The organism is Algoriphagus algorifonticola, from assembly GCF_007655305.1.
Lineage (GTDB): Bacteria > Bacteroidota > Bacteroidia > Cytophagales > Cyclobacteriaceae > Algoriphagus > Algoriphagus algorifonticola.
On record NZ_VLOG01000008.1, the window covers coordinates 173,015 to 230,685 of the forward strand.

The 57,671-nt window shown below is 39.4% G+C and carries 53 protein-coding genes (1 of these 53 cut by a window edge); 37 read left to right on the forward strand and 16 right to left on the reverse strand.

Annotated features, from left to right (window positions below; all coding sequences use genetic code 11):
* Window positions 1-37 precede the first annotated feature (37 nt).
* Both FL972_RS01430 and FL972_RS01435 read right to left on the reverse strand, forming a co-directional pair.
* Entirely contained in the window at window positions 38-673 is a 636-nt protein-coding gene (locus FL972_RS01430) for an NUDIX hydrolase (RefSeq protein WP_144602594.1), read from the reverse strand.
* A 1-nt stretch (window position 674) separates the two neighbouring features.
* Entirely contained in the window at window positions 675-1,340 is a 666-nt protein-coding gene (locus tag FL972_RS01435) for a bifunctional isocitrate dehydrogenase kinase/phosphatase (protein WP_144602596.1), read from the reverse strand.
* 408 nt (window positions 1,341-1,748) lie between these two features.
* Between FL972_RS01435 and aceK the strand changes: the two genes are divergently transcribed.
* The 4 genes from aceK to FL972_RS01455 all read left to right on the forward strand — a co-directional run bounded on the left by aceK (window position 1,749) and on the right by FL972_RS01455 (window position 7,305).
* Entirely contained in the window at window positions 1,749-3,473 is a 1,725-nt protein-coding gene (gene aceK / locus FL972_RS01440; RefSeq protein WP_144602598.1) for a bifunctional isocitrate dehydrogenase kinase/phosphatase, read from the forward strand.
* A gap of 61 nt (window positions 3,474-3,534) precedes the next feature.
* Window positions 3,535-4,659 (forward strand): alpha/beta hydrolase, encoded by a 1,125-nt coding sequence (locus tag FL972_RS01445; RefSeq protein WP_144602601.1) that lies wholly within the window; start codon window positions 3,535-3,537, stop codon window positions 4,657-4,659.
* Between the two features lie 5 nt (window positions 4,660-4,664).
* Entirely contained in the window at window positions 4,665-6,086 is a 1,422-nt protein-coding gene (locus tag FL972_RS01450; RefSeq protein WP_144602604.1) for a leucyl aminopeptidase family protein, read from the forward strand.
* Between the two features lies 1 nt (window position 6,087).
* On the forward strand, window positions 6,088-7,305 hold the full coding sequence (locus FL972_RS01455) for an ATP-grasp domain-containing protein (protein ID WP_144602607.1): 1,218 nt from the start codon (window positions 6,088-6,090) through the stop codon (window positions 7,303-7,305).
* 2 nt (window positions 7,306-7,307) lie between these two features.
* Here FL972_RS01455 and FL972_RS01460 read toward each other — a convergent pair whose 3' ends face one another.
* From FL972_RS01460 to FL972_RS01475, 4 genes are all read right to left on the reverse strand, one after another.
* Window positions 7,308-8,075 (reverse strand): TIGR02757 family protein, encoded by a 768-nt coding sequence (locus FL972_RS01460; RefSeq protein WP_144602610.1) that lies wholly within the window; start codon window positions 8,073-8,075, stop codon window positions 7,308-7,310.
* The gene (locus tag FL972_RS01465; RefSeq protein WP_144602612.1) at window positions 8,075-8,629 is read right to left on the reverse strand and encodes a hypothetical protein; all 555 of its coding nucleotides are present in this window, start codon (window positions 8,627-8,629) and stop codon (window positions 8,075-8,077) included. The genes FL972_RS01460 and FL972_RS01465 overlap by 1 nt, the downstream gene beginning before the upstream one ends.
* Before the next feature lie 95 nt (window positions 8,630-8,724).
* Window positions 8,725-9,327: a DUF6992 family protein gene (locus FL972_RS01470; RefSeq protein ID WP_144602614.1), complete on the reverse strand. Its 603-nt coding sequence runs from the start codon at window positions 9,325-9,327 to the stop codon at window positions 8,725-8,727.
* Between the two features lie 90 nt (window positions 9,328-9,417).
* Window positions 9,418-10,545 carry a LysM peptidoglycan-binding domain-containing protein gene (locus tag FL972_RS01475; RefSeq protein ID WP_144602616.1) on the reverse strand — a complete coding sequence of 376 codons (1,128 nt, stop codon included), beginning with the start codon at window positions 10,543-10,545 and terminating at the stop codon, window positions 9,418-9,420.
* 220 nt (window positions 10,546-10,765) lie between these two features.
* On the opposite strand from FL972_RS01475, the gene FL972_RS01480 reads away from it, so the two are divergent.
* The 8 genes from FL972_RS01480 (at window position 10,766) to FL972_RS01515 (ending at window position 18,861) form a co-directional block, all read left to right on the forward strand.
* Window positions 10,766-12,118 (forward strand): NfeD family protein, encoded by a 1,353-nt coding sequence (locus tag FL972_RS01480; RefSeq protein ID WP_144602619.1) that lies wholly within the window; start codon window positions 10,766-10,768, stop codon window positions 12,116-12,118.
* Window positions 12,119-12,144: 26 nt separating this feature from the next.
* Complete coding sequence (locus tag FL972_RS01485; RefSeq protein WP_144602621.1) at window positions 12,145-12,522, forward strand: globin domain-containing protein; 378 nt, start codon at window positions 12,145-12,147, stop codon at window positions 12,520-12,522.
* Window positions 12,515-13,261, forward strand: coding sequence for a lysophospholipid acyltransferase family protein (locus FL972_RS01490; RefSeq protein WP_144602624.1), 747 nt, complete (start codon window positions 12,515-12,517; stop codon window positions 13,259-13,261). Before FL972_RS01485 ends, FL972_RS01490 begins: the two co-directional genes overlap by 8 nt.
* Entirely contained in the window at window positions 13,251-13,538 is a 288-nt protein-coding gene (gatC, locus tag FL972_RS01495) for an Asp-tRNA(Asn)/Glu-tRNA(Gln) amidotransferase subunit GatC (RefSeq protein ID WP_091650078.1), read from the forward strand. The genes FL972_RS01490 and gatC overlap by 11 nt, the downstream gene beginning before the upstream one ends.
* On the forward strand, window positions 13,538-16,327 hold the full coding sequence (locus tag FL972_RS01500; protein WP_144602627.1) for a tetratricopeptide repeat protein: 2,790 nt from the start codon (window positions 13,538-13,540) through the stop codon (window positions 16,325-16,327). The genes gatC and FL972_RS01500 overlap by 1 nt, the downstream gene beginning before the upstream one ends.
* Before the next feature lie 70 nt (window positions 16,328-16,397).
* Window positions 16,398-17,114, forward strand: a complete 717-nt coding sequence (locus FL972_RS01505; protein WP_091650073.1) for an ABC transporter ATP-binding protein — start codon at window positions 16,398-16,400, stop codon at window positions 17,112-17,114.
* A 59-nt stretch (window positions 17,115-17,173) separates the two neighbouring features.
* Window positions 17,174-17,722 carry a cob(I)yrinic acid a,c-diamide adenosyltransferase gene (locus FL972_RS01510; protein WP_144602628.1) on the forward strand — a complete coding sequence of 183 codons (549 nt, stop codon included), beginning with the start codon at window positions 17,174-17,176 and terminating at the stop codon, window positions 17,720-17,722.
* 71 nt (window positions 17,723-17,793) lie between these two features.
* Complete coding sequence (locus FL972_RS01515; protein ID WP_091650067.1) at window positions 17,794-18,861, forward strand: branched-chain amino acid aminotransferase; 1,068 nt, start codon at window positions 17,794-17,796, stop codon at window positions 18,859-18,861.
* Window positions 18,862-19,475: 614 nt separating this feature from the next.
* Here the strand turns inward: FL972_RS01515 and FL972_RS01520 are convergent.
* Window positions 19,476-20,690, reverse strand: coding sequence for an arginine deiminase (locus tag FL972_RS01520; protein WP_144602631.1), 1,215 nt, complete (start codon window positions 20,688-20,690; stop codon window positions 19,476-19,478).
* 194 nt (window positions 20,691-20,884) lie between these two features.
* On the opposite strand from FL972_RS01520, the gene FL972_RS01525 reads away from it, so the two are divergent.
* Window positions 20,885-21,646 carry a DUF4197 domain-containing protein gene (locus tag FL972_RS01525; protein ID WP_144602634.1) on the forward strand — a complete coding sequence of 254 codons (762 nt, stop codon included), beginning with the start codon at window positions 20,885-20,887 and terminating at the stop codon, window positions 21,644-21,646.
* A gap of 60 nt (window positions 21,647-21,706) precedes the next feature.
* Here the strand turns inward: FL972_RS01525 and lysS are convergent, their stop codons facing one another.
* Both lysS and FL972_RS01535 read right to left on the reverse strand, forming a co-directional pair.
* Window positions 21,707-23,413 (reverse strand): lysine--tRNA ligase, encoded by a 1,707-nt coding sequence (lysS, locus tag FL972_RS01530; protein ID WP_144602636.1) that lies wholly within the window; start codon window positions 23,411-23,413, stop codon window positions 21,707-21,709.
* 100 nt (window positions 23,414-23,513) lie between these two features.
* Entirely contained in the window at window positions 23,514-24,689 is a 1,176-nt protein-coding gene (locus FL972_RS01535) for a proline dehydrogenase family protein (protein WP_144602638.1), read from the reverse strand.
* A gap of 157 nt (window positions 24,690-24,846) precedes the next feature.
* Between FL972_RS01535 and FL972_RS01540 the strand changes: the two genes are divergently transcribed.
* From FL972_RS01540 to FL972_RS01625, 18 genes are all read left to right on the forward strand, one after another.
* Window positions 24,847-25,926 (forward strand): bifunctional 3-deoxy-7-phosphoheptulonate synthase/chorismate mutase type II, encoded by a 1,080-nt coding sequence (locus FL972_RS01540; protein ID WP_144602641.1) that lies wholly within the window; start codon window positions 24,847-24,849, stop codon window positions 25,924-25,926.
* Window positions 25,927-26,317: 391 nt separating this feature from the next.
* Window positions 26,318-27,415 (forward strand): chorismate mutase, encoded by a 1,098-nt coding sequence (locus FL972_RS01545; RefSeq protein ID WP_144602644.1) that lies wholly within the window; start codon window positions 26,318-26,320, stop codon window positions 27,413-27,415.
* 89 nt (window positions 27,416-27,504) lie between these two features.
* Window positions 27,505-28,539: a 3-dehydroquinate synthase gene (aroB, locus tag FL972_RS01550; protein WP_144602646.1), complete on the forward strand. Its 1,035-nt coding sequence runs from the start codon at window positions 27,505-27,507 to the stop codon at window positions 28,537-28,539.
* A gap of 25 nt (window positions 28,540-28,564) precedes the next feature.
* Window positions 28,565-29,794: a 3-phosphoshikimate 1-carboxyvinyltransferase gene (locus tag FL972_RS01555; RefSeq protein ID WP_144602649.1), complete on the forward strand. Its 1,230-nt coding sequence runs from the start codon at window positions 28,565-28,567 to the stop codon at window positions 29,792-29,794.
* Window positions 29,784-30,605 (forward strand): prephenate dehydratase, encoded by an 822-nt coding sequence (locus tag FL972_RS01560; RefSeq protein WP_144602652.1) that lies wholly within the window; start codon window positions 29,784-29,786, stop codon window positions 30,603-30,605. The genes FL972_RS01555 and FL972_RS01560 overlap by 11 nt, the downstream gene beginning before the upstream one ends.
* Window positions 30,605-31,747, forward strand: coding sequence for a pyridoxal phosphate-dependent aminotransferase (locus FL972_RS01565; protein ID WP_144602655.1), 1,143 nt, complete (start codon window positions 30,605-30,607; stop codon window positions 31,745-31,747). Before FL972_RS01560 ends, FL972_RS01565 begins: the two co-directional genes overlap by 1 nt.
* A gap of 212 nt (window positions 31,748-31,959) precedes the next feature.
* Entirely contained in the window at window positions 31,960-32,808 is an 849-nt protein-coding gene (locus FL972_RS01570; RefSeq protein WP_144602658.1) for a prephenate dehydrogenase, read from the forward strand.
* Between the two features lie 110 nt (window positions 32,809-32,918).
* On the forward strand, window positions 32,919-33,920 hold the full coding sequence (locus tag FL972_RS01575) for a Kelch repeat-containing protein (RefSeq protein WP_144602661.1): 1,002 nt from the start codon (window positions 32,919-32,921) through the stop codon (window positions 33,918-33,920).
* A 37-nt stretch (window positions 33,921-33,957) separates the two neighbouring features.
* Window positions 33,958-34,167 (forward strand): heavy-metal-associated domain-containing protein, encoded by a 210-nt coding sequence (locus tag FL972_RS01580; protein ID WP_144602665.1) that lies wholly within the window; start codon window positions 33,958-33,960, stop codon window positions 34,165-34,167.
* Between the two features lie 74 nt (window positions 34,168-34,241).
* Window positions 34,242-34,655 carry an HYC_CC_PP family protein gene (locus tag FL972_RS01585; protein ID WP_144602668.1) on the forward strand — a complete coding sequence of 138 codons (414 nt, stop codon included), beginning with the start codon at window positions 34,242-34,244 and terminating at the stop codon, window positions 34,653-34,655.
* A gap of 81 nt (window positions 34,656-34,736) precedes the next feature.
* The gene (locus FL972_RS01590; protein ID WP_144602671.1) at window positions 34,737-38,570 is read left to right on the forward strand and encodes an efflux RND transporter permease subunit; all 3,834 of its coding nucleotides are present in this window, start codon (window positions 34,737-34,739) and stop codon (window positions 38,568-38,570) included.
* Window positions 38,571-38,574: 4 nt separating this feature from the next.
* Window positions 38,575-39,981, forward strand: a complete 1,407-nt coding sequence (locus FL972_RS01595; protein WP_186299968.1) for a TolC family protein — start codon at window positions 38,575-38,577, stop codon at window positions 39,979-39,981.
* 3 nt (window positions 39,982-39,984) lie between these two features.
* Complete coding sequence (locus tag FL972_RS01600) at window positions 39,985-41,760, forward strand: efflux RND transporter periplasmic adaptor subunit (protein ID WP_144602676.1); 1,776 nt, start codon at window positions 39,985-39,987, stop codon at window positions 41,758-41,760.
* Between the two features lie 10 nt (window positions 41,761-41,770).
* Window positions 41,771-42,343 carry a DUF3347 domain-containing protein gene (locus tag FL972_RS01605; protein WP_144602679.1) on the forward strand — a complete coding sequence of 191 codons (573 nt, stop codon included), beginning with the start codon at window positions 41,771-41,773 and terminating at the stop codon, window positions 42,341-42,343.
* 178 nt (window positions 42,344-42,521) lie between these two features.
* On the forward strand, window positions 42,522-42,953 hold the full coding sequence (locus tag FL972_RS01610) for a CHY zinc finger protein (protein WP_144602682.1): 432 nt from the start codon (window positions 42,522-42,524) through the stop codon (window positions 42,951-42,953).
* Window positions 42,954-43,004: 51 nt separating this feature from the next.
* The gene (locus FL972_RS01615) at window positions 43,005-44,978 is read left to right on the forward strand and encodes a copper-translocating P-type ATPase (protein WP_144602684.1); all 1,974 of its coding nucleotides are present in this window, start codon (window positions 43,005-43,007) and stop codon (window positions 44,976-44,978) included.
* Between the two features lie 13 nt (window positions 44,979-44,991).
* The gene (locus tag FL972_RS01620; protein WP_144602687.1) at window positions 44,992-45,576 is read left to right on the forward strand and encodes a DUF2911 domain-containing protein; all 585 of its coding nucleotides are present in this window, start codon (window positions 44,992-44,994) and stop codon (window positions 45,574-45,576) included.
* A 46-nt stretch (window positions 45,577-45,622) separates the two neighbouring features.
* A complete protein-coding gene (locus tag FL972_RS01625) occupies window positions 45,623-46,321 on the forward strand; it encodes a PepSY domain-containing protein (RefSeq protein WP_144602689.1) in 699 nt (232 codons plus the stop codon).
* Between the two features lie 134 nt (window positions 46,322-46,455).
* Here the strand turns inward: FL972_RS01625 and FL972_RS01630 are convergent, their stop codons facing one another.
* On the reverse strand, window positions 46,456-48,732 hold the full coding sequence (locus tag FL972_RS01630; protein WP_144602691.1) for a TonB-dependent receptor: 2,277 nt from the start codon (window positions 48,730-48,732) through the stop codon (window positions 46,456-46,458).
* 131 nt (window positions 48,733-48,863) lie between these two features.
* Here FL972_RS01630 and FL972_RS01635 point away from each other — a divergent pair, with 131 nt between their 5' ends.
* Window positions 48,864-49,532, forward strand: a complete 669-nt coding sequence (locus FL972_RS01635) for a metal-dependent transcriptional regulator (protein WP_144602694.1) — start codon at window positions 48,864-48,866, stop codon at window positions 49,530-49,532.
* A gap of 3 nt (window positions 49,533-49,535) precedes the next feature.
* Here FL972_RS01635 and arfB read toward each other — a convergent pair whose 3' ends face one another.
* The 4 genes from arfB to FL972_RS01655 are packed head-to-tail and all read right to left on the reverse strand — an operon-like array spanning window position 49,536 to window position 52,627.
* Complete coding sequence (arfB, locus tag FL972_RS01640; protein ID WP_144602697.1) at window positions 49,536-49,961, reverse strand: alternative ribosome rescue aminoacyl-tRNA hydrolase ArfB; 426 nt, start codon at window positions 49,959-49,961, stop codon at window positions 49,536-49,538.
* A gap of 9 nt (window positions 49,962-49,970) precedes the next feature.
* Window positions 49,971-50,687, reverse strand: coding sequence for a LytR/AlgR family response regulator transcription factor (locus FL972_RS01645; protein WP_144602699.1), 717 nt, complete (start codon window positions 50,685-50,687; stop codon window positions 49,971-49,973).
* Window position 50,688: 1 nt separating this feature from the next.
* Window positions 50,689-51,741, reverse strand: a complete 1,053-nt coding sequence (locus tag FL972_RS01650) for a sensor histidine kinase (protein WP_144602701.1) — start codon at window positions 51,739-51,741, stop codon at window positions 50,689-50,691.
* 16 nt (window positions 51,742-51,757) lie between these two features.
* Window positions 51,758-52,627, reverse strand: a complete 870-nt coding sequence (locus FL972_RS01655) for a TraB/GumN family protein (RefSeq protein ID WP_144602703.1) — start codon at window positions 52,625-52,627, stop codon at window positions 51,758-51,760.
* 285 nt (window positions 52,628-52,912) lie between these two features.
* Between FL972_RS01655 and FL972_RS01660 the strand changes: the two genes are divergently transcribed.
* The gene (locus FL972_RS01660) at window positions 52,913-53,941 is read left to right on the forward strand and encodes a sugar phosphate isomerase/epimerase family protein (protein ID WP_144602705.1); all 1,029 of its coding nucleotides are present in this window, start codon (window positions 52,913-52,915) and stop codon (window positions 53,939-53,941) included.
* 49 nt (window positions 53,942-53,990) lie between these two features.
* On the opposite strand, the gene FL972_RS01665 is transcribed toward FL972_RS01660, so the two are convergent.
* Window positions 53,991-55,166, reverse strand: coding sequence for a methionine aminotransferase (locus FL972_RS01665; RefSeq protein ID WP_144602708.1), 1,176 nt, complete (start codon window positions 55,164-55,166; stop codon window positions 53,991-53,993).
* 98 nt (window positions 55,167-55,264) lie between these two features.
* Here FL972_RS01665 and FL972_RS01670 point away from each other — a divergent pair, with 98 nt between their 5' ends.
* The gene (locus FL972_RS01670; RefSeq protein ID WP_250161257.1) at window positions 55,265-55,789 is read left to right on the forward strand and encodes a YdeI/OmpD-associated family protein; all 525 of its coding nucleotides are present in this window, start codon (window positions 55,265-55,267) and stop codon (window positions 55,787-55,789) included.
* A gap of 4 nt (window positions 55,790-55,793) precedes the next feature.
* Window positions 55,794-56,345, forward strand: a complete 552-nt coding sequence (locus FL972_RS01675) for a dihydrofolate reductase family protein (protein ID WP_144602710.1) — start codon at window positions 55,794-55,796, stop codon at window positions 56,343-56,345.
* 37 nt (window positions 56,346-56,382) lie between these two features.
* Here the strand turns inward: FL972_RS01675 and FL972_RS01680 are convergent, their stop codons facing one another.
* Window positions 56,383-56,508 (reverse strand): 30S ribosomal protein THX, encoded by a 126-nt coding sequence (locus tag FL972_RS01680; RefSeq protein ID WP_091649988.1) that lies wholly within the window; start codon window positions 56,506-56,508, stop codon window positions 56,383-56,385.
* A 106-nt stretch (window positions 56,509-56,614) separates the two neighbouring features.
* Here FL972_RS01680 and FL972_RS01685 point away from each other — a divergent pair, with 106 nt between their 5' ends.
* Both FL972_RS01685 and pxpB read left to right on the forward strand, forming a co-directional pair.
* Entirely contained in the window at window positions 56,615-57,337 is a 723-nt protein-coding gene (locus FL972_RS01685) for a LamB/YcsF family protein (protein ID WP_144602712.1), read from the forward strand.
* A protein-coding gene (pxpB, locus tag FL972_RS01690; protein ID WP_144602715.1) for a 5-oxoprolinase subunit PxpB crosses the window boundary here: on the forward strand, window positions 57,325-57,671 show its 5' end (the start). The gene runs 352 nt beyond the window's last position; the window shows 347 of its 699 coding nt (coding positions 1-347); it begins with the start codon at window positions 57,325-57,327; its stop codon lies off the right edge, out of view. Before FL972_RS01685 ends, pxpB begins: the two co-directional genes overlap by 13 nt.

Here is a 57,671-nt window from a genome sequence, read left to right on the forward strand (position 1 = left end):
ACAATACCAACAAATGCCCATTTGCCCAAAAATGAGCTTATTTTCCCTTTTCCAAAAGTTCTATAAACTCTCCCAAAATCATGGCAGTGGCACCCCAAACCATTTCTTTCTCAACTTCAAAATAAGGAGTGTCCAGTTTGATTTGATTTCCTATTTCCAAAATGGTTTTTTTCTGGATTTCAGGGGATACGATATCGGAAACTCTTGCTGAAATGATTCTTTGAACTTCCCTTTCCTCAGGAACGAATTCAGGAATATGATCTACATAACCGATTACAGGACTTACTAAAAAATTGCTGGCAGGAATAAATAAATCAGACATTCTGCCCAAAACTTGGACTTTACTGGCATTTACTGCCACTTCCTCCTCAGCTTCCCGAAGGGCTGTAAAAACTTCGTTTTCGTCTCCTTCGTCCATTTTTCCTCCTGGAAAAGCTATCTGCCCACTATGTACTCCAATGTATTCAGGTCTTTTGATCAATGGAAAAAAAGCCTGCTTTTCCTGTGGATAGATTAAAATCAGAACTGCACCTTTCCTGTGATTAGAGGGTAATTTTGGATCAAACCTTCTCATATCCACCGGCTGAGGTGACATCCTCATCTGTGCCTCTTTACCCGGAAGTTGCCTGGAAAGCGAGTTTTTCAGTCTTTGGATTACTTCTTCAAAATCCATTTTAAATCAATTCAACCTTCTTGATTTTCTTATTTAGGTAAGATTCTATCTTATAATCAGAGGTAACTTTTTTCATTCTAAATTGATACACGAGGTTTTCATTAGGTCTGATCAACCAAACCAAGGGTCTAAACCCCTCCACTTCCTGAAAAAAGCCCAGTACTAAAAACTCTTCCTCGCTCAGCCATAAGCCCTCTTCAAATGCTCCGGAAGGCCCCATAAATAGAAGGCGCTCTTTCATTCCATCTGCCTTATACCATACTACCTCAGAGTCTGGATTCAAAAATGGGGAATCCAATTCATCCTGAGCTTCGATTTTGTAAGAATAGATATCCATTACTCCGTTTCCTCCCGGATGGGGAAACTGATAAGGAAATAAGGGGTCGCTAGGAAGGATAGGGTTTTTCTCAGGCATCTCAAAGCCCTCCAAAGTATCGGAAAGCATCAATTCAAAATCATCCGCACCAAACCTTCCTAATTTCTGAGCCCAATGCTCATACCATTCAGATTTCTGTGCAAAAACTAAATCAAGTTTGGTGGGAAAATCATCCAACAAATCGGAAGAATCCACCATCACTTCAGTCTCATTTTTCTCCGAAGTTGATTCACATGCAAAAGCAACTCCTATGAGGCAAATGAGGAAAAGAATTTTTATCGATTTATCCATAAGAAAAAGATGAATGCATGAAGCTAAACCAGGAGGATCAAAAAACAAAAAAGGCCGGACTACTTATCCGACCTTTTCCTGCTCTCAAACCTATTAAACCTATTGTAGATATTCAATTCATGAATACTGTCGAAAAGTAGAAAATGTTTTTATATACTCCAAACAATCGATTGCGAAAGATTTTCAAAATTTTATTCTTCAAGTAATTTTCGCCCTAAACGCTTCAAAATCAAGCTTATTTATTTTCATTTTTTTACAGAATTTTTTTGGTAGGATTTTGAGATCAATTAGGAAATTTCAATGCAATCGTGTGCATAAATTCCTGTTGCACTATCTTTTTATAAGAAAAATTAATAGGAATCATTCCACGAGCTTCAGAGGTATTAACTTTTTATACTATTTTCAATCATGCCACACAGAGCCATACCTCTTGCAGAAAAAATTTTTCAAGGATTCGAAAGTTACATTCGCTCCTTCAATACTTACACGGAGCTAGCTCCTCTTTATTTCAAGGAAAAAAACTGGGCTGCCACCCAATTGAATCATAAACAAAGGCTACGCTTATATAAAGACTTATTGTTTCAATTAGTGGAAGAGTTCCGAAAAATGCTTGGTGATGATGCCGATAAAAGGGAAATATGGACATTGATAAGGCAGCATTATCAGGAATTGATTGCTGAAAGACCTGATATAGAACTTGCAGAAACTTTTTTCAATTCAGTCATCAGAAAGGCATTTCCAGGTATGTCCAGCGACGAAGAATTGATGTACCTGATGGAAGGTCATAGTTCCTGTGAGATTTTTTCTACGGCAGAGTTGCTCAATTCCTATCCCAGCTCAATGGGATTGGACTTCATTATTCGAAAAATATTGGATGATTATGATTTTGGAGCTCCTTTTATGGATAAAGAAGCTGATATCCAGTTCCTGATTCAAAGTGTCAAAGAGGTCATTCTTACACGATATAATCCCGGACCTGAAACAACCACGCAGATTTTAAAATCGGTTTTTTATAGAAATAAGGCGGCATACTTAATCGGCCGAACTTATTTGGGACATAAATGGATGCCTTTTATCATCCCAATTCTTCATGGACCCAAAGGTGTTTTTGTAGACACTCTGATTTTTGATCCTAATATTATGAGCTCACTTTTTAGCTTCACCAGATCGTATTTTATGGTGCGGGCAGAAATCCCTTCCCAGGTTGTAGCCTTTCTGAGTTCGGTTATTCCTCATAAAAAAACACATGAGCTATACAATGCGATCGGGTTTAACAAACACGGCAAAACACTATTCTATAGAGATTTCTTATTGCACTTGGCACAGTCTAAAGATCAATTTGTAATCGCTCCCGGCATCAAGGGAATGGTCATGACAGTATTTACTCTTCCTTCCTTTAATGTGGTATTCAAACTCATCAAAGATCATTTTGAGCCTCCAAAAAATATGACCAGGCAGGAAGTTCGGGAAAAATATAAGTTGGTTTCCTTACATGACCGGGTAGGCAGAATGGCTGACACACATGAATTCGAATACTTTAAAATTCCCTTGGAAAGACTTAGCCATGAACTGCTTCAGGAACTAAAAAACACCACTAACTCCCTTTTAAAGACAGAGGGTAAGCATTTAATTATCAAACACCTATATACTGAAAGAAGAATGATTCCTTTGAACATATATCTGGAAAACTGCAGTACTGAGGAGGGAAATCAAGTGGCAGAGGATTATGGAAGAGCTATTTTACAATTGGCTCAGGCTAATATTTTCCCGGGAGATATGATGACTAAGAATTTTGGGTTAACTAGACAAAAAAGGGTGATATTTTACGATTATGACGAGATCGAGTTTCTAACGGATATGAACTTTAGAGCCAAACCCAAGGCCGAAACTTATGCACAAATCTATGCTTCTGAACCTTGGTATGATATAGGTAAAAACGATGTGTTTCCGGAAGATTTTAGGCGTTGGATGATTGGAAGAAATGATTTGAAGGAACATTTTTTAAGTTATCACCAGAATCTTTTTGATCCAGAGCATTGGAAAAAGATTCAACAAAGGATTTTGAAAGGCGAGCTTATACATGCCTTCCCCTATCCGGATGAAATCCGCTTTAGGCCAGAAGAAAAAGTTTAAGTTTCTTCTTAATGGTTCAAAGCTTACTTTTGCAAAGATTGAAAGGCAGCTCGCCTCACCTATGATTTCCCTAGAGACAGACCTAAAAGATAGCAGTATCAAAACCCGTAAACTGATTTTACACACCCCCGACGATGATGAAAGACCTGTTTATATTTCAGGTAATTTCAACAATTGGGCTACGCAGGATTATCGGTTTAAAATGAAAAAAATCGATGAGGGAAAGTATGAATTCGAGTTTCCGGAGGACGAAATTTTTCAGGGAGAATTGATTTATAAATTCACCAAGGGAGATTGGTCAGAGGTAGAAATTGATAGATATGGCAACAAAACGCCCAACCGGATTTGGAATGACTCTAAAAAATCCCGAATCGAAAAAGTTGCCAAATGGAGAAAAAACTGGCTCCCATATCGCCCCAGCCAACTTCCTAAAATCCACTTGATATCGGAGGAATTTGAGATCCCCCAATTGAACAAAAAAAGAAAAATCTGGGCATTGCTACCACACGACTATGAGAGTAGCAATGAACATTACCCAGTTCTATATCTTCAGGACGCCCAAAATCTTTTCAACGAAAAGGCAGAATTTGGAAATTGGCAAATAGACAAAAAACTGGCTGTCATGTCAGATTATGGGATTGGGAAAATTATCATTATCGCTGTCGAACATGCAGAATCAGAAAGAATACAAGAGTATAATGTAGGAAAGACCCTTTTGGGTAAAGGGCAAGGAAAGCAATATATCAGATTTATAACGGATACGCTTAAGCCATTTGTAGATAAAACCTTTAGAACCAAACCTGAAAGAGAGCACACAGGAATTGGTGGAAGCTCTATGGGAGGATTGGTTAGTATCTTTTCAGGCTTGATTTATCCAGAGGTGTTTGGCAAACTCATGGTATTTTCTCCTTCCCTTTGGGTAATTCCCAAAATCAAACTAGGATTTTTAGATTTCTTTGATCCGCAGGAAACCAGACTTTATCTATATGCCGGAGGAGATGAGAGTGAAACCATGGTTGAGCATGTCAGTAAACTCCGAAAAAGGCTACTTAAAAGAGAGAGCCTGCAAGGAAAAATGAAAATCCGGCTATCCATCAATGAGCAGGGGAAACATAATGAAAGCTACTGGAGTGATGAATTTCCCAAAGCGATAGAATGGCTTTTTTTCAGCAATAAAGAAGAATAATACTTATGAAGATTCGAATTAATACTCAAGCTTCCAGCCCATCCTTTTTAAGGGTAATTCCATTTTTGGAAAAGGAAGATATCAGCTTTTCGGCTTCAAACGGAAAGATTGTCAATGTAAAAAATCCAATTTTTTCAGGCAAAAAAGACAGTTTTTATGTCTTAGAAGTAGAAAACGAGATAGTGTTGCTGGTCGGCTTGGGAAAGGATCCTGAATACAAATCCATAGAAAACTCATTAAGAAAGGTGCTTCACAAGCATGATCATCTGATCGATCAAAGTATAATGCTTGAGTTTCCGGAGGGTTTTGATGATAATTATCTTGAACCTGCCCTAGTTGGCTTATTTCTAGGAGACTATCATCTTGATTTTTTTAAAAAAGAGCGTAAAACCAATTTCGAAGAGCTAGAGGTGCATATCAAATTGGCACATAAAAACGCTGAGAAATTGGTACAACGAGCAGAAAAAATTTCAAAAGCAAAGAAGGAAGCATTTAGGCTTGTAGACTTACCTCCCAATAACCTTACCCCAGAATACTTGGCAGAATGGGCCGTAGAAATGGCAGGAAAATATTCCTTGAAATCAGAAATTATTAGCGGAATAGATGCCAAAGATAAAGGATTGGAAGCATTTTTGGCTGTGGGAAGAGGCTCGGCTAAGGAACCCAAATTCATTATTTTAGAATATAGGCACCCTGAAGCAAAAACACATTTAGGATTAGTTGGTAAAGGGGTAACCTTCGATACAGGAGGCCTCAATATTAAAACTCAGGGAATGCATCACATGAAATCAGACATGGGCGGAGCTGCTGCAGTATTGGGAGCAACTCAAGTGATTGCAGATTTGAAAATTCCTATCAATCTCACTACCATTGTTCCAGCGGTGGAAAATGCAGTTGATAAGGATGCCTATTTACCTTCTGAAATTATAGCTTCTCATGCAGGATTAAGCATTGAGGTAGTGGATACTGACGCAGAAGGTAGACTGATTTTGGCGGATGGTCTCTCCTATCTCATTGAGACTTACAAACCAGATCAAGTTATTGATATGGCTACCTTAACAGGCAGTGCCGTAGGTACCTTTGGTTATGAGTGTGCTGCACTTTTCTCTAACGATTCCAAGCTCTCTGAATCTCTTCAAAACGCCGGAAAAGGTGTTGGAGAAAAATCCTGGCCTCTACCGATTTGGGAAGAGTATGCCAGAGAAATGGACTCTGAAATCGCTGACATCAGAAATTATCACGGAAAGCCAATTGCAGGAGCCATAACAGCTGCTAAGTTTTTGCAAGCCTTTACTCATGAGCATTCTTCTTGGGCTCATTTGGATATTGCTGGGGTGGCTTTTGCGGATACTGATTTTGCAAAAACCAAATCTGGAACTGCCTTTGGTGTGGGATTATTGCTTAAATTCATAGAAAATCAATTGTAATATGAATCAACAAGGCAAAACTTTTCTGTGCATTTCCAACTTTTTTAAAGGCAATGCATTTTTAACAGCATTGAAGAAACAGGGAAATCGAGTTTTTCTAGTTACCTCCGAAAAATTGAAAGACAAACCTTGGGTCTATGAATACATAGATGAGGTTTTTTTCATGCCAGGGCAAGATTTAGATTGGGATTTAAACCTGTTGCTTCAGGGAGTTGGTGGACTAATGAAAAGCCATAAAATTGAATCCATCATTGCCTTGGATGATTACGATGTTGAAAAAGCCACTTTCCTGAGGGAAAGTTTGAGAATACCGGGAATGGGACAGACCACCGGAAGATTTTTCAGAGATAAGTTGGCCATGAGAATCAAAGCTCAGGACTCTGGACTTCGGGTTCCTGCCTTCTCTCCTCTTTTCAATGACGAGGACATCAATTTATTTGCAGATCATATTTCCGCGCCTTGGGTCCTTAAACCTAGATCTGAGGCTTCTGCACATGGGATCATCAAAGTAAATTCGAAAGAAGAACTTTGGCACCATATCCATGAGTTAGGAGATAATCGCTTATACTATCTTGTCGAACAGTTCAAACCGGGAGATGTCTATCATGCCGATGGCTTATTATTAAATGGAAAAAGCCTGTTTTTAACTGTTTCAAAGTATTTGGCGACTCCTATGGAAATCTCCCAAGGAGGTGGGATTTTTCGTTCTGCAAATATCAAATATGGATCTTCAGATGATAAAGCAATCAAGAAAGCAAATTTCGAAATAATGAAGGCATTTGGGATGAAATCAGGTGCAACGCATACTGAATTTATCAAATGCCATGAAGATGGAGAAATTTACTTTTTGGAAACCTCATCCAGAGTAGGCGGAGCACACTTGGCAGAAATGGTGGAAGCAGCCACTAATATTAATTTATGGGCAGAGTGGGCAAAAATCGAAGATTCGTTGGCCAAAGGCTATAAATATGAATTGCCGAAAGTGGCTAAAAACTATGCGGGTATAGTACTTACTTTATCCAAATTTGAACACCCTGATTTAAGCAGCTTTGATGATCCTGAAGTATCTTTTAGAGTTCCATTGGAATACCATGCCGGGCTGATTGTCAGATCCAAAAACCAGCAAAAAGTAATGGAGTTGTTGGACAACTATGCCGAACGATTTGCCAATGAGTTTTCAACCACTGCTGCTGCTCCTGAGGTCAAAAAATTTCATTAAGCCTAGAACTTTTCTTCAATCCCAAGTCCAAAGAGAGCGAAATCATATTTAACCGGATCTGTCGGATCAAAGGTTCTCAATTGCTCTGTCAGTTCCAGAGCTGTTAGCCAATCCGTTTGTTTTCTTGTAATCAAGCCAAGCTTCCGCGCTACCCGATCTACATGCAGATCACAGGGACATATTAACTGAGCCGGATTGATCTGATCCCAAATCCCGAAATCAACTCCCTTTCTATCCTTTCTAACCATCCATCTCAAATACATGGTAATGCGCTTACATGCTGCTTTTCTTGCGGGAGTCGCTATATGTTTGCGGGTTCTAGATGGAGCATCGGGAAGAGAAAAGAAAAACTCATGGAATCGGGATAGAATTGATTCCATAGCATCAATTTCCCCATTTTGGCCAAGCAAAAATGCCTGTTCGAGAGAATCATGTTTTTTATAAAACCAACTTAAAAAGTGGATGAAATAGAGTGTATCCACATCGTTGAATGTTCTATGTTTGAAGGTAAGAAATGGCTTTAAATCCTCTTCCTGATGATGCAGTAAAAAGTCATATGGAGCATTATCCATTTTCTCAAAAAGCTCCACACATTTATTAATAATGGTCTTTCTCTGACCCCAGGCTAAAATCGCAGCAAAAAAACCTGAAATTTCAATGTCCTGCTTTTTAGAAAAGCGATGCGGGATAGAAATCGGATCGTTGGTTATAAATCCCGGCTGATTGTAGAGTTCGACTTTTTCGTCTAAAAATCCCTTGATATCATTCATTAAAGAGCAACTTTCACCTCTCCGCCTTGAGTTCCGTCAAACCATTTAAAAGAAAGCTCATTTTCTACTTTCTCAGAAACATGCCAGTCAAAGCATTTAATATTTGTTAGCGATCTCAAGGAATCTTCATCTGGATTATACAAGCAAATGTCAAAGTCGGGAAGATCCTTGGATTCAGTGCTATTCCATTTTTCTAAAATAAATCCCTCTTCTATAACTCTGATTTTATTTCCAAAGACAAAATCCGATAAAACCGATGGAACCCCATCCATCCTTCTCAGTCTAAAGCCAGAAGGGCCAAACATGATCTGTTTAACCAATTTAGCCTCCAGCATTTCATTGGAATAAGGGAGAACTTCCCATTCACTTTCCTTAATGACTATTTTTTTACCCTCAGGTCTCAACCTAGTCAAGAGTTGGGAAAGTTTGGAAAAGAGCCAGGTAAGCCCAATAAATAGCAAACCAAAGCTTGCAAGGATTGGATAAGATACCACGAATATCAAATTCCAGATAAATCTAAATACGTGGTGAAAGAAGAGTTGTACTTTGTTCATAATGGGGTACTTGCATGCAAAGGTACCCTGACTAAATAAGAATGGCAAACTAGAGCTACAGAGTAATAACTAAAATCTATTCAAAAAAATATGATTTATCTTAGGGGAATTCTCAAGGCTACTCCGGTTGGGCTTAAACTAAGGTTTTGAACTATTTCAGGTAAGTCTTTTGCATGGGCGCTGTGGAAGCTATACATGATGCCATCAAAGACCAATAAAAATGCACCTTGTAATATTACCGACTTCCCAAATCCAATCAATCGCTCATTTGATTTTCTCAGCCCTCTTTCTTTCAGGTATAAGCCTCCTCCCATATAAGCTAAATCTAATGCAGCATTAAAAAGGAGAATTTTTTCAATTCCATTTTGAGCGTCCATTGTTTGCCAAAAATCGGTACCTGGACTCTCCTTGGTAGCTTGCCAATAACCCAACCCTGCAATAATCAGATTCACAGAGTTCCAATACAGGTTCATTTGGTGAAAGGCCTTGTTTTCTCCCATGCTTTGGCTTGCTCCTATCCCACCCCAAATCATATTTCCCACAGCCCAAGAGCCTAAAATCAACATCCCTTTTTGATTGTAATCTAATCGGGTCTGATTAAAAGTTTCTAATGCAGGAATTTCCTGACTAAGGCTTTCAAAAGCAATGAAAAATAGTGCTAGAAAAAGGAGAGTTCGAAGTGGAGAAATAGCTTTCATATCAAACAAACTTACTGAAAAGCGGATAGTTATGATAATTAAAAAAAAAGCTCCGATAATTCGGAGCTCCAATTAATTTATCAAAACTTCTTAATACATCACCTCAACAGGGAATCTTCCATTCACAGCTTTGAGTTGATCAAATGCCGCTTGTGAAAGTTTAATGACCAATTTAGAGTTATCACCGGTTTCAGGAAGTGTTCCCACTACTCTTGCGAAAATGGTCACGTCATTTTCTTCATTTTTCACTCGCATGATAGTTCCTACGGGCGCAGTTCTGTGCAAAACCAAATATTTTTTATGACCTCCTGTACCTTCTATCAGTTCAGCTTGGCCGGTTTCTCTAATATTCTTAAACCCACCTGAGCTCGCTCCATCCGGAACAACATGCATTTCTTCAGCGCTACTTACCACCTTCGGTTCACCTACAATCGGCACGTCTGATTGCTTGGGTTCTGCTCTTCCAACTTTCAACACCTGTCCAACAGTTAGATTATTTGACACCAAACCATTCCAGTTGATAATGTCTTCCACTTTTGCATTGTACTGCCCGGCAATTGAAAACAAAGTTTGTCCGGTCTTAACTTCATGAGAAATCCAGTCTCCAGGAACCAAAACCTGACCTGTTGGCTGGGCTTTAGGTTCAGTCATTGGTTTTGTTTCTTCCTTTCTTGCAGGACTTGGCTTAGCTTCTGGCTTTGGAGTAGTTTCCTGTTTGGCAGGAACACTAGCAGTGGTAGGTGCAGGTTTAGTTTCTTTCACTTCAGCTACCGTCTTTTGAGGAGCTGCTTGTGGTTTTTGAATGACCAATGCCTGGCCGACACTTAGATCATTTCCTTTTAAACCATTCCACTCCATGATCTCAGAAACTGTCACATCATATTTTTTAGAAATCGCAAATAGCGTTTCACCTGGAACTACTTTATGCAAGGCTGCACCTGAAGGAACAGTTTCTTTGGATACATAGGGAACTCTGATTTGCTGTCCGATTTTTAAACCCGATTTCAAAGAGGCATTCGCATCTACAATTTCTCCTACAGGGGTTTGATATCTTCTTGAAATTCCGAAAAGAGTCTCCTTAGGCTCAACATTATGGATGATAAAGGTTTTATCACCCACCCTTTCGATTCCTACAGAGTCCATTTCAGTGATAGCGAAGGTTGAAATGGAAATAAAAAGTGCAGGAATTAGGTAGAAAGTGCGTTTATTAATTTGCATATAGAAAGCTGATTTTGATGGGTTGTACTAAAATTCTATCTACATAAACATCAATAATTATGCTAAAAGACTAATTTTCTCGAATAAGAATCCGAGGTTGTGGATCAAACGTCTTAAATCAACTGAAAGTCAAGGAATTTTAGAAAAAAAGCCTGATATCTTTCAAAAAATAAGTCCTAAAGGAAATTCATGCGTATCTTTTGTTTCTGATTAACTAACCATGAAAACATTATTCTACTGCCTTTTAATGTCAATTTTCTATAGCAGCTTCTCAAGCACTAATGCCCAGGAAGCTGAAATAAAGAAAATATTCACTTTTAAAATTGACAGAGATATTGATCCTGCAATGAATAGAAGAGTGAAGCTGGCTTTGGAAGATGCAAAAGAAAAAAATGCAGATTTGATTATCATCGAAATGGACACCTACGGAGGTGCGGTCAATGATGCAGATGATATTCGAACCATGCTTTTGGAATCCGAAATTCCGATATACACCTTTATCAATAAGGATGCAGCCTCCGCCGGAGCCTTGATTTCGATTGCTACCGATAGTATTTACATGGCACCCGGAGCAAGCATTGGTGCCGCTACTGTGGTCAATGGGGCAGATGGAGCTGCAGCACCTGATAAGTATCAGTCCTACATGCGCTCCATGATGAGAAGTACTGCCGAAGCAAAAGGACGAGACCCCAAAATTGCTGAAGGAATGGTAGATGAAAAATTGGAGATTGAAGGTGTATCCGAAGCAGGTTCAGTCATTACACTTTCCGTTTCTGAAGCCATTAAGCTGGGTTTTTGTGAAGGAGAATACCGCTCCATCAACGCCATCCTTGAGGCCCAGGGGCTTCAAGACGCTGAGATTATTGAATATGAAGTTTCTCACACGGAACAAATCATTTCTTTTTTCTTAAACCCTGCAATCAGTGGGATATTGATCTTAATTATTATAGGAGGAATCTATTTTGAGCTTCAAACTCCCGGAGTTGGCTTTCCACTTCTCGCATCAATCGTTGCCACCATCCTCTATTTCATCCCTTATTATTTAAATGGACTAGCTGAAAACTGGGAAGTAATTGTATTTGTGGCAGGTGTGATATTATTGGCAATTGAGCTATTTGTCATCCCGGGCTTTGGAATTTTTGGGGTCCTAGGGATCACTTGTATCCTTGCAGGTTTGGTCTTGGGTATGCTTCCGAATCAAAATTTCGACTTTGATTTTGTACCTGCCTCTCAATTATTCACTGCCTTGCTCACCGTGATCCTTTCGGCAATTGCTGCTGTGAGTTTGATCTTTTGGCTCACTCCCAAGGTGAATAAATGGCAGGCATTTCAAACCATTACTTTGGCCAGTACCCAACAGAGAACAGAGGGGTATACTTCCAGTTTTTACAAAGATGATTTAAAGGGAAAATCAGGTATAGTACATTCCAGACTAAGGCCCAGCGGAAGGGTAGAAATTGACGGAGAGATTTATGATGCCTATTCCAGAGGAGATTTTATAGACCAAGGTGAAAAAGTGATTGTGATATCCACAGAAGGAACATCTTTGAAAGTCAAAAAACTGGAATCCTAATTCCCTCCTTTTGTTAAGTTTGCGAAATGAACCCATTTCAGAGCATATACGAAGCAGTCGGAGAAGAAAAAATAAAACGACTGACCGCTTATTTTTATGAGGAAGTGTCCCAGAACGAAGAGTTGCGAAGACTTTATCCAGAAAAAGATCTGGCTCCAGCAGAAAGGAGACTTTTCTTATTTCTAATGCAGGTATTTGGTGGACCTCAAACCTATTCGGAAGAGCGGGGACATCCTCGGCTTAGAATGAGGCATTTTCAGTGGAAAATAGATGGTAAAATGAGAAATCACTGGATGAATGCCATGCTCACAGCTTTGGATAAAATTCAGGTGGAACAGGAAGTCAGAGAGTTGATGATGAATTATTTTATCAAGGTGGCAAATCATATGGTCAATCATGATTAAACTTCTACGGATCATTTATTCAGTCTATGCCGGCTTATTATTCATTGGAAGCTTTTTGGCGATATTCCCTTTCTTTTTGATCTGTATTTGGATTCCTGGATGGCAAAGATTTGGAAGAAAAATCAACCGCTACTGGGCTAAAGTTTATTTCACCTTGATTTTTCTTCCCGTTCATATGGAGAAAAAATGCAAGCTTGAAAAAGGCAAACCTTATCTATTTTTAGCCAATCACTTCTCTTATCTGGACATTGCCATGATGGGATTTATTCCGGGTGACGTGCAGTTTGTGGGAAAAGCCTCAATTAGAAAAGCTCCTCTTTTCGGCTACTATTTTAAAAAGCTCCACATAGCAGTTGACAGGTCAAGACTTAAAAGCCGTGCTGAAACTATGAGGAGGGCAGGTTTAGCACTGGATAATGGAAGCAGTATTGTTCTGTTTCCGGAAGGAGGAATCTATTCCACCCAACCACCACAAATGGTTCCTTTCAAAAATGGGGCGTTTCGGCTAGCTGTTGAGAAACAAATACCCATCATTCCTGTCACTTTATCCTATAATCATCTAATTTTGCCTGAAGGAAAAGGGCTCTTGCTCAACTTGAAAAGAGCAAAAATGGTCTTACATGAGGCCATACTTCCTACAGTAGAAGATACAGAAGACAGCCTGAAAGAGAAGTGTTTTGAAGTGATTCAAGCTCAACTTAATCAGGATAATTTAGGTAACGACACACATGAAGATTGACAAAGAAGCAATCAAAAAAATAGCGCATTTGGCAAGGCTAGAATTCGATGAAGGCAGTGCTGAAAAAATGTCGCAAGATATGAGTCAGATTTTGGACTGGGTGGAAAAGCTCAATGAATTAGATACAGATTCAGTGGAGCCATTGACCACTATGTCATCCGAAGTCAATGACATGCGGGAAGATCAGGTAGGTAAGCATTTAGACCACGAAGCTGGTTTGAAAAATGCCCCAAAAAGAGATTCTGATTATTTCCGCGTTCCAAAGGTTTTAGAATAATGCTGCAAAACTCCACCAACTTACTTTCTAAAAAAGCAATTATCCCGGCCCTCCTTTTGATTATTACGGGAGGGCTTTTTGCTTACTATTACTTTCTTTTCAATCCCATACCTTACAGAAATATCCAAGCCGGTTACTTTTTGGATAGTATTTCTATCCCTTTTGATTGGTCTCAATTTGGACCCGTATCATTTCCTATTTTGGTAGATAATTTCCTGATTTTTCAGGAATTCAAAGATTTGGGCCCCAATATTTTTGTTGCTGAGTCCTTATTCTTTGGTATTTTAATGGGGCTCATTCTTACCCTGATTTTGACATTAGTCAGCGAATTGAAAAAGTACTTTTTTCTTGCTTTTGGAATAGTTTGGATTGCCATTCTCACCTTTTCCAATCTGAATGGATTGAACATTGGAAGTCCAAGTAGCAATTACCCCCTTATCATTGCCATAGTTGGCACCTTAGTAATTCCTGTTTTTTTTCATATTACTGGGAAATCTCTTCGATTTGAGTTCAGGTTTCTTCTCAATTTAATTTGCTTGATGGTCACTGGCTATGCGTTGGAAACCTTGAGCCCGATTTCCAGACCCGAGCTTTTTCTAGCAGAACATCTAACCATGCCAGCTATACTATTATCAATTGCTTGGCTCTTATGGAATGGACACGGAATGATTTCAGGCATTTATATTTTACTGCTAAAAGCAGGAAGAAATTTATCCTTGAAAGTATCCATTCAAATCACTCTAATAACAGCTATTTACCTACTATTAATGGTAAATATTTTGATGGATCTCACAGGCTTCCCTATGGATTTTCTGCCAAGCTTCAATCCATTGTTTCTTCTATTTCCATTAGGAATATTGGGCTGGTTTACTTTGAAAGAAAGAGTTGAATCAGGTCAGGATTTGGTGGGGTCTGAAAAGACATTGAAAGGATTGTATCTGATTGGCTTTGGACTGGTTTTATGGCTGAGTTGGAAACTCAAAATCTCCGGAAATCAGCCCGCAGAAGAGTTTCTCAAACATATTTTCACTTACTCTCAAATCGGTTTCAGTCTATTTTTCTTGGTCTATATTCTTACCAATTTCTATGAGGTAATGAATTCCGGAAAAGCTGCCGAAAAAGTATTATTCAAGCCTCATTCCTTGCCTTATTATCATTTAAGAATTGGAGGTTTGATTGCCATGTTGGTAGCCACTGCTTACTCAGAAGGAATAGTTGGCGTGCAAGCCAATGCCATGAGCAGTAATATTTTGGGTGATTATTATTACGGATCAGGTCAAAAATTAGAGGCCAGTATTATTTATGAAAACTCCTGGTCCAGGTATAGAAATAACCCAAAAGCCAAGAATGCTACAGCACAGCTACTTTTTCAATTAAACCAGCCTACTTTGGCTAAACAACACTTGGAAGAAAGCTTTTCTGAAGCTCCTCAGGTGGACAATATTATCCTTCTGGCAGACAGGCTTCATAGAGAAAATAAGATTTTTGAATCCATATTTTATTTAGAACGAGGCCTTCGGTTTTTCCCTGAAAATGAATTATTGCTAAATAATTTGGCACTATTGCTCACCAAGGTAAACCGTGCTGAAGAGGCCTTGGCATTATTGGATTCCAGTTCAGCCGCACACCCTGTTTCCCAAAGTAATCTATTGGCTTTGAAGGCTAAAATGGGTCAAATTGAGGGTGAGTCTAAGGCCTTGAATTCATTGGCAGAAAAAATCAATGAAATAGCCAGACAAAACGCACTGGGAAACTATCCTGAAGAGAAACTTCTAGCGGAAGTAAAGAAAGAAATAGAAAAAGAAAATTCCCCCCTTTTGGTACAGGCTGCTTGGAGAAATATCTTTTCTCAAAAAAACCATGTCAACATTGAGTCCGACATTGCAATGCTAGACAGCTTGTGGAAGCAAGAGGAAATGCAGGATTATATTATGCAACTTCAGGAGACGGCTGTCATCAGAAGTCTTGGAGCCGGAAGAATAGCAGATGCAATCAAAAACCTAAATGGCTTGGCTTTTAGAAATCCCGGAGATGCTGGCTATTTTCTCCATTTATCGACCAGCATTTTAGCTCAACAAATGGACTTTAAAAAAGCTGCCAAAGAATTACTGGCGGCAGAGGAAAAGGGATTTCAGGCTTTTCAGTCTTACCATTGGAGTATTTTGAGCTTTGGTGGATATTATGAAAATGCGGAACTGATTCGAGTAAAATATGGTCTTCAAATGCCGGATTATCTAACTCAGCCAGATGAAGCAACCTTGTTTTATCTCGAGTTAATTCAAAAATTTCACGAAAGCCTGCCAAAAAATTTATACGATGAATGGAAAACTCTTCCTGATTCAGAACTCAAAACTGATTTCGCAATTCGATTGATGGCCTTTAAAAGTCATGGAATCGACGCATCGGATTTGAGGGAATTAGGAAAGCATATTCAAGATAAAAAGGGTATTCAGGAAGATTTGAGTAAATTTTTGGCCAATCCGGATTTGAAGAATAAAGAGTCTGTAGAAGCCCTGCTCAATTGGCTTCAATTGGGAGATGAGTTGACAGGCAATCCCTATTTCAGTCCCTTAATCTGGTCTGCCGTTGCTATCAATCCAGATCCTTTGGCTCAATATGAAATCATCAATGCGGCTACTGAATTCAACCGAGACCCTATTCTCTGGATGAAAAAAGTTCAACTGGCAAGAGCAATAGGTTTGAGCAATTATGCAACAGATGCCCTGGTTGAAATGGCCCAATGGATAGATCCTGCCACTTTAGAAAGACTCCAATTAACCAACTATTAGAAGATAATCTCGTATTTTGACAGAAATGCTGTATTTTTAAAATTCAGCTAAACCACTAACCCAACTTACCATGAGCAGAGTTATTGAGACCCATAATATCAACCGAACCTACAAAATGGGGGCAGAAATTATTCAAGCCCTAAAATCCGTTTCGATCACAGTGGATAGAGGGGAATATGTAGCTTTTATGGGTCCTTCAGGATCAGGTAAATCTACCTTGATGAATATCATCGGTTGCCTTGACACCCCTACTTCCGGCACATACATTCTCAATAATAAGGATGTCAGTGACATGACTGAGAATGAGCTGGCGGAGATCAGAAATAAAGAAATAGGCTTCGTGTTCCAAACTTTTAACCTTCTTCCGAGAGCAAGTTGCCTGGAGAATGTAGCCCTGCCCTTGGTTTATGCAGGTTTTAGCAGAGCCGAGAGAGAAGAAATGGCATTTCAGGCTTTGAGCAATGTGGGACTTGGTGATCGAACCAAGCACAGACCAAATGAACTTTCCGGTGGACAAAGACAAAGAGTTGCGATTGCAAGAGCTTTGGTCAACAATCCATCTATCATATTGGCGGATGAGCCTACCGGAAACCTAGACTCTAAGACTTCCTATGATATCATGGAGCTTTTTCATGAGCTACACTCAAAAGGAAATACCATCATCATGGTAACTCACGAAGACGATATTGCCCACTATGCGCACAGAATTGTCAGATTAAGAGACGGCTTGGTAGAAAGTGATACGGTGAATCCAAACCCAACACGGGGGGTAGGCGTTCACGCTTAGGTCAAACAAAGTATTATCAAATAGATTCTTATTTTTGTCGGAGAATTGAAGGGTTATTCATGAAAATTTATACCAAAACCGGAGATCAGGGAATTACCTCATTGTTGGGAGGAGTCAGAGTACCAAAATCAGATTTAAGAATCGATGCTTATGGTACCATTGACGAACTCAACTCTTACGTGGGACTTCTCAGAGATCAGGAAGTAAATAATTCCAGAACTGATATTCTGAAAGAAATTCAGGATAGACTCTTTACAATTGGAGCTGATTTAGCCACGGTTCCGGGAAAGGATAAAGTAAAAAAGCCAGATTTGCATGCCGAAGATATCCAAATGCTAGAGCATCAAATGGATAGTATGGAAGCTGATTTGGCTCCTCTTACAGCATTTATCTTACCTGGTGGGCACCAATCTGTTTCATTTTGCCACTTAGCAAGGACGGTATGTAGAAGAGCTGAAAGATTGGCAGTTGAGCTCGCTTCTTACGAACAAGTGAATGAAATGGTGATCCAATATTTGAATAGGCTTTCGGACTACTTCTTTGTTTTGGGAAGAAAAATGGCCCAAGAACTAGAAGTAGAGGAAGTAACTTGGAAACCTAGAGTTTAAATAACTGGGTAAATTTTGCCCGTAGTAAAATAAAATTTCAACAAAGGCTTTTGGCCTGAATCCGTTTTAGCATGAAAACCTCGCTAGCCATACCGGTACACAAGACAGCATCTTCCAGATTAGCGCAAACTGATTTTTCCAATTTGGTTTTTGGAAAAACCATCTCTGATCACATGTTTGTGGCAGATTATAAAAATGGAGAGTGGACTGACTTGAGAATTGAACCTTATGCACCATTACAGCTAAACCCATCCAATGCCGCTCTTCATTATGGACAGTCCATTTTTGAAGGAATGAAAGCATATAAAAATGAAGAAGGTGAAATTTTGATTTTCCGAGCGGATGCTAACTGGAAAAGAATGAATGAATCGGCTGAAAGGATGTGCATGCCATCCTTGCCTGAAGAGGTCTTTATGGAGGGTATGCTTCAGCTTTTGGATTTGGATAGAGACTGGGTTCCGACAGCCAAAGGAGCCTCCCTTTATATCCGACCATTCATGTTTGCTACGGATGACTACATAGGTGTAAAGCCATCTGATACCTATAAATTCATCATTTTTACCTGCCCAGTAGGAAATTATTACTCTAAGCCTGTTTCTGTAAAAGTAGAAACCAAGTTTACGAGAGCAACTGAAGGAGGAACGGGAGCTGCAAAAACAGCTGGAAACTACGCTGCTTCATTATATCCGGCCTTACAGGCACAAAAAGCTGGCTACGATCAACTACTGTGGACAGATGGTAAAAGCCATAGTAATATTGAAGAAAGTGGTACGATGAATGTAATGTTTAAAATAAACGGAACGCTCATTACAGCTCCACTTCACACGGGTACAATCTTGAAGGGAATTACCAGAAATTCAGTAGTTCAATTGGCAAATGACTGGAATCAGCCTATTGAAGAACGGTTTTTAAGTGTTTCTGAGTTGAAAGAAGCTTTGGAAAATGGAACTTTGGAAGAAGCATTTGGAACGGGAACAGCGGCGACTATTGCTCATATTGCCAAAATTCATATTGATGGAAAAGATTATGTCTTGCCAGAAAAACCAGCAGATGCTTTTTCACACAAAGTTTTAGCCGCATTGGATGGCATTAAATATGGAAGCCAAAAAGATCCACACAATTGGATCATTAAATTATAAAAATAAAGGCCAGTTGACTTAACTGGCCTTTTTTATTCCTATACCCTAGTTCGGCTCAGTGGCATAGTCATACAAATCGGACCTCCTAAACCTCGGGTTCTGTTGTCAAACTGAGTCTTAAATATTCTTCAAACATACAAAAAAGATGTTGACAGGTTCGTCCAAAATGGATTAGTCTCTCGTCCTTTCGCAAATGATATCCATTTCTTTTGAAAAAACTTTTTTAGTTAGGGCGCGGTGGGCTGACGCAGCAGCGGGCCAGCGTCCGGCCTAGTGCGCCTGCCTGGCGGCGAGACAGGGTTGGAGCTTTGCTGGGTCTTGTCCCGATTCTCGGGATGGTTCTTTTGCTTCAAGGCAAAAGAACGAAAAGAAAAAAGAAAATGCTTAATAGAAACAAAAGGATTTTAAGTTAGCTAAAGCTTACTTTCCATAACAAAGAATTAAATTCCGAAATTTAACTTATTTCGGGATTTAATTTAATCTGTCCTTGGCGGCGCCTGCCTGACGATAGGCAGGGAGTCGAAGGCAGTCCCCAATTATTCTGAATAAATTTCACCCGACTACAGGTCACTAACAGCTAAAGGTCAAATAAATTAATAGTCACTTTTTTATTCCTATACTCTAGCACGGCTCAGTGGCATAGTCATACATCTCGGACCTCCCAAACCTCGGGATAATTCTGAGGAAGGAATTTCCAATACCTCTACTCCCATATTTCTTAAGGCTCTGTTGGTGTGAATATTTCTATTATAGGATATCACTCTTCTTGGTCCTATAGCAAAAACATTAGCTCCATCAAACCATTGCTCACGCATAGAATAGTCTGGATTTCCATCTGCAGTTGCCAAAACCTCTAAATGAGGAATCTCCCTTTCCAAAACCGTTAAAAGTGACTCCTTCAGTACCTCGCGTTTGATATGCACCTTATCATCCTGCACCTCCTTTAAAGTATAAAGAGATGTTTGAAGAACAGCATTCATAGCATCAGGATAAGTCAGCACCAGATTTTCATCCAAAACAGTAAAAACGGTATCCAAATGCATATAATTTCGCTTTTCAGGCAAGTGAACCTCATAAACCCTTTTCACAGATCCCTCTGCCAGAAGAGCTTTGGCTGCATGGTAAATAGCCTTTTCATCAGTCCGCTCAGAGTTCCCTATAGCTACTGCCTCATGGGATAAGACTATGACATCTCCCCCTTCAATACTTGGAGGATTATCATGACCATTGATGGGGTATAATTTATTGACGTGGTCTTTGAACTCTGGGTGATTTTCAAAAACGGTCCTTAACAAATTTGCTTCTCGCTGTCTACCTTCCATTTTCATGGAAGAAAAAATAATCCCGCCAGGCGTGAGTGCCATAGGGTCTCTTTGAAAATACAAATTAGGACAAGGAGTTATCACAAAAGCATAATCCAAAAGTTCTCCCTGATTCAAGTTTGGGATTTTTCTTTTCAATTCATGCACTTTTAAGCCCGCTGTCAAAATACCTGCACATTCGGCCGTGGAATATCGCTCCAAAATATCCTCAGCCAAATGAACCATGTTGGATCGTCTGAGAGATTCCCTCATCAATCTCAGCAATATCTCCCCGTCATATAATACGCGGATTAACAATTCTCTGAGTTGGTAAACCGTAGCTCCGGTTGATTCTATAATTAAATTGGAAAAAACGTCATGTTCTTTTTGCAATGCCTCTAAATAAGGAACATCTTCAAATAGTAAAAAGTCTTTGTTATAGGGAGTTAGCCTATCAATTTCCTTTCCCGGCCTATGCATCAACACTGCCCTGAGAGTTCCAAACTCCGAATTTAATCTTAAATTCATTTATCAATATTTCATTAAATGACTCACTTTATTAAATTTTATCAATGATATCATCAATTTTAATAAAAAATTCTCAAAATTTTAAGACTTCCTGATTTTATCGTAAAACTTAAACTTCCCCTTGATATGGCTTGCTTTTAAAATCTTTTTGGCGTTTTTTCCGTTCTTTCAATCGTACAATCAAACATCATCCCATGACCATAAGTCGACCATATAGAAATTTACTGTTTTTTTTAGGATTACTAATCTTCAGCTCTTGTCAATCCACAGCTCAGATAAACAAGGTAATCCAGCAAACCTTAGGCACACCGAATAATTCTGAAATTGCAACGGGGCTGAAAGAGGCTTTGGAAAAAGGAACTGGAGTTAGCACAGAGCGATTATCTGCCGTTGACGGGTATTTTAAAAATCCTGATGTGAAGATTCTATTTCCTGAAGAAGCTAAAAATGTGGAAAAAACCCTTCGATCAATCGGTTTGGGCTCAGTTTGCGATCAGGCTATTGAGAGCTTAAACAAAGCCGCAGAGGAAGCAGCTAAAGAAGCTAAACCCATTTTTACCGCGGCTATTAAGCAGATGACCTTGCAGGATGTCAGGGGAATCTTATTGGGAGAAAATGATGCGGCAACTCAGTATTTCGCAAGAACCACCAGTCAGGAGCTTACTAAGAAATTTTCACCCATAATTAATAGCAGCCTACAAAAAGTAAACGCTACCAACTATTGGTCTGATGTGATGACTCAGTACAACAAGATTCCTTTGGTAAAACCTGTTAATACCGACTTGACTGCTTATGTTACCCAGAAAGCTATAGATGGTTTATTTGTAGAAATCGCCAAAGAAGAATACAAAATCCGGGAATTGGTAACTGAGAGAACCAGTCCTCTACTTCTTAAAGTATTTAGCTACGCCGAGAGGGAAAAAGAAGCACGTAAAAAAGATAATACAGGATTATAAACGAAGACCCCGGCAATAAGGAATTTGCCGGGGTCTTTTTTTAGTCAATAATTAAGAGAACTACTCTGCCAAATCAATAAAAAGGTTTTCTCCTTCTTTTCGAACAGATACCACTCCTTTTTTGCTTAAGCCTTTCATAGCAACATCCCATTTTTTATTGCTCAAATCAGTCATACCCTTGATTTCAGGCAATAAGGCTGGCTGATTTCCCTTTACTAATTCAAAAATCATCTTTTCTTCCTCGGTCATTTCTACCTGCTTTTTCTCAGGTCTCATTTGAGGGAAGAATAAAACTTCCTGAATCGTAGTCTTATTGGTCAGCAACATGGTCAATCTATCGATTCCAATACCCAATCCCGAAGTAGGTGGCATTCCATATTCCAAAGATCTCAAGAAATCCTCATCCATGGCCATCGCCTCATCATCTCCTCTTTCGGCTAGTTTCAACTGATCTTCAAATCTCTCTCGCTGATCAATTGGATCATTTAATTCCGTGTAGGCGTTAGCTATTTCTTTTCCATTCACGAACAATTCAAATCTCTCCACCAAGCCCGGTTCAGTTCTGTGCTTTTTCGCCAAAGGAGTCATTTCAATTGGGTAGTCGGTGATATAAGTTGGCTGAACTAAGTGTTCCTCAACTTTTTCTCCGAAAATCTCATCAATCAGTTTGCCTTTGCCCATAGAATCATCTACTTCAATGGCTAGCTCAGCACAAACTTTGCGGAGTTCTTCTTCTCCCATTTTACTCACGTCGATACCAGCATATTCCTTGATTGAATCATACATGGTCAAGCGTCGGTATGGACCTGCAAAATCAATTTCTTTCTCTCCTACTTTGACTTTGGTATCTCCGTGAATCGCTAGGGTAACTTTTTCAAGAAGATCTTCCACCATTTCCATCATCCAGATGTAATCCTTGTAGGCTACATAGATTTCCATGGAAGTAAATTCCGGATTGTGAGTTCGGTCCATTCCTTCATTACGGAACATTTTCCCAAATTCATAAACTCCATCAAAGCCTCCAACGATCAACCTCTTTAAATAAAGTTCATTCGCGATTCTCAAAAACAGAGGCATGTCCAGCGTATTATGATGAGTCTGGAAAGGTCTTGCCGCAGCACCACCATGAACAGCCTGAAGAATAGGAGTTTCTACCTCCAACCATCCGTGATCATCAAAATATCTACGCATGGTAGAAATAATTTTGGATCTGGTGATGAAAGTTTGCTTCACTTCTGGATTGACAGTCAAATCCACATAGCGTTGTCTATAGCGCATTTCAGGATCTGTAAATCCATCGTAGACATTCCCTTCTTCGTCTCTTTTAACTACAGGTAATGGCTTAACGGATTTAGAAAGAACCTTCAATTCAGTGACATGAAGGGAAATCTCTCCAGTTTGAGTAGTAAAAATATATCCCTTAACTCCTATAAAATCTCCTATACCCAATAGCTTTTTAAATACACTATTGTAAAGTGTTTTATCCTCTCCCGGACAGATATCATCCCTTCTTACATAAATCTGTAACCTTCCAGTAGAATCCTGAATCTCAGCAAATGAAGCTGAGCCCATGATTCTCTTGGTCATCAATCGACCTGCAATTGAGATATCTTTGTAGTCGGTTTTATGATTTTCGTAATTTTTATGAATATCCTCTGAAGTGACATTGATTGGGAAAGCTTCCGCTGGGTAAGGGTTTATCCCTAATTGCATCAGCTCTTCGCGATCTTTTCTTCGTTCGATTTCCTGTTCACTCAAAAGTTGCATGGTATGGATTTGAGAGTTCTAATTTTTATTTTATTCCTTGACTATTCTTTTTCAGCTTTCTGATTTCAAATTCAGCCTTCTGAATTCAGACTTCACACTTTTAATTCCTCTTTCTTCTTTTCATTTCCCTTTTCACCAGCTCAAACTCCCTGCTGCTTTGTCCAGCTATGGAACTGTTTTCTGCTGCTCTTCGGGTTAGATATGGCATCACTTTTTCTACAGGGCCGTAAGGAACATATTTTACCACCCTATATCCCGAGTTAGCCAGATTAAAGGAAATATTATCGCTCATCCCATAAAGTTGAGAGAAGAAAACCAGGTCTGACTTAGGGTCTATCCCATTGAGGTTCATCAAATCTATCAGTTGAAGGCTACTTTTTTCATTATGGGTAGCACAAACCAGATAAATCCCGTTCTCAATACAATAGGCGATGGCTGCATCATAATCCCTATCAGTGGCTGCCTTATTAGGTTGAATCGGATCAGGATAACCCATCTCCTCTGCCCTTTCCCGCTCTTTTTCCATATAGGCACCTCTTACGGGTTTGGCGCCCAACAAATAGCCTTTTTCTTGAGCTACCAAATGGGCTTTTTGCAATCTTGACAAAGAGTCGTGCCTATACATTTGATAGGTGTTATAGACTACACAACGGTCTTGATTGTATTTTTCCATGGCTTCATAGGCCAGATCATCAATAACGTTTTGGAACCAAGATTCTTCTGCATCCACAAGAATCCTTAATCCCAAGTCATGAGCAGCTTTGCAAAGTTTATCCACCCTAGCTTTCATCCTATCAAAAGCAGCTTGCTCTTCTTTACTTAACTTTTCTCCATTCTGGATTTTGATCATGATATGATAATCTCCCAGTCCGGTTACTTTAAATACACCGAAAGGCATGTAAGCGGTTTTGGCTGATTCGACCAAAGTCTGATAAATCTCCTCCGTGGTTTTATCAAAGCTGGCTTCATCTCCTTTTCCCTCTACCGAAAGATCGAGAATAGATTCTACCCTGTATTCCGCCAACTTTTTACAAGCTTGAATGGACTCCTTGATAGTTTCTCCTCCACAAAAATGACCAAACATGGTCTTTTTCATGATACCTTTGACCGGAAGTTTGAGTTTAAAGGCCAAATTTGCTAATCCAATACCCAGATCGGAGATCAGATTATTATTGAGAGTTGCGAAAATCAAATACATTTTACGCAATTCCGCATTGCTCTTAGAAGCGAAAGCAACTTCTAGATTCTCGAAAGAAATTTTGGGTTTTACTGGCATATTGCTCAAATAAAGGTGCAAAGATATTAAAAAAACCTCTGCAGCAGATGATTTGTTGGGATATTTGGATAGAATCTGATTCTGAAAAAATCAAAAAATCAGGAATTTAAACCTAGCAGGCCTTACTTGAGTTTTAAAGAACAAAAATGCGAATATTTTGGAAACCCTTTTCGATAAAAATCCCCATTCTAAGCCCTTGATTATTGCAGGTCCATGCAGCATAGAAACCCCCGAACAACTGGATAATACTGTTCAGGAATTGGTATCTCAAGGCATCAACTTAATACGCGGAGGTGTATGGAAACCAAGGACAAGACCAGGGAGTTTCGAGGGCTTAGGATCCATTGCCCTTCCTTGGATCCAGGAAATTAAAAATAAATACACAGTCAAATTTGCGATAGAGGTTGCCTCTGCCCAACATGTTGAGGAAGCCCTAGCTCATGAAATTGATATACTCTGGGTTGGAGCAAGATCCACAGTCAATCCATTTACCGTTCAGGAAATAGCCGAAAGTCTCAAAGGAGTAAATATTCCGGTGATGATTAAAAATCCTGTCAATCCAGATTTAAGCCTTTGGATTGGAGCTGTTGAGCGTTTTCAAAAAGTTGGGATTCAAGATTTGGCAGTAATACATCGGGGTTTTTCAAATTTTAGAGATCAAATTCACCGGAACTCCCCTCTCTGGCAGATCCCGATTGAATTCAGAACTCATTTCCCGGATTTAATGATGATTAATGATCCCAGTCATATTTCTGGAAAAAGAGATTTAGTACCCATCATTGCACAAAAGGCGCTAGATTTAAATTTTGATGGCTTGATCATTGAGTCCCATTGTAATCCAGATCAAGCCTGGTCCGATGCTGCTCAACAATTAACTCCTAAAAACCTGGAATTCATGCTTTCTCAGCTGAAAACCAGAAAGGTGAAATTTGAAGCTGCAGAAATGCTCAATCAATTGGCAGAAATAAGAAGTCAGATTGATCAAGCAGATCATGACCTATTAGAAGCTTTGCACAGGAGAATGCAATTGGTTGAAAAAATTGGTGAATACAAAAAACTCAATAACGTGGCCGTATTGCAGATGGAGCGTTGGAAAGAGATTTTCGATAGCCGACCTAGGTGGGGAGAATCCTTAGGATTGAACTCAGAATTGATTCGGGAGATTTTCGGAATTCTACATCAAGAGTCTATTCGAACCCAAACAGAAATTTTGGATAAAATAGAATCAAACAATTGAAGCAAGTGATATAATGAAAGGAAGTATTCTTTTATTTGTTGAAAAATTATTTTTCAATATATAATTCCACTAATATATTTATTAGCGATTAATTATTCTGAATTGCTTCTATATTTTTATCTCATTTGAAATAAATGCAAAGAAGAGCCCTTCACTTTACATAATTGATAATCAATTGATGAAAAAAATATTTTGCAATTAAAATTCCTCCGCTTACATTTACAGCATGTTAATCACAGCAGCGATCTATTTTACTTTCTTTTACTTTTACTTTCGAATGAAAAATCGAATCGGAGCTGTGTATTGTCTAGCCAAAAACTAAAAGAAAATAAATATCACAAAAGCCCGATTCGAAAGAGTCGGGCTTTTTTCATTTAAACGCTCAAGCCGTATGAAACCACACAAGCAAATCAAAGATTGGGGATTGGGACTAAGCTCCCCTTTGATCATCGCAGGACCTTGTTCTGCAGAAACTCCAGAGCAAATCGAACAGATCTGCAAGGAGATGAAAGAAGAAAACACTGTTCCTCAATTATTTAGAGCAGGAATCTGGAAGCCTAGGACAAGACCAGGATCATTCGAAGGAGTTGGGGAAGAAGGATTAAAATGGATGGAGATCGTCCGACATCACCTCAATATTCCGATTACAGTGGAAGTTGGAAATGCTGCACATGCTGAACTGGCACTAAAGCATAAAGTTGATGTATTGTGGATTGGAGCTCGTACCACAGTTAATCCATTCGCGGTTCAGGAGATTGCGGAAGCATTGAGAGGTTCGGACGTTCCTGTCATGGTCAAAAACCCAATGAATCCTGATCTAGACCTTTGGATGGGTGCTTTGGAAAGAATGCATGCAGTGGGTATTGACAAATTAGCCGCAATTCACAGAGGTTTCTCTGATGCTTATGATAAGCGCTTCAGAAACAAGCCTAATTGGTCAATGCCTATCCACCTTAAGCGCGTTTGGCAAGGAATGGAAGTAATCAATGATCCCTCCCACATTGTTGGAAGAAGAGATGGACTTCTTGAAGTTGCTCAAAGAGCTATGAACTTTGGTTTGGATGGACTGATGATAGAAACTCATCATGACCCTGACAAAGCCTTGTCTGATGCCAAGCAGCAAGTAACACCAAAAGCTTTGAAACAAATGATTCAATCAATTGACTTCAAAGAGCCTTTGGAAAATATGAAGCCTGACGAAAGGTTGCAGGATTTGAGAAGAGCGGTAGATCATTTAGATGACCAGCTATTGGATATTTTGCAAGAAAGATTTGCCGTGATTGATCAGATTGGTACGCATAAAAGAGAGCATCACTTGACTGTATTCCAGTCTAATAGATGGAAAGAAGTAATGGAAAGCAGAACTCAAAAAGGAGTGGCTAAGCAGTTGAGCGAAAAATTCATGAAAGAATTGCTTTATTGTATCCACGAAGAATCTGTGAAGAGACAGGAAAAACAACTTCGGGAAGCAGAGCCTCTCAAGAAATAACAAATACGGCTGAGTACCTTAAAGAAAGGGAAGAATCTACCCTTCCCTTTCTTAATTTGATGTACCTTTAGGTTTTAAACTTGAGTTTTGTGAATCCAATAATTATTGCGGAACATCCATCTAAAAGTCTATCTGAGGCACTTTCTTCCCTTACATATTCTTCCCTATTTATCCTTACAGATGAAAACACCCAAGAATATTGTTTTCCTCTGATTAAAGATGCCTTGCCGGAATCTTATTTTCATTTCACATTTCCTGCTGGGGAAAAGCATAAAAACCTAGAAACTTGCGCTGAAATTTGGACAGAAATGACCGAGGCGGGCTTGGATAGAAAGGCTCTTGTCTTGAATTTGGGAGGAGGAGTGTTGGGAGATATGGGTGGTTTTTGCGCCAGTATTTACAAAAGGGGCATTCGATTTATCAATTTGCCTACTACCCTACTTTCTCAGGTAGATGCCAGTGTGGGAGGAAAATTAGGGGTTGATTTTGAAGGTCTCAAAAATCATCTCGGTGTCTTTAATGAACCAGAACTAGTTCTTATTTGCCCGCATTTTCTCAATACACTTCCTTCGAACGAATTAAGGTCAGGCTTTGCAGAAATCATCAAGCATGGACTTATTCGGGACAAAGGATATTTTGAAAATTTAGATTTTCAAAATTGGAAAGAAAATGACTGGAGGAGTCTGATTTCACATTCCGTGGAAATTAAGAAATCGGTTGTGCAAGAAGATCCGAAAGAGGCCGGCTTAAGGAAGATCCTCAATTTTGGGCATACCATAGGACATGCCTTAGAAACACATTTCCTGGATGGTTCAAATCACTTGTTGCATGGAGAAGCTATAGCCGCAGGAATGATTTGCGAAGCTTGGTTGTCCGTCGAAAAATGTCAAATGTCTTCTGCCGATCTTCAGCAAATCACCCAGAATCTTTTGGAAGTATATGGAAAAATCAGACTCAATAAATCAGATTTTGAACCCGTATTGAACCTTTGTCTCCAAGACAAAAAAAATGAAGGAAAGGAGATTTTATTTTCCTTATTGGAAAAAATAGGAAGCTGCACCTATAATGTTCCTGTGAACAAAAGCGAAATAGCAGCTGCCCTAACCTATTATCAAAACCTGTAACCTATTTACCTTGCCAACTGACACTATGGAGCTACTAAAACTGAATCAGAAATCAGCTTTTACTCCCACCACTATCCCTCTTCCTTCCTCTAAAAGCGAATCTAATCGGGTATTGATTATAGATGCTTTGACTGAAGGTCAAAACACTATAGAGAACCTGGCAGAAGCGAGAGATACGCAGACTATGATTCGCCTGCTTCAAACCAATCCTCCTGTATATGATGTATTGGATGCCGGTACGACAATGCGATTTCTAACAGCTTATGCTGCTGTCACCAATCAAAATAAAGTAATGACAGGAACGGCCAGAATGTGTCAAAGACCTATCGGGATTTTGGTTGACGCTTTAAGAGAAATAGGTGCTGAAATTCATTATATGAATGTGGAAGGTTATCCTCCTCTGGCGGTTCATGGGCTTACTGAACAAACAAAATCTGCAGTAAAAATCCGAGGAGATGTGTCCAGTCAGTACATTTCCGCCATGTTGATGATTGCTCCTATTTTACCTAAAGGACTGGAAATTGAGTTGGAAGGAAAAGTGGGAAGCCGCACCTATATAGAAATGACTTTAGAACTGATGGCCAAGTTCGGCATCAACTACACTTGGGAAGGCAATTCCATTAAAGTCGAAAACCAAGCCTATCAGCCAACTCAATTCATGGTGGAGAGCGATTGGTCTGGGGCAAGTTATTGGTTTAGCCTATTAGCCTGTGCTGATTCCGGTCAACTTTTTTTGAAAGGATTGAAAGAAAATAGCCTACAGGGAGATTCTAAAATTGTGGAAATCATGTCCAAACTCGGCGTGAAAAGCAGCTTCAAAAAGGATGGTGTTTTGTTGGAAAAAATCCCTGTGGAGGGATTGGAAGAGTTTGACTTTACACATTGCCCCGATTTGGCTCAAACTGTAGCTGTTACCTGCGCAATCATTGGCCAAAATGCGAGATTCACGGGACTGGAAAGTCTTCGTATAAAGGAGACTGATAGAATTTATGCTTTACAGCAAGAATTAGCCAAGTTTAATGCTGAACTTAAGGAAATTGAGCCAGAAGTATTTCAGGTGATTCCATCTGTGACTATGCCACATGAGGTAAAAATTCACACCTATGATGATCATAGAATGGCGATGGCATTTATGCCTCTTTTGACAAAAACTCAAGTTTTAATCGAGGATCCGGATGTGGTGAATAAAAGCTATCCTAGTTTCTGGAAACATTGCCAGCTTGCCGGAATAGATATTTCAAAACATGAGTCTTAAAATTGCCATACAGGGAATCCCTGGTTCATTCCATCATCAAGTGGCCTTAAAGGCTTATGGAGGTGAGGCTAAAATTCTTCCTTTCAATACTTTTGAAGCAGTGGCAAAATCCATTTCTCAGGGAGAAGCTGATTTTGGAGTGATGGCTATAGAGAATTCCATAGCTGGAGCTATTTTACCTAATTACGATCTCCTCGATCGGTATGAGCTATTTATAACTGACGAATTTTACTTGCCTATTTCTCATCAATTGATGGCTTTACCTGGCCAAAAAATCGAGCAGGTTCGGGAGGTTCGCTCCCACCCAATGGCTTTATTGCAGTGTAAAACATTTCTTGCCCAGTATCCAAATATGAAGCAAGTAGATGATATAGATACAGCAACGGTAGCCAAAAGAATTCGCCAGGAACAAAGTGAGGGCCTAGCCGCAATTGCTTCGGAAATAGCAGCAAAAATCTACGGATTGGAAATACTTGCAAGGGATATACAAACTGTTAAAAGCAATTTTACCCGCTTTATTTTATTGGCAAATAAAATCAATCCTTCAGATGAGGGATCGAACAAAGCCTCTTTCAAAGTAACCATCAAAAATGAGCAAGGGGGCCTCGCCCAATTACTCAGTATGCTGGCTTATAAAGGATTGGACTTAAGTAAAATTCAATCTATTCCAGTCATTGAAAAACCTTGGGAATATTCCTTTTTCATTGATGCGGTTTTTACGAATTATGAAAATTATCGGGATGCGATGAATCTTATCCAAAGGGATTTTGGGGATGTTAAAATTTTTGGGGAATACAGGAGCAGAAAATAATGAAGGGATTTGCAAAGCGCATTGAGGAGGTACAGGAATACTATTTTTCCGCCAAGCTCAAAGAAGTCAATCAAATGATTTCAGATGGGAAGCCCATTATCAATTTGGGCATAGGAAGTCCTGATTTGGCTCCAGCCAAAGAAGTAATTCAAGCCCTAAACCATACAGCAGAAAATTCGCAATCTCATGGATATCAAGCTTATCAGGGAATCCCTGAGCTTAGGGTGGCCATGGCTGAATTTTATCAACGAGAGTTTCGTGTAAGGTTAAATCCACAGACTGAAATTCTTCCTTTGATGGGTTCAAAGGAAGGTATTATGCATATCAGCATGACTTTCTTAAACCCCGGGGACCAAGTGCTTATTCCAAATCCAGGATATCCCACTTACCGGAGTGTCACCCAATTGTTGGAAGCTGAATCCATATTTTATGAATTGGATGAGTCAGGAAATCCAAATTGGGATCAATTGAATTCTCTTGACTGTAACAAAGTCAAGTTGATGTGGGTGAATTATCCTCAAATGCCAACCGGAGCCTTGGGAAGTCTGGAATTGTTTGAGAAATTAATCGCCTTTGCAAAGCAAAATCAGCTGATCCTGATCAATGATAATCCCTATTCGCACATTTTGAATCCTCAGCCAATCAGCTTATTGGAGGTATCAGGCGCCAAAGAAGTAGCGATGGAGCTTAACTCTCTGAGTAAAACTTTCAATATGCCGGGATGGAGAGTAGGCATGCTTTGCGGAAAGGATGAATGGGTGAAAGCTGTCATGAAGGTCAAATCCAACATGGACTCTGGGATGTTTTTAGGAATTCAAAAAGGTGCCATTGCAGCGCTTAGGTTGGGAAAAAATTGGTTTCAGGATTTAAATGAGCTCTACACAAACCGACGTAAGCTGGTTTGGAAGCTGGCAGACCTACTGGATTTATCTTATTCCAAGTCTAACGGTGGACTCTTTGTCTGGTGCAAAATTGCTGAAGGAAAATCAGCAGATGAATTGGTCGATTATCTATTGTATGAGAAAAATATCTTTATCACGCCTGGAAAAATCTTTGGTTCAGGAGGAGAAAATTACGTGAGAATTTCCCTCTGTATGCCAGAGTTCAAAATTTTAGAGGCAATCAAACGAATCAAACCTTAATATTATGAAATCGAGCATGTCGGAGCCGACACACACTGGGATGCCCCGAAGTATCGGGGAAAATGTGCGACCTGCCTGCCGCAGGCAGGGATTCCATATGGCCATTAAAAACAAATTATAATCAGATGAAATGCCCATGAGGAAAAATCTCACACAAGGGGATGATTATCTTGGGCATTCCATCTGACCTCTAAAAATCAAAATATAAACAGATGAATAAAATACATATTGTAGGATTAGGACTTCTGGGAGGTTCTTTCGGACTTGGGGCCAGAAGAAAATTCCCTGAAATGACCATCACGGGAACAGATATTTCTACCCAAAACCAGAAAGATGCTTTGACTTTGGGAATCATTACTAAAGCCCAAGATAAGCCTGACCTAGACACTGATATTGTTATCCTAGCCACTCCTGCTGATACTTTGGGAGACTTGTTGATTCAAACTTTGGATCAGGTCGGTGAAAATACCTTGGTAATTGACTTAGGTTCTACCAAGTCCAAGCTTTGCCTTCAGTTGGCTGGTCATCCTAAAAGAAAGCAATATCTAGCAGGACACCCCATCGCCGGTACAGAGTATTCAGGACCCAAAGCAGCATTTGCGGATCTATTGGATCGAAAAGTCATGATCCTCTGCGAAATGGAGAAAACAGACCTCCACCTGAAAGAAAAAGCCTATGAGCTTTTTGATGCATTGAATCTTAAACTGAGATTTATGGATCCTGAGGAACATGATCGGCACCTGGCCTTTGTTTCTCATTTGTCTCATATTTCCTCATTTATGCTAGGAAAAACTGTCCTTCAAAAAATGGAGGATGAAAAAAACATATTCGATATGGCAGGATCCGGTTTCGCTTCTACAGTGAGACTTGCCAAATCAAGTCCGGCTATGTGGGCACCTATCCTTACTGAAAACAAGGATAATATTTTAGCATCCTTGGATGGCTATATCTCAAATTTGACAGCTATAAGAGAAAAAATAGCTTCTTCTGATGGAGAGGGCATTTACAAAGAATTGGAAGAGATTAACAAAATCCGGGATATTCTGGATTTGGGAAGATAGCCTCTATTCAATTCAATTATCAAACCAGGACAATCTCCTGGTTTTTTTATTGATAAAAGGTATTGAGAGAGCCAGTCTGAACTCGTAAATTCAATCAAATAAAACAACCTATGAGACCTATCTTACTATTAATAATCGGCTTATTCTTTGGATTAGGAGTACATGCCCAAAGTTCTTGGGAAAATATAGCAGTCCAGGGAGAAGCCATGACTAGGCATGAAAATTCATTTGTAGCATGTAAAGGAAAACTATATGCCCTGGGAGGAAGAGGTGTTCGCTCGGTAGACAAATTTGACCCCAAAACTCAAAAATGGGAAAAATATGCTAATGCTCCCATGGAAATCAGCCACTTTCAGGCGGTGGCTCTGAATGGAGAAATCTGGGTTATCGGGGCATTTACAGGATCTTATCCGCATGAAACTCCAATTCCTACAGCATTGATTTTTAATCCTCAAACAAGAAAGTGGAGAGAAGGCCCCAAATTACCGATGGGAAGGGAAAGGGGATCAGCAGGGGTAGTGGTAAAAGATGGCTTGATTTATATGGCAGGGGGTATTCAAGATGGACACTATGAAGGATTTGTTCCTTGGTTTGACGTACTAAATCCAAAAACAGGAAAATGGGAAGCCCTGCCAGATGCACCTAGGGCCAGAGATCACATCAGTGCTGCTATGGTAGGTGATAAATTGTATTTGGCAGGCGGAAGGACTTCCCATGCCGCTATTGGCAAAGTGTTGGAAACTACCATTGAAGAAGTGGATTACTTTGATTTCAAACAAGGAAAATGGATAAGTAACACCACACAAATCCCAACGCCGAGAGCAGGAAACTCTAACTTGGGAATTGGAAAGTACTTGGTGGTTATGAATGGGGAGAGCGCTGCTCAAGTCCCAGCTCACGCAGAAGTGGAAGTATTAGATACTGAAACTAATCAATGGATCATACTTCCAAGCCTTAATCAGGGTAGACACGGAACTGGAGCCGTAATTTTTAAAGGAAAAATCTACGTGGCAGCTGGCTCTGCAAATCGAGGTGGAGGGCCTGAATTGAATTCTTTAGAGATTTTGGATTGGAAAAAGGCCATTCAAAATTCAATAGAAGGGAACCTTTAGCTTGGAAAAGCTATTTTTGAAAGGAAACAAACCAAGTATGAAAACACTAAAATTTAAAACCAATATCAATTGCGGTAACTGCCTTTCCAAAGTTAGTCCTATCCTGAATGCTGAATCTGGAATTGCTGAATGGAATGTTGATTTACAGGATCCCGAAAAAACATTAACCGTCAAAACGGTAGATTTAAATCCTGATGACATCAAAAAAACTGTGCTGAAATCTGGCTTTTTGGCCAACCCAAAGTAAGTTAAAGTACTGAAAATCAGATTTTATTAAGAATCACTTGAACATTTGGTGGATATTTGCGTAGATTTGAGCTGTTGAAAAAATTTATTTCCATAGCGCTCTCATTGATTGTTCTATTCTCCTCTGTGGGAATGGCCAAAACCACGCATTTTTGTATGGGAGAGGAAATGGACAGTAAATTCAGCTTAGCCGCTAGTCATTTAGATTGTGGAATGGATAGTCCTAAATCCCACCAATCTCATGATGAAAAATCTCATGTAGATCCAAGCGGATGCTGTGAGAACCTGAGTCAGCATTTACAGCTTGACGAAGAATCATCTTTTAAGAAATCAAATTCACAGGTAAATATCCACTTTGCCTTAGCCTTTATTGAGGTTTTTTTATGGAATACCACAATTTTTCCGAAGGAAGATCAAAGAGTAAACGATTATTATCCCCCTCCTATTGAACAGAATTATCAGGTTCTGTTCCAAAGCTTTTTGATTTAAAATTCATTCTTGCGGTTTCTCCGCTTAGTGCATGGACCTAATGTCCATTTGTATTTTCAATTCGCACAATTAGAATGAATTATGCTCAATTCCATCATAAAATATTTCCTAGAAAATAAGCTAGTTACCGTGCTTTTGCTTCTCCTAATAATTGCTTGGGGAGTAGCCACAGCGCCTTTTAACTGGAATATCGGTATTCTACCTCGGGACCCAGTTCCTGTAGATGCCATCCCGGACATCGGAGAAAATCAACAAATCGTCTTTACTGAGTGGATGGGTAGATCCCCCCAGGATGTTGAAGATCAAATCACCTATCCACTTACCACATCTTTATTAGGACTTCCCGGAGTTAAGAGTGTACGCTCTAGCTCAGCATTTGGCTTTTCCAGCATCTATATCATCTTTGAAGAAGATATTGAGTTTTACTGGAGCAGGTCCAGAGTATTAGAAAAACTCAATTCATTACCTGCAGGTCTATTACCTGAAGGTGTACAACCTAAGCTGGGTCCTGATGCGACGGCATTGGGACAGGTTTATTGGTACACTTTAGAAGGAAGAGATCCTGAAGGCAATCCTGTAGGAGGCTGGGATCTTCACGAACTCCGAACCATTCAGGATTATTATGTCAGATATGCACTGACATCTGTGGCAGGCGTATCAGAGGTCGCATCGGTTGGAGGTTATATCAAAGAATATCAGGTAGATGTTGACCCAGCCGCTCTTAAAGCTAATGGAGTGAGCCTGATGGATGTGATGGAAGCGGTGAGGAAATCCAACTTGGATGTTTCTGCCAATACCATCGAAGTAAATCGGGTGGATTATTTTATCCGGGGTTTAGGATATGTAGAAGAACTTTCTGATTTGGATCAGGCTGTAGTCAAAGTGACCAACAACGTTCCAATCAGGATCCAAGATGTAGCGCGGGTTAATATTGGCCCTCAGCCCAGAAATATGGGCGGAATCTTGGATAAATCCGGAGCTGAAGCTGTAGGGGGAGTTGTTATTGCAAGGTATGGTGACAATCCACTGGAAGTAATTGAGGGAGTAAAAGCAGAAATTGAAAAGCTGTCTGAGGGCCTACCTAGCAAGACATTAGCTGATGGCACGGTATCAAAGGTCACATTGGTTCCATTTTATGACAGAACGGGCCTGATCTATGAAACGCTGGGGACACTCTATGAAGCTATTTCACTTCAAATCCTGATAACCATCATTGTCATTATAGTGATGGTGTATAATCTAAGAGCCTCTTTATTGATTTCAGCATTGCTTCCATTAGCTGTATTGATGTGCTTTATTTTCATGAAGTACTTTGGAGTGGATGCCAATATTGTTGCTTTATCCGGTATTGCTATTGCCATTGGTACCATGGTGGATCTGGGTATCATTCTCAATGAAAATATACTCAGGCATCTGGAGCAGGCACCTGAGGGCAAAAGCAAATTGAAGATCGTTTATGAAGCAACAGCTGAAGTTTCAGGAGCAATTCTGACTGCAGTGAGTACTACGATCATCAGCTTTTTACCGGTCTTCACACTACAGGCTGCAGAAGGAAAGCTTTTTGGACCATTGGCTTACACCAAATCATTCGCATTGGTTGCTGCATTGATTTTCACGCTTTTGATCATGCCGGCATTTTCGCATTGGTTCTTCTCATTCAAAGGCTATAAAGGAAAGTTAAGCAGGTACTTTAATTATGCCTTGGTTTTGCTCGGTCTGGTGATCGCTTGGACTGTTTGGGCATGGGGAGGTTGGGTTCTGGTTGGATATGGACTGGTTCATACCCTTGCTTTTCATTTCCCTGAAAAAATAGAGCCTAGAAAGAAATTTCTGATTATAGCAGTAACCTTAGTGGCTGTAACAGGACTTTTGACTACAGAGTGGATGCCTTTAGGGGTGAGCAACAGCACTTTTGTCAACTTTCTATTTATAGGTCTCCTTTTACTTCTGGTTTTAGGAGGATTCTCTCTGTTTATAAAAGCCTATCCAAGACTCCTTACCTGGTGTTTAAACAACAAGAAGACATTCTTAATTTTCCCTGCGCTAGTAATCACAACGGCTGCCAGTATTTGGTTGGGATTCAATACGGTTTTTGGATTCATTCCTAAAACATTTGACCAAATTGGATGGAATATTCGCACCAGTTCAGTTTGGTCTGGATTAAGCCATACATTTCCTGGTTTAGGGGAAGAGTTTATGCCTTCTTTGAATGAAGGTTCATTCCTTTTGATGCCAACCACTATGCCTCATTCTGGAGTGCAGGAAAACAAGGAGGTACTCCAAAAACTGGATATGTTAGTAACAGCCATTCCAGAAGTAGAATTAGTGGTTGGAAAAGCAGGTAGAGCCGAAACTGCCATCGACCCTGCTCCTATTTCCATGTTTGAAAATACCATTAATTACAAGAGCGAGTATGCAACAGATATCAATGGAAACAGGATCAGGTATAAGGTCAATAAGGATGGGCATTATGAATTGAAAAACGGACTCTTTCATGATCCAGAGAATTCAGAACCTCATTTGATCAACACTTCACAGTTGATACCAGATTCTGATGGAGAATACTTCAGACAATGGAGAAAAGAAATCAAAAGTCCTGACGATATCTGGGATGAAATTGTAGGGGTAATTAATATTCCTGGAGTCACCTCCTCTCCTAAGCTTCAACCCATTGAAACCCGCCTGGTCATGCTACAAACTGGCATGAGAGCCCCTATGGGAATTAAGGTATATGGTCCTGATTTACAAACCATTGAAGAGTTTGGATTAAAGTTAGAAAACTATCTCAAAGAGGTTCCTTCTGTCAAAAGTGAAGCGGTATTCGCAGACAGAATAGTTGGTAAGCCTTATCTGGAATTGGACATCAATCGAGAGCAAATTTCCAGATATGGAATGAATGTGGTCGATGTGCAGGATTTTATTGAGACTGCTATTGGCGGGATGAAATTGAGTACTACTGTCGAAGGAAGAGAACGCTTCCCAATACGTGTTCGATATGCCCGCGAATTCCGTGATGATCCTGACGCCATTGCCAATCTTCAAGTTCCGACTCCAATGGGAAATTATATTCCTTTGGGGCAATTGGTGGATATTACCTACAGACCCGGACCGGATATGATACGGGGTGAAAATTCCTTCTTGGTAGGCTATGTCTTATTGGATAAGAAACCGGGTTTTGCTGAAGTGAGTGTGGTAGAAGATGCCCAGCGCTATCTGAAAAGCAAAATTGATTCTGGAGAATTAGTAGTCCCTTCCGGAGTTCGATATCAATTTTCAGGAAGCTATGAAAATCAAATCAGGGCAGAGAAAAGACTTTCTATTGTAGTTCCATTATCACTCATTATCATATTTCTTATTCTCTATTTTCAATTTAGAGCGGTATCCACCACGCTTTTTGTCTTTACAGGAATTGCAATGGCTTTTTCTGGAGGCTTTTGGATGATATGGTTGTACGGGCAGGATTGGTTTATGGACTTCTCTTTATTGGGAACTAACATGCGGGAATTATTCCAAATGAAAGTATACAACTTATCAGTAGCGGTTTGGGTAGGGTTCATTGCTCTGTTTGGAATTGCCACAGATGATGGAGTCGTAGTTGCTTCCTATTTAGATCAAAGCTTTAAAAGCAATACTCCTAAAACAGCCCAAGAGGTACGAGAAGCAGTTTTGGAAGCTGGTAAAAGAAGAGTCCTGCCTTGCTTGATGACGACAGCTACTACCCTACTTGCTTTGGTACCGGTATTTACATCTACTGGTCGAGGTTCGGATATTATGATTCCTATGGCTATTCCTTCTTTGGGCGGGATGGTATTGGAGTTAACGACCGTATTTATAGTTCCCACACTCTATTGCTGGTGGGCAGAAAGAAAGTTAAAAAACAATCCTACTGTATTTACAGAGGATGAAAATCAATAAGGATATGAGAAAGTCAATTATTATAGTACTCATGTCATGCTGGATTATCTTCCCAGCCTGGACACAATCCTTGGATGATTATTTGGTAATAGCGGGAGAAAATAATCCCGAATTGAAAGCTTATTATCAAGAATACTTGGGTGCTATGGAAATTGCGCCTCAGGTTGGTAGCCTCCCAGATCCAGAATTGAGTGTGGGAATATTTCCTATGCCAATGGAGCGTTTTATGGGAAATCAGATAGCTGATATCAGGTTGATGCAAATGTTCCCTTGGTTTGGGATGCTGGCAACTCAAAGGGAAGAAGCTAAATACATGGCTCAGGCCAAATACAGTCTTTTCTTGAACGCCAAAAATCAGCTATTCTATCAGGTTAAAGATTCATGGTACGAGCTCTATGCTATTCAGGAACAAATTAGAATCAGTCAGGAAAATTTAGAGTATTTAAAGAAATATGAAACGCTGGCACTTAGTAAATTCAGAGCTGCATCTAACGGAAATAGTCCCAATAGCCCAATGCCCCAAAGCTCTGCTAATACTCAATCTATAAGCTCTGGTTCTTCCGGGATGAGCTCGATGGGCAACTCTCAACCTATGTCCACCTCCAGTCCACAAGCAATGAATTCCGGGATGAGCAATAATGGTATTGGAATGAGCGATGTACTTCGCATTCGTATGCAAATCAGGGAACTGGAAAGTTCAATTGAAACCTTGAAGGATCAATTGACTCCTGTTCAAATTAAATTTAATAAACTATTAAACAGAGAAATCCAGGCTCCGATAGCCATTCCTGAGAAGTTGGAAGCAACTGCATTAATATGGGATAAAATGGTGGTTTTAGACAGCATCACCACCCATAACCCCATGCTTCAAATGTATGATTCTGAACTATCAGCCTTGGATCAGCAAGAGAAAATGGCACGTTTAGATGGGAGGCCTATGTTTGGGGCCGGGGTAAATTATATGCCTTTTCAGCCCAGACCTGAAGGAAATATGTTGATGGGTGGAAATGATATGATCATGCCAATGGTGACTATGACCTTGCCTATTTACAGGAAAAAAACTCAATCGAGAATTAAAGAAACAAACTACCTGAAAGAAGCAACTGTATTGAGAAAAGAAAGGGAAAGCAATATGCTAGCAATGGAGTGGTCTATGGCTATCCGTGATCTAGAAGATGCTAATCGAAAAGTCAAACTTTATCAGGAACAAACAGAACTGGCCAATCAAACACTCAATTTGGTTTTAACCTCCTTTACCTCCAATGGAAAAGACTTTGAGGAAGTATTGGCTACTCAGCAAATTTTACTCGATTATCAATTGAAAGCCATATTGGCAATTGTACAACAACATAAAAGTTTAGCCTTACTGGAATCCCTGGGAATCGGTAATCTATCTGGCTTAAATGACTAAAACATGAAAAAGCTACTTGAAAATAAATGGATAAAAATAGCAGGGCTGATTCTTTTGGGAGCGGCCTTGGGTTGGTTGGTCAAGCCAAGCGGGGAAACTTCACAGGAAGCTGGGCATGATCATTTAGGATCTCTTACTGACCAATTATGGACTTGCTCCATGCATCCCCAAATCAAATTGAACGAGCCGGGAGACTGCCCAATTTGTGGAATGGATTTGATTCCAGTTGCTTCTAATTCATCTTCTGGAAATTCCAACCCATTAGCATTCGAAATGACTCCGGAAGCTGTCGCCATGGCTAATGTAAGCACGACTATAGTGGGAGGAACTGATGCAAAAGGTGACCTTTTTCTATCAGGTAAAATTCAGGCTGATGAGAGAGAAAATGCGGCGATAACTGCAAAGTTTCCTGGAAGGATTGAAAAACTGTATGTCACATTTACAGGAGAGCAGGTTAGAGTTGGGCAAAGGCTGGCAAGTATTTATTCACCGGAACTATTGACCGCTCAGCGGGAATTGATCGAGGCTGTAAAAACCAAATCCTCTTTTCCTGAATTATACCAAGCGGCAAAAGAAAAATTAAAGCTCTGGAAATTGAATGAAGCCCAAATCTCAGAAATAGAAAAGTCAGGTCTAGTCAAAGATAAAATTGATATCCTCGCTGAATTTAGTGGTGTAGTAACCCAAAGAAATATTGCTGTGGGAGACTATGTTTCCACAGGACAAGTTCTATTCAATGTGGTGGATCTATCCAGACTTTGGGTGCTAATGGATGCTTATGAATCAGATCTCCCATTTATCAAGGTTGGAAATGAAGTCAATTTCAATGTGGCAGGTATCCCAGGCGAAAATTTTAAAGCCAAAGTCACATACATTGATCCGATGATCGACCCTAATACAAGGGCTGCTTCAATCAGAGCGGAGGTTTTGAATCGTCAAAGCAATCTTAAACCGGAAATGTTTGTCACAGCTAGAATTCAAAGTACTCAAAAAGGAAGTCAAGCCAAGCTTTCAATTCCCCGTACGGCTGTACTTTGGTCGGGAAAAAGATCAGTTGTTTACCTCAAAGTGCCTAATTCAGATATTCCAACTTATGAAATGAGAGAAATCACCTTAGGTTCTCGGGTCGGAGATAATTATCAAATAGAATCCGGTTTACAAGCTGGAGAAGAAATCGTTACCAATGGTGTATTTGCCATTGATGCAGCAGCGCAGCTTTCTGGAAACTTCAGTATGATGAATCGACCAGAAAGCAGGTCTTTAGAAGTTTCTTCGGCCTTTCGAGATCAAATCACTCAAGTTGCTGATGCTTACTTTAAAGTTAAAAATGGCTTGGTCTCCGATCAATTGAACCAAAGCCAAAAAGACTTGACTGAGGTAAAAAAAGCAGTTTCTCAAGTAGATATGAAGCTTATAGAAGGTAAAGCCCATGATTCATGGATGAAAGTCCAGGCCCAGCTGAACGCGGCTGTTGGGAATATGGAAAAGGCCTCATCGATAGATGAAGCAAGGAAAGGCTTTTCCAACCTATCTGAAGCTGTATTGGAAATGACTGAATTATTCGGATTGAATAAAGAGGCTGTATATAAAGACTATTGTCCTATGGCATTTGGGAATCAGGGAGCTTTTTGGCTTTCTGAAAGAAAAGATATTACCAACCCCTACTTTGGAGCTTCCATGCTCACATGTGGCGAGGTCAAGCAAACCTACCTAAAAGGTCAAGCGGTTTTGGCCACTGAACAATCGAAAACTACAATTTCAACATCTCATAATCATTAAATTAAAACTCATGACAAAAACAGGTTTATTTTCCCTAGCACTGGCTTTTGCCCTAATTTCTTGTTCTGGCTCGAAAACTGAAGAGTCTCAAGATTCAAGTGAAATACAGGAAACTGAAGTAAGTCAAACGACTTCAGTATCTAATAATTCTGGAACTTCAGGAATTATTGATGCTTATTTAGCTGTAAAAGATGCACTTGTGGCAGATAATTCGTCAGATGCTGCTGAAAAAAGCAAAGCTCTAACAGAAGCATTAAAAGCTTATGATATTGCTTCTTCTCAGGGAGAAGACATTGAAGAATTGGAGAGAGTCCAAACTGAGGCTGCTCAATTTGCTTCCAATATTGCATCGGATGATATTGCTGTTCAGAGAGAAAGCTTCCAGGCATTAAGCGTATTGATGAAGGACTTTCTTAAAATTGCAGGTGCAGATAGAACCCTTTACCATCAATATTGCCCTATGTACAAAAACAACACCGGTGGAATGTGGTTAAGTGCCTCCTCAGATATCAAAAACCCGCTTTTTGGTAGTTCAATGCTAAATTGTGGAGCTGTGGAAGATACTTTAACAGTGAACTTATAATTTCAAGAGGCTGTCTCATAAATAACTCTAATGTCAGCCTGAGCGCCTGCCTGACGCAGGCAGGAAGTCGAAGGCAATTCCTATCAATGTGGCCTACATTTCGATCCCGTACAATTGTCGGGACGCTAAATGTGACAAATTGCACTTTTGAGACAGCCTCTTTTATTTCCTACCCAATATGATCCGATTAATTCTTTTCTCTTTAGCCTGCTTTCTTTATTCATTAGAGGCTTATTCCCAAACCCAAGTTTTGGAACCTTTAAAAGTATCTCAAATCCGAGGTGTCAATGTTTTTGGAAAACCGGTAGATAATCAAACTAGATGTGTGCATTGGCATTCTGAATTGGATGTGATTGCTATCAAGTTTAAGTGTTGCGAGAAGTACTACCCCTGCTTTTCCTGTCATGAAGAAGAGGCCGACCATACTCATCAAGTGTGGCCTAAAAAAGAGTTTGACCAAAAAGCCATCCTATGTGGTGTTTGTGGAACAGAGTTGAGTATCAAAGATTATATGAACTCCAACAATACCTGTCCAAATTGCCAGGCAGCTTTTAACCCTGGATGTAGCAAGCATTATCATTTGTATTTCGAAACACCTGAGAATAAATAGACCATATCTATTTAAATTTCAATATTTTAAACTAACCTGATTAATCTTTTTATGGAACATTCTAACCATCAACATCACCAGGAAAACCACCATGATCATCATGCCCACATGATCAAGGATTTTAAAATTAGGTTTTGGATCTCACTAATTCTGACGATTCCAATTCTTCTTTTTTCAGATATGATTCAAGATTGGTTGAGCTTCAACATCCAATTTGAAGGAAAAGATTATGTAATATTTGGGCTTGCCAGTATTCTTTTTTTTTATGGCGGTTGGCCATTTCTCAAGGGGCTAAAAGAAGAGTTGTCAGATAAAAATCCCGGAATGATGACTTTAATAGCCCTTGCTATTACAGTAGCATATTTTTACAGCTCCGCTGTGGCTTTTGGCTTAGAAGGGATGGGCTTTTTTTGGGAACTGGCCACACTAATTGTCATCATGCTCCTTGGGCATTGGATGGAAATGCGCTCAATTATGGGTGCTTCCAAAGCTTTGGAAAAATTGGCGGATTTAATGCCCAACGAGGCTCATTTGATTGTCGATGGAGAAACAAAAGATATCTCTGCGGGCGAATTAAAAAAAGGGGATTTGATTTTGGTGAAAGCTAATGAAAAGATTCCTGCTGACGGTACCATTGAAGAGGGTGAAAGTCATCTTGATGAAAGTATGTTGACGGGTGAAAGTAAGCCGGTAAAGCGAGAGAAAGGAGACGAGGTCATAGGTGGATCAATCAACGGTAAACAATCTCTCAAAATCAAGATCTCCAAAACTGGTGAAGACTCCTACCTGAATCAGGTAATCAATATGGTCAAGGAGGCGCAGCAAAGTAAATCCAAGACACAAAATTTAGCTAATGTCGCAGCTAAATGGCTGACATTCATATCTATTGGTGCTGGAATTATTACTTTATCAGTTTGGCTTATTTTAGGAAAGGATTTTGACTTTTCCCTAGGCAGGATGGTAACTGTTATGGTCATCGCATGTCCTCATGCTTTGGGATTAGCCATTCCGTTGGTTGTTTCTATTTCCACTTCCCTATCAGCAGAAAAAGGGCTTTTGATTCGAAATCGAACTGCCTTTGAAAATGCAAGAAAAGTAAGTGCTATTGTATTTGATAAAACAGGAACTCTTACTGAGGGGAAATTTGGAGTAACTCGAATTCATATTTCAGGAGAATGGAAAAAAGATCAAATTTTGAAAATTGCTGCCTCTTTGGAATCCAGTTCTGAGCATCCAATCGCTCAAGGAGTCCTAGAAAAAGCTAAAGAGGAAAATATCACATTAAAGGAAGTCTCCAACTTTGAATCCATAACAGGTAAGGGAATTCAAGGAGACATCGATGGTAAAACCTATCAAGTAGTCAGTCCAGGTTATTTGGAAGAAAACTCAATCTCAATACCTCAGGAGACAGATTCTGATGAAGCAGAAACAATTGTTTTTCTCTTAGAAGAAAAGAAACTTCTTGGTTTCATCGCATTGGCAGACAGCATTCGTAAAGAAAGTCATCAAGCTATAAAGACCCTAAGAGATAAGGGGATTAAACTATACATGGCAACTGGTGATAATGAAAAAACTGCAAAAGCGGTAATCGAACAGTTAAAATTGGATGGGTATTACAGCGAAGTGCTTCCGGATGAAAAAGTAAAAGTCATTGAAGAATTACAGAAAAAAGGTGAATTTGTCGCTATGACGGGTGATGGTGTCAATGACGCCCCTGCTTTGGCCAAAGCTAATATAGGAATTGCTGTAGGTTCAGGAACAGACGTCGCTGTAGAGACAGCTGATATTATTTTGGTCAACAGCAATCCTCAAGATATAGCCAAATTAATTCTCTTTGGAAAGGCAACTTATAACAAGATGATTCAAAATCTAGGATGGGCAGTCGGATATAATGCAATTGCCTTACCCCTTGCCACAGGATTTATTCCAGGCTTGATGATTCAACCTGCTGTTGGAGCCGCTTTGATGAGTTTAAGTACCATCATTTGCGCAGCGAACGCTCAACTATTACGAAGAAAAATATAACCAAACCCTACATATGAAAAACAGAATTCTATTATTCACCCTTTTCGCGGCAATTGCTTGCAGTCCAAAGTCCTCCGATTCAAATGGAGAAATGAATCATGAAGACCATGCAAATCATGAAGCTCCGGCCGAGAATGCTACTCCCTCCAAAAGCCCTAGGACTAATGCAATGGCCATGATTGATGGTAATCATGTCCATATTGATTATTCCTCCCCAAGTGTAAGAGGAAGACAAATATTTGGTGGATTAGTGGCTTACGGAGAAGTATGGGTCACAGGAGCACATAAAGCCACCTCAATTCAATTTGACAAGCCTGTCAGCATTAATGGCAAAGAAGTTCCAGCCGGGAAATACGGATTCTTTACCATTCCTGGAGAAAATGAATGGACCATCATTCTAAATGAAAAGTGGGATATGCACTTGGCTGATGAATATAGCCAAGAAAAAGACATTTTACGATTTACGGTCACTCCCAAAGAGCTCGATCAACCTGTTGAATCTTTGACCTATTTTGTTCAGGAAACAGCTCCTGGCATGGGAGAAATTACGGTTAGCTGGAGTACAACCCAAATCAAATTTGATTTCAAAAATAGTTAATCTTAAAAGCATTTATTGAGAGGCAACTTCTCTATTTCACCCACCTATGAGAAAAAACAATCAATACTTCGCCCGTAAAATCCATAGATTTTTAGGCGTATTTATAGGAATCCAGTTCCTATTGTGGACCATTAGTGGACTTTATTTCAGTTGGACTGATATTGATGAAATTCATGGTGATCATTTTCATCAGGAACATATGATGCATGAATCTCCAAGTAATTTGATCAACCCTTCAAGTCTGGACTCAACTTTACAAATCTCCTCTTTAGAACTTCGATTTGTCAATCATCAACCCTATTATTGGGTCAATGACAATGTCCTTTATCATGCTCAAAATGGCCTTAAAAAAGAGGAAATCACTGAAAAAGAAGCTCGGGAAATAGCTCAGATTTACATCAAAGGTAATCTTCAAATCAAGGAGGCTGAATATCTCACTGAGACAGGTTCACATCATGAATACCGAGGACGTCCTTTGCCTGCCTGGGCAATTCATTTTGAGCACCCTGAAAATTTAACAGCTTACATTGACGCTAAGAGCGGGAACTTTGAAAGAGTAAGACATAGAAGTTGGCGCTGGTTTGATTTCCTATGGATGTTTCATACCATGGATTATGCAGGCAGAGATGATTTCAATAATTTACTCTTAAGAGCATTTTCACTATTTGGTTTAGCTACAGTTTTTTCTGGCTTTACCTTGTTTTTTATGACCAGAAAAAAGAAGAAAAAACGAAGCTTGTTTTAAAACACAAAAGATGCTGTCTCATAAATCAGTTTAATGTCAGCCTGAGCGGAGTCGAAGGCCATTTTTATTGTAATTAAGCACATTTCGACTTCGCTCAATGTGACAAGTTTCACCTTTGAGACAGCATCTTATATTTAATCCAAAATGGTAAATCTTAATCCTAAAAACCCTCGAATTCCCTGATTGGGAGCAAACATATAAGTGGGGTCAAAGGTCAGCGCATTCGGATTATTTGGCGTTGGAATAACCGATCCATCTGATCCGAACTCAACTCCCCTATCAAAAGGGTCAAAGGCTCTGGCAATGCTATTGGCAGGCGGGGTAAAATTTAAGAGATTTTTAACTCCACCATAAACCTCCCATTTTTTGCCAATTGATTTAGTGAGTTGAATATTCTGTATACTCCACCAAGGAGAAAACTCAGGCCTGTCATCCAATTCCCCCAATAAGGGTAGGCGCATTGGACTATAGAGGTTTCCGGTATAGTCAATTTTCAAATACAGAGGATAAATGGTATAACCAATATTCCATACAGTTGAAAACCTCTCTGATAAAAGCTGCCTTGTGCTGATTCCTTCTTCTGTAAAAGTCACATCCATCAGCGTGGCTCCAACACTTCCTTCCAAGCCACTTGGCATTGCAAAATTAGAATTTAATGAAACTCCCTTTGAAACCGCATGACCATCCAAATTGGCATAAATGATTTGGTTTGGGTTGGTTTCGTAATCTGGAATGATCCTATTGGTGAAATTGGTATAGAATAGTGAAGCATCTAAACTGAGAAATGCCCCTTTGCTGCTGTAATATTTCTTGATGGCATTCGCATTGACATTCCAAGAACGTTCTGGCTGCAATTCCTCTTCAAACACCACTTCTCTGGCTCCGGTCAAAGCAGCATGATCTTCCGTAAATACATTAGCTACCCGAAAACCATTTCCAGCTGATAATCTAAAAACCATGGTCTGATCAGCAGATGAAATTTTATAATTCAGGCGAGGACTGAAAATGGCTCCATGAATGGAATTATAATCTGCTCTTGCCCCTAAGAGTAAACTTTGACTAGTAGTCAATTTGATCTCATCTTGAACAAATACTCCGGGTAAGTGAATGATTGAGGGTTGATTTAAGTCCAATTCTACCGAAGAGGTTGCTGGAGTATTATCATCGTATTTAGTATATCTATAAGCCAAACCGGAGAGCAATTGATGATTTCCTAAATTTTCAGCCCAAGTCAATTGTCCAAAAGCGATGGTTTGATCTGCGATGTAAATGACATCACCGTACACAGAGTTTTGATTATGCCCGTTTGCTGAAAATTGAAAATTCAACTTTTCACTGCCCGGAAGTTCATAATTCCCAAAAAGCTCCCAGCGACTGGTGTAAATACTCTCTCCGTAAATTTCATCTCCTCCGCGGTTAGCAGAAGTCCAATTCATCTGGCCACCCCATCTATCCTCATACAAATAGCGAAGCCCTAGATTCAGGGCTTTTTTACTAGCCCTATCCACAGTCATTTTTTGAAAAACCGATATCCGCTTTGCAAGGGTCAAATCCGTCATGCCATCTCCATTATTATCGATGGGATTATCATAATAAAAAGCATTAATTCCTGTCAAAGACTTTACGGACCTTCCCCACTTGGAACGAATACCTAGATCCAAATTATACTCTCCCCATCCAGTGCCAAAAGCATCTATTCCTACTTTGGGTGCTAAGTCAGGATTTTTAGTAATGATATTGATCAAGCCACCCACTGCCTCCGAACCATACAAGGTAGATGCAGGTCCTTTAACCACTTCAATTCGATCGATTAAAGACTGAGGGATTCCTGTCAGACCATAAACAGTTGACAAACCAGAGACAATAGGCATTCCATCAATCAATACCATAGTGTAGGGCCCCTCCAAACCATTAATATGGATGTCCCCTGTATTACAAATGTTACAATTGATTTGAGGTCTTACTCCGTTAATATTCTGTAAGGATTCAAATAAGGATGGGGTTGGATTGGCTTTAAAAAAGCCTTCCTTATAAACCTCTACAGGAACAGGGCTATTTAGCCTGGAGACTTCCTGTAAAGTTCCACTGACTACCACCTCATCCAAACTTGAATCCAAAGATTCCATTTCAACAATCATATCACCCTCGTATGGAACCTCTACCTCAGTGATATATCTTCTAAATCCTAAAAGGGAAACCTCGACTTTTAGCCGTCCTTTCTGTAATCCAAAAATCTGGAAATGCCCATCGGCTTCTGAAACTGCACCTTTCCCAGAATCGGGTAAAAATATAGTGGCAAACTCCACAGCCTTTCCCCCTGAAAGTACCCTACCCTTTAAGCTATGTTGCCCTTGGGCAGTACCATTCAAAAGATAACAAAATGAAAGAGTAAGCAGTAAGCGAGTGATCATAGTTTCTTGTAAATCAATAAGATTAAAGAGCTAACTATTTTAATTAGAATTACAAAATTACAATGTTAGAGTTATCTAACAAATTTATTCTATCAATTTTTTTCACATATTTGAGTACTCAAATTTTAATTATGGCCTCAACCACGGAAGAAAATTATCTCAAAGCCCTTTTTAATCTGTCGAATGAGCAAGGGGAAGTCAATATTTCTGACCTGGCGAACCAACTTCAGGTTAGCATGCCTACTGCCAACTCCATGGTCAAAAATTTGCAAAAGACCGGACTATGTCTTTACGAGAAATACAAACCAGTCATACTGACGTCTAAAGGGAAAAAAGAGGCTGCTTTGATTATCCGAAAGCACCGATTGACAGAAATGTTTCTAGTGACTAAAATGGGCTTTGGATGGGAAGAAGTACATGCCATCGCTGAACAGGTAGAACATATCCATGCACCGAAATTTTTTGAAAGGATGGATGAAATGATGGGATTTCCAACGGTGGATCCTCATGGATCTCCAATTCCTGATAAGCAAGGAAGAATTCAAGACTTAAGATTTAAAAACCTTTCAGAAGCTAAAGCGGGACAGGAAGTAATTTTAGCTGCTTTGGCAGATTCCAGCACAGAATTTTTGGAGTATCTCAATAGCCGAAACTTGACTTTGGGAACAGAGTTGAAGGTGGTTTCAAAAGAAGCTTTTGATCAAAGTATGGTCATCAGTTACGGAGATGTTGAAAAGGAAACTCTCAGTCAAAAAGTATGTGAAAAACTCTTGGTAAAAACCTTTGGGTCAGAAGAATAGAGTTTAATAGTCTTTGGTCCAACCCCTACCGGCTTTTTTCTCGGATCTGGCTTTTTTTTCCTTAATTCTCTTTTCTACTGCTGCTTTGGTGGGTTTGGTTGCTTTCCTGATTTTTCTTTTTTCAAATGCCTTTCTAAGCAAATCGTAAAACTTTTTTACTACTAATTCCTTATTCTGAATTTGAGAACGTTTTTCCTGACTTTGCAGCTGTAACTTACCCTCTAGATCTATCTTGTTTTTGAATTTTTGAGAAAGTTTTTCTTTTTCTTCCTCAGATAAAACGGTAGAGTTTTGTACATCAAAGTACAATTGAACTTTACTTTCAACTTTATTCACATGTTGACCTCCTGGACCTGAACTTCTGGCAGTCTGAAAGTCCAATTCCTTCAAAAATTCTCCCTCTGCAATTCTTTTTTCAAGTGATTTCATTTTGCCTTTTTAGATACCCGTAATCTCTCTGAACTTCACGCTTTGACGCTGACTTAAGTCAATTTCATGACCTGAGTTCAATTTGATCAACAAGGTACTGTTGAAGTAGGGTTCAATTTTCTGAATAAAATCCATATTAAATATGTACTGACGATTTGCCCGAAAGAATAGATCTGTAGGAAGTCTGGATTCCAAATAGCTTAAAGATTTATGTAAAAGTGGCTTTTGGTTTTCATAATGAACCCGCACATAATTCCCCACGCTTTCCAATAAAAATATTTTATATACCGGTACGAAATGACAAGAATCTCCATCCTTGATGAAAATCTTCTTTTCTGGAGAAAGCCTTTCTTCTGTACTCTCCACATCTGATTCTCTGGACAAAAAGCGATTGACAGCTTCTTTTAACCGTATGGGATTAAGGGGTTTCAGTAAATAATCCAAAGCGTTAATTTCAAAAGCTTTGATGGCGTATTGATCATAGGCTGTTACAAAAATGACAGAGTTTACCTCATCCAATTGCTCGAGAAACTGAAAGCCATCCATTCCAGGCATATTGATATCCAAGAAAATCAAGTCCGGTTTTAGTTCATTGCATTGAATAATTGCCTCCTGAACACGATCAGATTTACCGATTATTTCCAATTCCGGAAAAGGTTCAAGTAGTACCTGTAACTCCTCTAGAGCCAAATTTTCATCATCCACAAGGAAAACCCGCTTTTTCATGTTAATTGATTGGTAGATTGATAGTAGCCCGAACTTCATTGGAAGAGTTACTGTCGAGCATGAATTTTGAATTCTCCCCAAAAAGAGATTCTAATCTTTTTTGAACGTTTTGAAGGCCGATTCCCAAGTTGAAAGTATCATTCAACTGCCCTGAGTTTGTCACCTCGACAATTAAATTTTTTCCTCTTTTTTTGCTGGATACATGGATAGCCCCCCCATCCGGTAGCTTGGTGATCCCATGTTTAATCGCGTTTTCAGCTAAGGTTAAAACCATGGCCGGAGGCACTTTCAAATCCAAGGTTTCCTCTTCCAGCTGAATATGAACATCCAATCTTTTTCCAAATCGGATTTGCTCCAGCAAAAGATACTTTTCTACCTCCTTCATTTCATCATTCAAAGCTATTAAAGGAGCTTTCTCATAATTCAGAGAGAATCTCAGCAATTCCGAAAGCTTGATTATTGCATCTCTTGCCTTCTCCTGATCAATCAGAACCAAGGCCTTGATACTATTGAGAGAATTGAATAAAAAATGAGGATTCAATTGATTTTTCAAGAGTTCCAACTCAGAAGTTTTGGCCAAATTCTCCAGCAAAAGCTTTTGCTCGGTCACCTCTTGCGTGTGCTTCATGATATGGAAAAGATAATAGATAATCACCCAACCCATCACGTAGCGTCCCAAATTCATGAGTTGTCCAAAGTAGCTGATAATAAACTGAGAGTTAAGCCCCTCAAAATCAGAACTCATGATTAAAGGGAAATACAATAAAGCCGTCATGATGAATGTAATCCCAAAAACATCCACTAACCCTTTCACCCAGATTCTGGAAAGTTTCTTTTGAAATTGAGATTTAGGGATAAAATAGGTTTTGTAAAAATGAGATACAGTCAATCCTAGAAATGACATGATCAAAAACTGCATCACATATTCCCAAATAAACTCTCCGACAATAAAGAAGGTATAATTGATGGTTTCAATAAAAACAATGGAACTCCAGCCAAGCACCTGTAGAACCCAGTAAAGATGTTTTTCAGATATTTTTCCCTGAAATCCCACTGTTTTGAAATAGCAATTAATTAACTGGCGAAAGCGTATAGCCAGCTTCTTTCAAAAGATTCAAGACTCCTTTTTGACCAGCCAAATGGCCTGCCCCTACTGCAAAAAAGGTAGATTTTTCTCCCATTTTTTTCTCCATTTCCGGGATCCATTTTTCATTTCTTTGATCCAAAAGCACTTCTGAAAAATTACCGGTCATTGAATTTTCCCTGATGGTTTGATACAATTTATCCAAGTCTTGGGCAACGTAAGCTTCGACCATAGCCTGAAATTCATTTTTGGATTGATCAGTTGTCACCATTTTTCCAAGTTCTTCCAACTGAACATCCAGAGGAATCTGATCAAAAATACCCACTTGGAATGCCACATCTTCCAAACCTAGAGTTTCTTTACCCTGCTGCTGAGCCATCTGCATAAAATAGAACTCATAACTCTCCATTTGATCACAAGGCAATTGCTTCATCAGGACCATGGAAGTTAATACAAAGGGCTTGAGTATGCCCATTTGTGCCAATCCTGCCCCATAATTTTGAGTTAAAAACTCATCCAAAGCCTTGGATTGTTCCTCTTTCATTTCTCCTTGGATATTTTTCATTCCGGAATTGATAGATACTGCCTGCATCTTTTGCTGCAGTTCCGGATCATCCATATCCAATTCTAAAACCAACTGTTCAGTACCAGTGAAAGCATCCTTAATTTCCTCATTCATCAAAAATTGATCAGGACAAATCATGTGAATGGTACCAAATACAAAGGAATCTTTTTCTAATCCATTCCCGCTAATCTTCCAAAGAAGACTTTTCTCTGTTTGTGCTTGCAGTTGAAACACAAAACCTATGCAAAAAAGCAAGGTTAATCTTAAAATGCTACAATAGTTCTTTTTCATGATCTAATTGATTAATAAAACAAATATGAATATTGCCGAGCTTAAAAAAATACTTAATTCCTCCAATGCAGAAATTTAGCGATAAATGCAGTTTTCTTTTTTTTTATTTTTTTAGGTTATGCTTGCTTTCTTTTCAAAGAAAGCTTTATATTTAATCCTTAGTTTCTTGTTTTTAGGCCATTAAAGCTCTTCTGTTAAATATTTCAAATGAAATATTCGTAAATACGAATCTATTTTGTTAATTTGAAACAATAGCTTCAAACCTAATTTAACCTGTAAACGACCATGAAGAACAGAAGAGACTTTCTTATTAAATCCACTTTAGGAGCAGCTGGCTTAGCCTTAGCTCCTGCTTGGCTACAGGGAGCCCCCTCGATCATCAAAAATTACAATAAACCGGATAGTCAGATTAATGGAGTTCAGATTGGATGCATTACCTATTCATTCCGATCACTTCCTGACCAAAGTGCCGAAGCAACCCTGAGATATATAACAGACTCAGGTTTAAGTGCTGTTGAACTAATGGGAGATCCAGCAGAATCATTTGCAGGTATGCCTTCCCCAACATTTGACAGAATGAAAGCATGGCAATTGGGTGGAAGAGAAAGAAGAGGAGAAACTCTCTCAGACGATGAAAAGAATGAATTGGCAGAAATCAGAAAAGCTGCCGAGGCATATTCTCAGGAAGTTGCACAATGGAGAGCGAATGCCTCTATGAAGCCTTTCGAACAACTGCGAAAAATGTACAAAGAAGCTGGTGTGAGTATCTATGCTTTCAAACCAAGCGCCTTTGGAATGAATAATACGGATGCTGAAATCGCTTATGGAATGAAAGCAGCCAAAGCTCTCGGCGCCAGTCATGTAACCTTAGAACATCCCTCAAACGATGCCCATACCTTGAAATTGGGTAAAATAGGTGAACAGTTTGGTATGGCAGTTGCCTATCATGGACACGAGCAACAAACCTTTGACTTTTGGGATACAGCATTGACACAAAGCCCAAAAAATGCATTGAATTTAGACATGGGGCATTACATCGCTGCAGGGCACAAGGATTTGCTTCAATTGATCGAAAAACAGCATAAAAATATTCTCAGCATGCATACCAAAGATCGTCAGAAGCCTGAAAATGGCAAAGGAAACGTGGTATGGGGAAGTGGAGACACTCCTATAGGAGATGTACTCAAACTCATGCAAAAAAATAAATACAAGTTCCCAGCAACTATAGAACTGGAATATCAGGTACCGGAAGGATCTAATCCAGTAGCTGAAGTGCAAAAATGCCTGGAATTTTGTAGAAAGAGCCTGGCCTGATTAGGAAAGGATGCTTAACACGACCGCGGCGGGGAGAAATCTCTGCCGCTTATTTTTTGAATAAATGTCCAAGATTCTTCAGACGTACCAAAGCCTCTTCCAAGTCTGAATTTTCCTTGGCAAAGCAAAAGCGAATGATCTTGTCATCTTTTTGATTATGATAAAAAGAAGAAACAGGAATGCAGGCAACTTTCAACTCTTTGGTCATTTTCTCGGCTAATTCCCTGTCCCCTATTTTTGAAAGATGACCATATTTTGCAGTTTGGAAAAAACTGCCTTGAGTAGCTTGAAATTCAAGTCCGGTATTTTTCAAACCGCTTAAAAACAGATCCCGCTTTTCCTGATAAAAATCAGGAATAGACTCGTATCGTTCCGGTTTTTCCAGATATTCCGCAAGAGCATATTGTAAAAAAGTAACCGAGCTGAAAGTTACATATTGATGGATTTTCCGAAACTCTTCCGTTAGCTTTTCAGGAGCTATACAGTAGCCCAATTTCCATCCCGTTACATGAAATGTCTTCCCAAAGGATCCACACACAAAGGATTTTTGTCTCAATTCTGCATGCCCAACTAAGGACAGATGGGGTCGGCCATCAAATGTGATGTGTTCATAAACTTCATCACTGACCACATAAATATTCCTTTCTCTGACTAATTCGGCCAATTGATCCAAATCATTTTGAGTCCACACATATCCGCTTGGATTATGAGGACTATTGATGACAATCAATTTAGTCTTAAAGGTGATGGAGTTTTTCACCCTTTCCCAGTCCACCGAAAAATCACTTGAATTCAATGGAACCCGTATTGGAATACCTCCACTCAATAATATAGCTGGCTCATAACTATCATAAGCAGGTTCAAGGATAATTGCCTCATCACCAGGATGAATCATCGCAGTAATTGAAGAAAAAATTGCTTCGGTCGCCCCTGAAACAATGCTAACCTCTGTTTCAGGATTCACCTTGGCATTATAGCACCTTAGCGTTTTTTCCGCCATTTTTTCCCTTAAAGAAGGAATCCCACTCATGGGTGCATATTGATTATATCCGGCTTTGGTATACTTGGCCACCATATCCAATAATTCGGGATCGGCACCAAAGCCCGGAAAGCCTTGGGATAAATTAATTGCTCCTTCCTCCTGAGCCATTTTAGACATGATTGTAAAAATAGTCGTCCCTATGTGGGGCAATTTTGAGCGCATAGTTCTAAAATTTTGACTCATACAAGTAATCAATTTTAATTTGAAAAAAGGAGAATTTAACCTTATTTCCTTTACCTAGATTCGGAGTGAAAGCTGAAAAAGCTAAATCAATTATTATCTTGATAAGAAAAAGAATGCTCAATTTTGAAAGTCGGCTAGGTAAATTTGATTTTAATCATTGGCACTATCATTTTCCGGTTCCAGATGAAATTGCCGCGCAAATGATGGATAAAAATCACAGAAGAGTGTTGGTTAAGATAAATGGAAGCCAACCTTTTCATATGGCCTTGATGAAAGCAAAAGAATGCTGGTATATCCTTATCAATCAAGAGCTTCGCAAAAAACTTGATTTGGATGAAAACAAAAAGGCAACTATCCAAATCGAGCGGGACTTGAGTGAATATGGACACGAAGTTCCTGAGGAATTTTTGGTATTGATGGATCAGGATGAAGAAGGCATTGCTTTCTTTAAATCCCTTACTCCCGGGAAACAAAGATCACTGATTTACTTGGTGACTAAAGTTAAAAACCCGGAAAGTAGAATGAAAAAATCCCTTGCAATTATGCATCATCTGAAATTAGCCAAAGGGCAATTGGATTTTAAGCAATTAAACGAGTGGATCAAATATTATAATAATATTTAATTTCATGGCAGAAAAGGCAAAAAATAAGGTATTCATTGCTACAAGCATGGATGGCTTTATTGCGGATAAAAACGGCGGAATAGACTTTTTGGAATCAGTTCCGGAACTCAACACAGTCGATTCCGGCTACGCAGCTTTCATGCAAAGCGTGGATGCACTTGTGATGGGAAGGCATACTTTTGAAACAGTATTGGGTTTTGACATTCCTTGGCCATACGAAAAGCCTGTTTATGTCATGAGTACCACGCTCAAACAAATTCCAAAAGAGCTCCAAGACAAAGTTTTTCTGGTCCAAGGAATTTTGAAGGATGTGCTGAAGGATATTCATGCGAATGGTCACTTCAGTTTATACATCGATGGGGGTAAAACTATTCAAAGTTTTCTCAAAGAAGACCTAATCGATGAAATAATAATAACCCAAATTCCTGTGATTTTGGGAGGAGGGATCTCATTATTCGGATCTCTTGATCAAGCGCTAAAATTCCAATGTATCTCCAGCCAAATTTTCGTAGAAAAAGTACCCCAGCTACATTATATTCGGTCACATGAAAAATAAAAAAGAGGGCCAAAACCCTCTTTTGTTGATCAATGCTTTACTTCTTATCCAAACCCATTTTAGCCTTTCTTGTCTGACGATTGGCCTCTTTTTTGGGTCTGCTTGCTCCGAAAGTTCCACGATTGATTTTTCCTCGTCTAGATTTCAAATCTCCTTTTCCCATAATTTTCAGGTTTAAGTTAAAAGATACTCAAAGTTAAAAAACAGCTCTTAGGATGTCAATTTGAGGATAAATGAATCTTTTCCTGTTTTCTTTCTTAATTTAGAATATGGAAAAAGCCAAAATTCAGATCAACTGTGATTTAGGTGAAGGAGTAAAAAATGAAGCCCAAATCATTCCCTTGATAGATGCGGCCAGCATAGCTTGTGGAGGACATTTTGGGGACCAGAGTACCATTGCCCACACACTTTCTCTTTGTGAAAAATTCGGGAAAGCAGCAGGTGCCCATCCTTCCTATCCAGATCTGGAAAATTTCGGCAGAAAGTCCATGGATATTTCTGATGAATATCTAATCGATTCCTTGGCTAGTCAGTTGGAATTATTCGAATCCGTAAGGCAAAATACCCGACTTGAATTGAATCATATCAAGTTTCATGGAGCTTTGTATAATGATGCAGCAAAAGATTCCAGATTAGCGGAAGTACTTTGCCACTTTTTGATCGAAAACCTTCCTGAAACCACCGTCTTTGTTCCACCGGGTTCAGAGATGGAAAAGGTAGCAAAATTGGCTGGACTGGCTATCAAAAGAGAAATTTTCGGCGACCGTACTTATGGGGAAGATCTAAAATTAAGGCCTAGATCAGAGGCAGACTCTCTTTTAACAAAGTATGATTCTGTTGAAAAACACTTAGAACCCATATTGAACTCAGGCAAAATCCAAACGGTCAATGGAACCATGATTTCGGTTCCTGCTGATACCCTTTGTTTTCACGGAGATAACCCCGGATTATTGAATTTTTTACCGAAAATCAGGAAGAAATGGTGGAATTGACTCCTTCAGTTTTTCAAATTGGTCCACAATACACCGAAATAAATTGGTCCGAACCAGTAAGTGATTCACTTTTAATTAAGAGATTATCATTAGAAAAATCCCTGCTAAAAGATCTGGGAAATGAAATAGATGATTTGAGAGTGGCCTATCAATCAATTGTCGTTAAGTGGAAAAATCAATTTCCCAAAGATCAGTTTCAAAAGCTGATTAAAATTACCTCCGCTCAAACAGCTACTCTTTCAGATACGGTTTGGAAAATTCCCGTATGTTATGGAGGACAATTCGGGAAAGACCTTCTCAATTTGGCTTCAGAAAAAAAAATGTCAGAGGAGGA

Bases quoted from the DNA above. Each gene is read 5' to 3' on its own strand.
- FL972_RS01465 (WP_144602612.1), bottom strand. From the start codon at position 8,629: ATGAACAAAGTACAACTCTTCTTTCACCACGTATTTAGATTTATCTGG.
- FL972_RS01655 (WP_144602703.1), bottom strand. From the start codon at position 52,627: ATGAAAAAGAACTATTGTAGCATTTTAAGATTAACCTTGCTTTTTTGC.
- lysS (WP_144602636.1), bottom strand. From the start codon at position 23,413: ATGCAACTTTTGAGTGAACAGGAAATCGAACGAAGAAAAGATCGCGAA.
- FL972_RS01620 (WP_144602687.1), top strand. From the start codon at position 44,992: ATGAAAAACAGAATTCTATTATTCACCCTTTTCGCGGCAATTGCTTGC.
- FL972_RS01500 (WP_144602627.1), top strand. From the start codon at position 13,538: ATGCTGCAAAACTCCACCAACTTACTTTCTAAAAAAGCAATTATCCCG.
- aceK (WP_144602598.1), top strand. From the start codon at position 1,749: ATGCCACACAGAGCCATACCTCTTGCAGAAAAAATTTTTCAAGGATTC.
- FL972_RS01675 (WP_144602710.1), top strand. From the start codon at position 55,794: ATGGCAGAAAAGGCAAAAAATAAGGTATTCATTGCTACAAGCATGGAT.
- FL972_RS01490 (WP_144602624.1), top strand. From the start codon at position 12,515: ATGATTAAACTTCTACGGATCATTTATTCAGTCTATGCCGGCTTATTA.
- FL972_RS01445 (WP_144602601.1), top strand. From the start codon at position 3,535: ATGATTTCCCTAGAGACAGACCTAAAAGATAGCAGTATCAAAACCCGT.
- FL972_RS01680 (WP_091649988.1), bottom strand. From the start codon at position 56,508: ATGGGAAAAGGAGATTTGAAATCTAGACGAGGAAAAATCAATCGTGGA.
- FL972_RS01520 (WP_144602631.1), bottom strand. From the start codon at position 20,690: ATGAATTTAAGATTAAATTCGGAGTTTGGAACTCTCAGGGCAGTGTTG.
- FL972_RS01480 (WP_144602619.1), top strand. From the start codon at position 10,766: ATGAAAACATTATTCTACTGCCTTTTAATGTCAATTTTCTATAGCAGC.
- gatC (WP_091650078.1), top strand. From the start codon at position 13,251: ATGAAGATTGACAAAGAAGCAATCAAAAAAATAGCGCATTTGGCAAGG.
- FL972_RS01525 (WP_144602634.1), top strand. From the start codon at position 20,885: ATGACCATAAGTCGACCATATAGAAATTTACTGTTTTTTTTAGGATTA.
- FL972_RS01625 (WP_144602689.1), top strand. From the start codon at position 45,623: ATGAGAAAAAACAATCAATACTTCGCCCGTAAAATCCATAGATTTTTA.
- FL972_RS01630 (WP_144602691.1), bottom strand. From the start codon at position 48,732: ATGATCACTCGCTTACTGCTTACTCTTTCATTTTGTTATCTTTTGAAT.
- FL972_RS01645 (WP_144602699.1), bottom strand. From the start codon at position 50,687: ATGAAAAAGCGGGTTTTCCTTGTGGATGATGAAAATTTGGCTCTAGAG.
- FL972_RS01605 (WP_144602679.1), top strand. From the start codon at position 41,771: ATGACAAAAACAGGTTTATTTTCCCTAGCACTGGCTTTTGCCCTAATT.
- arfB (WP_144602697.1), bottom strand. From the start codon at position 49,961: ATGAAATCACTTGAAAAAAGAATTGCAGAGGGAGAATTTTTGAAGGAA.
- FL972_RS01600 (WP_144602676.1), top strand. From the start codon at position 39,985: ATGAAAAAGCTACTTGAAAATAAATGGATAAAAATAGCAGGGCTGATT.
- FL972_RS01660 (WP_144602705.1), top strand. From the start codon at position 52,913: ATGAAGAACAGAAGAGACTTTCTTATTAAATCCACTTTAGGAGCAGCT.
- FL972_RS01615 (WP_144602684.1), top strand. From the start codon at position 43,005: ATGGAACATTCTAACCATCAACATCACCAGGAAAACCACCATGATCAT.
- FL972_RS01450 (WP_144602604.1), top strand. From the start codon at position 4,665: ATGAAGATTCGAATTAATACTCAAGCTTCCAGCCCATCCTTTTTAAGG.
- FL972_RS01485 (WP_144602621.1), top strand. From the start codon at position 12,145: ATGAACCCATTTCAGAGCATATACGAAGCAGTCGGAGAAGAAAAAATA.
- FL972_RS01555 (WP_144602649.1), top strand. From the start codon at position 28,565: ATGGAGCTACTAAAACTGAATCAGAAATCAGCTTTTACTCCCACCACT.
- FL972_RS01565 (WP_144602655.1), top strand. From the start codon at position 30,605: ATGAAGGGATTTGCAAAGCGCATTGAGGAGGTACAGGAATACTATTTT.
- FL972_RS01610 (WP_144602682.1), top strand. From the start codon at position 42,522: ATGATCCGATTAATTCTTTTCTCTTTAGCCTGCTTTCTTTATTCATTA.
- FL972_RS01430 (WP_144602594.1), bottom strand. From the start codon at position 673: ATGGATTTTGAAGAAGTAATCCAAAGACTGAAAAACTCGCTTTCCAGG.
- FL972_RS01545 (WP_144602644.1), top strand. From the start codon at position 26,318: ATGAAACCACACAAGCAAATCAAAGATTGGGGATTGGGACTAAGCTCC.
- FL972_RS01435 (WP_144602596.1), bottom strand. From the start codon at position 1,340: ATGGATAAATCGATAAAAATTCTTTTCCTCATTTGCCTCATAGGAGTT.
- FL972_RS01505 (WP_091650073.1), top strand. From the start codon at position 16,398: ATGAGCAGAGTTATTGAGACCCATAATATCAACCGAACCTACAAAATG.
- FL972_RS01570 (WP_144602658.1), top strand. From the start codon at position 31,960: ATGAATAAAATACATATTGTAGGATTAGGACTTCTGGGAGGTTCTTTC.
- FL972_RS01535 (WP_144602638.1), bottom strand. From the start codon at position 24,689: ATGCCAGTAAAACCCAAAATTTCTTTCGAGAATCTAGAAGTTGCTTTC.
- FL972_RS01515 (WP_091650067.1), top strand. From the start codon at position 17,794: ATGAAAACCTCGCTAGCCATACCGGTACACAAGACAGCATCTTCCAGA.
- FL972_RS01595 (WP_186299968.1), top strand. From the start codon at position 38,575: ATGAGAAAGTCAATTATTATAGTACTCATGTCATGCTGGATTATCTTC.
- FL972_RS01580 (WP_144602665.1), top strand. From the start codon at position 33,958: ATGAAAACACTAAAATTTAAAACCAATATCAATTGCGGTAACTGCCTT.
- FL972_RS01665 (WP_144602708.1), bottom strand. From the start codon at position 55,166: ATGAGTCAAAATTTTAGAACTATGCGCTCAAAATTGCCCCACATAGGG.
- FL972_RS01475 (WP_144602616.1), bottom strand. From the start codon at position 10,545: ATGCAAATTAATAAACGCACTTTCTACCTAATTCCTGCACTTTTTATT.
- FL972_RS01560 (WP_144602652.1), top strand. From the start codon at position 29,784: ATGAGTCTTAAAATTGCCATACAGGGAATCCCTGGTTCATTCCATCAT.
- FL972_RS01635 (WP_144602694.1), top strand. From the start codon at position 48,864: ATGGCCTCAACCACGGAAGAAAATTATCTCAAAGCCCTTTTTAATCTG.
- FL972_RS01590 (WP_144602671.1), top strand. From the start codon at position 34,737: ATGCTCAATTCCATCATAAAATATTTCCTAGAAAATAAGCTAGTTACC.
- FL972_RS01575 (WP_144602661.1), top strand. From the start codon at position 32,919: ATGAGACCTATCTTACTATTAATAATCGGCTTATTCTTTGGATTAGGA.
- FL972_RS01685 (WP_144602712.1), top strand. From the start codon at position 56,615: ATGGAAAAAGCCAAAATTCAGATCAACTGTGATTTAGGTGAAGGAGTA.
- FL972_RS01510 (WP_144602628.1), top strand. From the start codon at position 17,174: ATGAAAATTTATACCAAAACCGGAGATCAGGGAATTACCTCATTGTTG.
- FL972_RS01455 (WP_144602607.1), top strand. From the start codon at position 6,088: ATGAATCAACAAGGCAAAACTTTTCTGTGCATTTCCAACTTTTTTAAA.
- FL972_RS01470 (WP_144602614.1), bottom strand. From the start codon at position 9,327: ATGAAAGCTATTTCTCCACTTCGAACTCTCCTTTTTCTAGCACTATTT.
- FL972_RS01460 (WP_144602610.1), bottom strand. From the start codon at position 8,075: ATGAATGATATCAAGGGATTTTTAGACGAAAAAGTCGAACTCTACAAT.